Raw genomic sequence first — 57,671 nt, 5'->3', positions numbered from 1 at the left:
GGCAGCGGTTTTTGCAGCTGGCTTAGCCGCTGCGGTTTTAGCCGCAGGCTTGGCAGCAGGTTTAGCGGCGGCGGTTTTGGCTGGAGCCACTTTAGCGCCGGTGAGTTTTTCGATTTGCTTGGCCAGGGTATCGACCTTGCTGTGCAGCGTCTTCAGTTCCGCTTTGCTGGGCACGCCCAGTCGCGAAATGGCACTGTTGAGACGCTTGTCGAAGGTTTCTTCCAACTTGCCCCAAGTGTCAGAAATGCTCGACTTGGCAGAGCCGGCAGTGGCCTTGGCCGCTTCAACTTTTTTACCAACCGTGGTCTTGGTCAACTTCTCGGCCTTTTCGCCGTCCTTGACCAATGTCTCGAAGTATTTGCCGCCGTCACTGCTAACCTTCGAGTACACGCCTAAACCAGCAAGCCAGATCTTACGGGAATATTTTTCAACCTCCCCGATCCACGAGCTGCCTTCTTTCTGAGTAGTCTTTTTAACAGCCATCCCGATGTCTCCTTAGTGTTTACGCGCGACACGTTCTAGCAATGTCGTCAGCTCTTCGAGCTTAGCAGAGAGTGTCTCCACGTCATGTTTAGACGCAATGCCGATTCGATTCAAGGCACTTGCAACACGCGTGTCAAAAGCTTTTTCAACTTTATCCAGTTGAACTTCAACCAAGCCTTTGACGCTGGAGACATTACTCTTTACTTGGTCAATCTGACTGTTGGCGGCGTCAAGTTGTTCAACCACAACTTTTTTGCCTTTACTTTCAACATGTTGACCGGTCTTAACCAGCTCTTTGAAGTACTCGCTACCTTCACTGCCGACCTTGGCATAGGCGCCAAGTCCTGCCAGCCAGATCTTGCGGGCGTAGCTTTTAACGTCACTCAGGGCAGTGGATTGGAGGTCGATTTTTTTCTTCAAAATAACTGTGGCCATGGTGCACCTCACGCAGATCAGGGTGGAGGAACCGCCCACAGGAGTTGAGGGCTTGGGCACAAAGTAGGCTGGAAAATTAGAATCGGCACCCTAAGAACACATCGATCAAGCCAGCGCCTTATCCAGGGCTTTCTCGATTTCAGACTTGATGGTGCCGCTCATGGCCGACATCAACAGGCCCAATTCAACATCAATGCGCAGCGATTCATCGGCGACTAACACCGTGCCTTTAACCCCCGAACGCTTGAGGTTCAGGCTATCGCCCGACCACGATGACTCCAGGCCATATTGCTCCTTGAGTTTGTGCGCCAACTTCTCGGCCTTCGCGCGCGCGCCTTCTTTACCCAGGGAATGTGCACGCTCAACGGTAATACGGGCCATTGCAATGACTCCTCTTTATATCGACTCAGAACACCTGCCATGCGGCAAAAGGTCTCGATGAACACCTATCTTACCTTCAGCCTTGCCAAGACAAAGCAGGCGGTGGGGATTATCATGTCCCGCATTCTCTTTTGGTGACAGCGATATGACTGATCAGCGCAAAGGCAGCGATGCCGAACCCACCACTCACTTCGGCTTCAAGAACGTTCCGGAAAGCCAGAAAGCGGAAAAAGTCGCTGAGGTGTTCCACTCCGTTGCGGCCAAGTACGACCTGATGAACGACGTGCTCTCGGGCGGCATGCACCGCCTGTGGAAGCGCTTCACCATCGAGTTGTCGGGTGTACGCACCGGCAACCGCGTGCTCGACATCGCCGGCGGCACGGGCGATCTGGCGGCCAAGTTCTCCAAGCTGGTTGGCCCGACCGGCCAGGTCGTGCTGGCGGACATCAACGGTTCGATGCTCAAGGTCGGCCGTGATCGCCTGCTGGATAAAGGCGTGGCCGGCAATATCGAGTTCGTACAGGCCGACGCCGAAAAGCTGCCGTTCCCGGACAACCATTTCGACTGCGTGACCATCGCTTTCGGCCTGCGTAACGTGACCCATAAAGAGGACGCGATCCGCTCGATGCTGCGCGTACTCAAGCCGGGCGGCCGCCTGTTGGTGCTGGAGTTCTCCAAGCCGACCAACGCGCTGATGTCCAAGGTCTACGACACCTACTCGTTCGCCTTCATGCCGCTGATGGGCAAGCTGATCACCAATGACGCCGAGAGCTACCGCTACCTGGCCGAATCGATCCGCATGCACCCCGACCAGGAAACCCTGAAGTCGATGATGGTAGAAGCCGGTTTCGACCGCGTGACCTACCACAACATGACCTCAGGCATCGTCGCCCTGCACCGCGGCATCAAGCCCTGATGCTGTTCGCAGGCCTCCTCGCCAGCGTCGAACACGGCATCAACCGTGTCCTGCGCCTGGACAGCACCGCCCTGGCGCGGCTTGCGCACTTGAACGGCAAGGTGATTGCCGTCGATTGCACCAGCCCCGCCTTGCAGCTGTTTATTCTGCCCAGCGATGAAGGCCTGCTGCTCGCCGGCGATTGGGCCGCCGAGGCCGACTGCACCCTGCGCGCACCCGCCTCGAGCCTGTTGCACCTGGCGCTGAGCCGCAACAAGACCGCGATCCTGCACAGCCCCGAAGTGGAGCTGGAAGGCGACAGCGCGGTGCTGATGGACCTGGCCGCCGTGCTGCAAGACCTGGAACTGGATTGGGAATACGAGCTGTCACGCTGGATTGGCCCGGTGGCCACCCAGTTGATCAGCGGGCACCTGCGCAGTCGCTCGCGCTGGTACCAGCAAGGGTTCGCCAGCCTCAACCAGAACCTTGCCGAATACCTGAGCGAAGAATCGCGCACCCTGGTCGGAGAACGGGAAGCGCAAGCGCGCTTTCGCGAACTCGACAAGGCCAAAATCGACCTGGAACGCCTTGAGGCACGCTTCGAGCGCCTGAGCCGTTCCCTTGATCCAAGCGATAACGCATGAAGCTGCTCGCCGTCCGCCGTTTGTTTCGTATCCAGCGCGTCGTAATCCGCTACCGCCTCGATGACCTGCTGTTCGCCCTGCCGTTGCCGTGGTTCCTGCTGGCGGTGCGTTATGTGCTGCCCTGGCGCTGGTTCCCGCGCAAACCGCTGGAGCTGAACCGTGGCGCGCGCCTGCGCCTGGCGTTGCAGGACCTGGGGCCGATCTTTATCAAATTCGGGCAGATCCTCTCCACGCGCCGTGACCTGCTGCCCGAAGACATTGCCGACGAGTTGATGCTGTTGCAGGACCGCGTGCCGCCCTTCGACTCGCAACAGTCGATGAAGCTGATCGAAGAACAGCTGGGCAAGAAGATCAGCGAGGTGTTCAGCCGTTTCGACGTCGAGCCACTGGCCTCGGCCTCGGTGGCGCAGGTTCATGCTGCACAATTGAAGACCGGCGAAGAAGTGGTGGTGAAGGTCATCCGCCCCGGCCTCAAGCCGATCATCGGCCAGGACCTTGCGTGGCTGTTTATCCTCGCCCGCGCCGCCGAACGCTTCTCCGCCGATGCGCGCCTGCTGCACCCGGTGGACGTGGTCGCCGACTACGAAAAAACCATCTACGACGAACTCGACCTGCTGCGTGAAGCGGCCAACGCCAGCCAGCTCAAGCGCAACTTCGAGGGTTCATCGCTGCTGTATGTGCCCCAAGTGTATTGGGACTGGTGCCGCCCTAAAGTGCTGGTGATGGAGCGCATCTACGGCGTGCAGGTCACCGACCTCGCCACTCTTGCCGACCAGCGCACCGACATGAAGATGCTTGCCGAGCGCGGTGTGGAGATCTTCTTCACCCAGGTGTTCCGCGACAGTTTCTTCCACGCCGATATGCACCCAGGCAACATTTTCGTCAGCACCGTCAACCCGTGGAGCCCGCAATACATTGCGATCGACTGCGGCATCGTCGGCAGCCTGACCCCGGAAGACCAGGATTACCTGGCGCGTAACCTGTTCGCCTTCTTCAAACGTGACTACCGCCGCGTGGCGCAATTGCACATCGATTCGGGTTGGGTACCGGCCGAAACCAAGCTCAACGAATTCGAAGCGGCGATCCGCACCGTGTGCGAGCCGATCTTTGAAAAACCGTTAAAAGATATTTCCTTCGGCCAGGTGCTGATGCGCCTGTTCCAGACCGCGCGGCGCTTCAATATGGAAGTGCAACCACAGCTGGTGCTGCTGCAAAAAACCTTGCTCAACATCGAAGGCCTGGGCCGCCAGCTGTACCCGGACCTGGACTTGTGGAACACCGCGCAGCCGTTCCTGGAACGCTGGATGCGCGAGCGCGTCAGCCCGAAAACCCTGTTGGGCAACCTGCACAGCCAGATGGAACAACTGCCGCACCTGGCCAACATGACCCGCGACCTGCTGGAGCGCATGTCCCAGCCCCACGCCAAAGACCCTGCGCCGCCGTGGCACAGGCGCAAGGACGACTGGTTCCTGCGCCTGCTGGGCGCCGCCCACCTGGTCGGCGGCGCGATGCTGGCGATTGGCGGGCCGCTGAACCAATTGGGCCATTGGCCGGCGGGCATCATGGTCGCCGTGGGTGTTTATCTGATCGTGCGCCGATAGCCGATCCGGTTATACACTGTCGCAAATTGCCGGAGCCGAACATGAAAGACTGGCTGGACGAGATCAAGTGGGACAGTGACGGCCTGGTGCCAGCCATTGCCCAGGACTACAAGACCGGGCGCGTACTGATGATGGCCTGGATGAACCGCGAGGCCTTGAGCCTCACCGCCACTGAGCAGCGCGCCATTTACTGGTCACGTTCGCGTGGCAAACTGTGGCGCAAGGGCGAAGAGTCCGGGCATGTGCAGACCCTGCACGAGATGCGCATCGACTGTGACGCCGACGTGGTGATCCTGAAGGTCGAGCAGATCGGCGATATCGCCTGCCATACCGGCCGCCACAGCTGCTTCTATCGCGTGTTCGAAAACGGCGAGTGGAAGGTTGTGGAACCGGTGCTCAAAGACCCGCACGCCATTTACTCCGCAGGACACTGAACATGAGCGATACCCTGAACCGTGTGGCCCAGGTGCTGGAAGACCGCAAAGGCGCGGATGCCGACAGCTCCTATGTCGCCAGCCTGTACCACAAGGGCTTGAACAAGATTCTGGAAAAACTTGGCGAAGAGTCCATCGAGACGATTATTGCCGCCAAAGATGCGCAAATCAGCGGTGATTACAGCGATGTAATCTACGAGACCGCAGACTTGTGGTTCCATAGCCTGGTCATGCTCGCCCAACTGGGGCAGCACCCACAGGCCGTGTTGGATGAACTGGACCGTCGCTTCGGCTTGTCCGGGCATGTCGAGAAGGCCTCGCGCCCGTCCGCCTGAATAACTTTTACAGAGGAATTGCAGCATGGGCATTTTTGACTGGAAACACTGGATCGTCATTCTGGTGGTCGTGGTACTGGTGTTCGGCACCAAGAAACTCAAGAACCTGGGCACGGATGTGGGCGAGTCGATCAAGGGCTTTCGTAAAGCCATGAACGACGATGAAAAGCCGGCCGACCCGATGGCCAACCCAGTGCCTCCGGCGCCGCCCGTTCACCCGCAGGCCACACAGCCGATCACCGAGCGTCGCACCTTCGACGTGCAGGCTGAAAAAGTCCAAGAGCCGACCCGCAAAGACTCGTGAGCACTGACTAATGTTTGGTATCAGCTTCTCTGAACTGCTGCTCGTCGGCCTCGTGGCCTTGCTGGTACTCGGGCCGGAACGCCTGCCCGGTGCCGCGCGCACGGCCGGCCTGTGGATCGGGCGCCTGAAACGCAGTTTCAACGCCATCAAACAGGAAGTTGAACGGGAAATCGGCGCCGACGAGATCCGCCGCCAGTTGCACAACGAACACATCCTGTCGTTGGAGCAGGAGGCGCGCAAGATTCTGTCGCCGGTGCAGGAACCCGCCAAACCGGCGGAGCCTGTGCCCGAAAACAGCATTGCTCCGGCCGCCGAAGCCCCGCCAACCGCGCCCGCCCCGACTGAGCCAGCGCCGACGCCCGTGGCGTCGCCCGCTCCCCATGACCCTACATTGCCGCCGCGAGCCCCATGAGCGCTGATAAACCGGAAAACGACCAGCATATGCCGCTGGTCTCGCACCTCACCGAGTTGCGGACCCGCCTGCTGCGTTGCGTAGCGGCCATTTTCATCATATTTGCCGGGCTGTTCGCCTTCACCCAGCAGATCTACACCTTCGTCTCCACGCCCTTGCGCCAGTACCTGCCGGCCGGCGCGACGATGATCGCCACCGACGTGTCGTCGCCGTTTTTGACGCCGTTGAAGCTGACCATGATGGTCTCGCTGTTCTTGGCGATCCCGGTGATCCTGCACCAGATCTGGGGCTTTATTGCCCCCGGCCTGTACAAGCATGAGAAGCGCATCGCCGTGCCGTTGCTGGTGTCGAGCATCCTGCTTTTCTACACCGGCATGGCCTTCGCGTACTTCCTGGTGTTCCCGCTGATCTTCAAGTTCTTCGCCGCCGCCACCCCGGCCGGCGTGGAAATGATGACCGACATCACCAGCTACCTCGACTTCGTGATGACGCTGTTCTTCGCCTTTGGCGTGGCCTTCGAAATCCCGGTTGCCGTGGTGCTGCTGGTGTGGATCGGCGTGGTCGACGTCAAATACCTGAAAAAAGTGCGCCCGTACGTGATCATCGGCTGCTTCGTGGTGGGCATGATCCTTACGCCACCGGACATTTTCTCGCAGACCTTGCTGGCCGTGCCGATGTGGATGCTGTTCGAGATCGGCATCCTGTTTGGCAGCCTGATCAGCAAGCGTGGCGATCACCCGGATGACCAACCCGCCGACGACGACCAGCCGCCAGCGACGCAACCGTGAACCTGCTGTTGCTTGAGGAGGCCGACTTTATCGCGGCCGACCGGGTGATCCTGCGTGATCGGCGCCTGGTGCATATGCAGGAAGTCCACCGCGCGGTGGTGGGCGACAACCTGCGGGTCGGGCGGATCGGCGGGTCGATGGGCAATGCGCAATTGCTGCGCCTGGAAGCCGGTGAAGCCGAGCTGCAAGTGAGCTTCGACCAGCCGCCACCGACCAAACTGCCGCTGACCCTGCTGCTGGCACTGCCGCGCCCGAAGATGCTGCGCCGGGTGCTGCAAACCGTGGCGGCAATGGGCGTGCCGAAGGTGGTGCTGGTCAACAGTTACCGGGTCGAAAAGAGCTTCTGGCAAACCCCGTTCCTGGAACCGGAGGCGGTTCGCGAGCAGTTGATCCTCGGCCTGGAACAGGCGCGGGACACCGTGCTGCCCGAGATCATCATCGAAAAGCGCTTCAAGCCGTTCGTCGAAGACCGCCTGCCGGCCATGACCGCAGGGACTCTGGGCCTGATCGGCCACCCTGGCGATTACCCGGCGTGCCCACGTGGACTGGATGAGCCGGTGACTCTGGCCATCGGCCCCGAAGGCGGCTGGATCCCCTACGAAGTGGAGCTGTTGGCCAAGGCCGGCTTGCAACCGGTGCAACTGGGTGCACGCATCCTGCGCGTAGAAACCGCCGTGACCGCCCTGCTCGCTCGGTTGTTCTGAACCCCGACCCGCCCCGAAAAAATGTGGGAGCTGGCTTGCCTGCGATTGCATCACCTGGGTATGCCTGATGTACCGAGGTGCCTGCATCGCAGGCAAGCCAGCTCCCACATTGGACTCGCATCGCTACAGAATTTTCCTACACAGCCGATAGCCTCTGAATAAGTCCAAGCCTTGTTCCAAAGGAGATCGCAGCATGTATCGTTGGTTAGCCGAAAAACTGGGGAATGTGAGCGTCAATCGCAAGCTGAGCATAGGCTTTGGCTTGGTGTTGATCCTGACGCTGTTGATCACCTTCACCGGCTGGACCGGCTTGGGCGATGTGACCAGTCGCGGCGACAAGCTGGGCTTTATCTCCAGCCTCAACGGCCTGACCAAAGACCTGCGCCTGGCGCGCCTGGACTTTGAAATGCGCCGGGGCGAACAAGGCACCGACGCCGTCAACAGCCTGCTGAAGCAACTGGACGATGGCCTCAAAACCGCCGAAACGCTGATCGAGCAACCCGACGACAAAGCCCTGGTCGAGCAACAGCTGGAAGCCTTGGGCCAATACAAAAAAGCCTTTGGCACTATGGTCCTGGCCGGCCTCAAGCGTGAGGGCGCACGCAGCAAGCTCGGTGACACCGCCGACAACGCCGTGGCCAAGATCAACGAAATCGAAGCGACCCTGCTGCAAGGCGACAGCGTCACGCAGTTCAACAGCGTGGTCGACCTGAGCAAGTTGATCCAACAGTCGCGCTTCCAGGTGCGCGGTTATACCTACAGCGGCAAGACCGAGGCCGAGCAACCAGCCCTGGATGCCATCGACAATGCCCTGAAGAAAATCACCGACCTGCAAGGCAAGCTGCCTGAGCAATACCAGGCCAACCTGCAAGAGGCCGGCGTGTCACTGCAAGCCTACCGCGCCGCCGTCAGCCAGTACCGCGACTCCCAGGTCGCCAGCGCCGCCGCGCTGAAAATCATGACCGCCCAGGGCGATATCCTGCTGGGGCACAGCGAAAAACTCACCACCTCCCAGACCGCCGTGCGCGATGCCGATGCCGCCCACGCTAAACAGCTGTTGCTGCTGGCCACCGTGCTGGCGCTGATCTTCGGCATTCTCGCCGCCTGGGCCATCACCCGCCAGATCGTGATCCCGCTCAACCAGACGCTCCAAGTCGCCGAGCGCGTGGCCTCGGGCGATCTGAGCCATAACCTCAACTCCGCCCGCCAGGACGAGTTGGGCCAGTTGCAACGCGCCATGCAGAGCATGACCGTCGGCCTGCGCGAGTTGATCGGCGGTATCAGCGACGGCGTCACCCAGATCGCCAGCGCCGCCGAACAACTGTCGGCCGTGACCGAACAGACCAGCGCCGGGGTTAACAGCCAAAAGGTCGAGACCGACCAAGTGGCCACCGCCATGAACGAAATGGCCGCCACCGTGCAGGAGGTGGCGCGCAACGCCGAAGAAGCCTCCGAAGCTGCCGTGGCGGCGGACCAACAGGCCCGTGAAGGCGACAAGGTGGTGGGTGAAGCCATCGCGCAGATTGAGCGCCTGGCGATCGAGGTCGGTCATTCCACGGTGGCCATGGGCGACCTCAAGCGCGAGAGCGACAAGATCGGCAGCGTGCTCGATGTGATCAAGTCTGTCGCCCAACAAACCAACCTGCTGGCGCTGAACGCGGCGATTGAAGCAGCGCGGGCCGGTGAGGCCGGGCGCGGCTTTGCGGTGGTGGCCGATGAGGTGCGCAGCCTGGCCCAGCGCACGCAAAAGTCCACCGAGGAGATCGAAGAACTGATCGTCGGCCTGCAAAACGGCACCCAGCAGGTGGCGACCATCATGGACAACAGCCGTGGCCTCACCGACAGCAGCGTCGAACTGACCCGCCGCGCCGGCAACGCGCTGAGCAATATCACGCGCACGGTCTCGACTATCCAGGCGATGAACTCGCAGATTGCCACCGCTGCCGAGCAACAGAGCGCTGTGGCCGAGGAGATCAACCGCAGCGTGTTGAATGTGCGCGACGTGTCTGAACAGACCTCCTCGGCCAGCGAGGAAACTGCCGCCTCGAGTGCCGAACTGGCACGCTTGGGGATCTATTTGCAGTCTCTGGTCGGGCGCTTCCGCATCTGACCCGCACCTACGCGGCGGCCGGATCAAGGCCGCCGCAACTTATGAAATTTCCTACGTAGTTATCAGCCCGCCACGACCTCGAATCGATTTAGCGTTTCAGCTGTTGCGAAATGCTTCCCCAGATTTGGAGGTTCACCATGTTTCCTCGGCTGACCCGTTTGCTGGTCAACGCCAGCATCCGTCTCAAACTCGCACTGGGTTTCGGCCAAGTGTTGATCTTAAGCATCCTGATCGCCGCGACCGGCTGGCAGGCCTTGAAAGACGTGCTTTATCGCTCAAACAGCCTGACGACCCTTGGGCAACTGGCCCTTGACGCCGAGGCCATGCGCGCTGACAGAGTTGTGTACCGCACCCTTACGGACGCCGGCAGCCTGGCCAAAATGCACAGGCAGACCGAAAAGATCGACCAGCATCTGACCGACCTTTCAAGCCGCCTCAAAGACCCGGTCGATTTGCAACGGGTGCAGGAAGCGACACGCCTGGTGGCGAGTTTCAAAACAGCGCTGGCGGCCTTGCCGGCGTTGATCGAGCAACGCGAGAACATCCGCCCGGCCCTCAAAAAAACCGCGCTGCAAGCCAGTGATACTCTCGCCCAGTTCGCCAGCGACTTACCGAACCAGGAAGACGAAAAGGCCCTGGACGCCATTGAAAACCTGCGCCAGGCCATGGAGCAAGCCGAGGATCGCGCCCAGAGCCCCGCTTGGGCAGCCGAGTCGCTGCAAGCCTACACCGACGCACTCACCCAGGCGCTCGAAGCCCTGAATGTGGCACAAGCGGCGGTGACCGCGCTGCCCGTGGACGCGGCGCAGCTCAAAGCCGACCTGAGCAGCTATCGCGAACAACTGACCAGGCTCAAGGACGCCCAGCTCAACACCGAAACCCTGCAAAGCCGCTTTGAGCAACAGCTCAATGAGTTGCGTGAACAAAGCCACCGTTTGAGCGAGGGCCAGAACGCCAAGCGTGACAGCGAAGCCGAGCAGACCCACACACGACTGTTGAGCGTCACCGTAGCGGCCCTGCTACTCGGTGTACTGGCCGCCTGGTGGATCGCGAGGCAAATAGTCGTGCCCCTGCGCGCAATCCTCACGGCTGCCCACCGTATTGCTGACGGCGACCTGAGCCGGGACATTGAAGAGGACCGCCGCGATGAACTGGGCCAGTTGCAGCAGAGCATCGGGCAAATGACCCGCAACCTGCGCAACCTGATCAGCGGTATCGGCGACAGCGCCCGGCAGATCGCCAGTGCCGCAACGCAGTTATCCGCCGTCATCGAACAGACTCGCGCCGGGGTCAACAACCAGAAGGAGGAAACCGATCAGGTGGCCACGGCGATGAATGAAATGCTCGCTACAGCCCAGGAGGTCGCCCGGCATGCCGAGCAGGCATCCGTGGCGGCCAATGAAGCGGATCAGGAGGCTGATGCCGGCGAAAAAGTAGTGACCCAGGCCGTCGAGCAAATCGGCCACCTGGCCCATGAGATGGCGCGCTCGAGCCAGGCGATGATTGCGCTGCAACACGAAAGCCAGAAAATCGGCAGCGTGCTCGACGTGATCAAGTCAGTGTCCCAGCAAACCAACTTGCTGGCCCTGAACGCTGCCATTGAAGCGGCGCGCGCGGGCAGTGCCGGCCAGGGTTTTGCGGTAGTGGCCGACGAAGTGCGCAGCCTGGCCCAGCGCACCCAGGAATCTGCCGAAGAAATCGAGGGCTTGATCCTCGGCCTGAATACCGGCACCCAGCAGGTCGCAGACATCATGGACAACAGCCGCAGCCTGACCGACAACAGCGTCGGCCTGACCCGCGATGCGGGCGATGCCCTGGCCGCGATTGCGCGCACCGTGTCGATCATCCAGGAAATGAACCCGCAGATTGCCGCTGCCGCCGAGCAGCAAAGCGCAGTGGCGGAAGAGATCAATCGCAGTGTGTTGAAGGTGCGGGATGTCACCGAACAAACCGCTGCGGCCAGTGAGGAAACAGCCGCGGCCAGTGTTCAGTTGACCCGATTAAGCCTGGATTTGCAGGCGCTGGTGGGTAAATTCAGGCTTTGATACTCACGGCCCTTGTGGCGAGCGAGCTTGCTCGCGCTGGGCTGCGAAGCAGCCCTAAAACCTGCCAACGCGTTCTGCTGGATAAATCGCGGTGATCTTGTTGGGGCCGCTTCGCGCCCCAGTGCGAGCAAGCTCGCTCGCCACAGGACGCTCACCCTTCCATCACAGGACCTGGCGCAGGAAGGCTTGGGCGCGCGGGTCTTTCGGTACATCGAAGAACTCGGCCGGGGCCGCATCTTCGAGCAATTTGCCGTGGTCGAAGAACAGCACGCGGTCTGCCACTTCACGGGCAAAGCCCATCTCGTGAGTGACGCAGACCATGGTCATGCCTTCCAGGGCCAGGGTCTTCATCACGTCCAGCACTTCGCCGACCATTTCCGGGTCCAGCGCCGAGGTGGGTTCATCAAACAGCATCACCTTGGGCTCCATGGCCAACGCGCGGGCAATGGCTACGCGCTGTTGCTGGCCACCGGACAGGCGCGATGGGAACTCGTTGGCCTTCTGCGCGATACCGACCTTTTCCAATAGCGCCAAGGCCTTGGCTTCGCGCTCTTGCTTGCCGCGCTTGCGCACGACTTTTTGCGCCAGGCACAGGTTTTCCAGCACAGTCATGTGCGGGAACAAATTGAAGTGCTGGAACACCATGCCGACTTCACGGCGGTAGGCATTCACGTCGGTTTTCGGGTCGGCCAGTTGCAGGCCGTCGATGCTCACCGAGCCCGAGTCGAACTCTTCCAGGCCGTTAAGGCAGCGCAGGAACGTGGACTTGCCCGAACCTGACGGGCCAATCACCACCAGCACTTCGCCCTTGGCGACTTGGGTGGTCACGTGGTCTACCGCGCGCACTACCTGGCCACGGGTGTCGAAGACTTTTACCAGATCGCGGACTTCAATCACTTTGCGCGAGCCTCCGCTCAAGCCGGCTGGCCATTTTCGACAGCGGCAGGTTGATCAGCAGGTACAGGCCTGCCACACAGAACAGGATTTCAAAGGGCGAGAACGAGGTGGTGATCACTTCGCGGCCGCTTTTAAGCAGTTCGGTAATCGCGATCACCGAGACCAGCGAGGTGTCTTTCACCAGGCTGATAAATTGCCCGGCCAATGGCGGCAGCACGCGCTTGAATGCTTGCGGCAACACCACGTGCCGCATCGACTGGCTGGCGCTCAAACCCAGGGAGCGTGCGGCTTCGTTCTGGCCACGGGTGATGGACTGCACACCGGCGCGCACGATTTCCGCCACGTAAGCGCCGGTGAACAGCGACAACGCGGCAATCCCGGCGAATTCGCGGGACAGGTTGAGCACCGTGCCGATGAAGAAGTAGAAAATGAAGATTTGCACCAACAGCGGCGTACCGCGCACCAGTTCGACGTAGATCGTCGACAGATCGCGCAAGGTCGGGTTGCTCGACAGACGGCATAAGCCGGTTGCCAGACCAATCGCCAAACCAAGGATTGCGGAGACCACCGACAACCACAAGGTGGTCCACAAACCCCACATCAACGGGCCTAGCGCCCAATGCCGGGTTACGCCGATAACATCGCCTTCGGCCACGTCGTCGCCACGTGACACTTGCAGGCTGTTGTCGGCCACGGTCAGCTTTTGCTCGGCGCCTGCGTCGTTGCGCAAGGTGACTTCGGCCACGTCGCCTTTGCGCACCAGCTCAATGACGGTGGAGATGTCGGCGGCGCGCTGGGACGTTTCGGCCTGATAGGCGAAGTACTGCGGCACGCGGTTCCAGCGCCATTCGTAGGACATCAACGAGGTGGCGTAATACAACGCGCCAGCCAGGCCAACCAGCACGACCACGGTCAGCAGGTGCCAGGGCCATTGGGCTTTTTTCTGTTTCATTACTCAAATCCAAAAGGTGGGGCAAGCCCCTCTGTGGCGAGGGAGCTTGCTCCCGCTGGGCTGCGAAGCAGCCCCACTACTGGCGACCAGACACTGACAGATAAACCGCAGCGCCTGGGTTGGGAGCGCTTCGCGCTCCAGCGGGAGCAAGCTCCCTCGCCACAACAGCGCTTATTCCATGTCCTTGAGCCACTCGGAGCTCTTGAACCACTTGTCATGGATGCGATCGTAGGTGCCATCGTTGCGGATCTGGTGCAGGAAGTTGTTGATGTAGTTGAGGCTGTCGTAATCGCCTTTTTTCAGGCCGAACGCCAGGGGCTCGAAGGTGAAGGGTTCTTCCAGGAACACCAGCTTGCCATTACCGACTTTCTTCTCGGCAACCACGTTGTACGGCGCGTCATACACAAAGGCATCGGCCTTGCCGTTGACCACGTCCAGCACGCCTTCCTGTTCATTGTCATAGCCGTGGTACTTGGCTTTGGAAATCAGCTTCCTGGCAACCATCTCGCCGGTGGTGCCGAGCTTGGAGGTCAGGCGGTATTTCTCGTCGTTGAGGTCTTTATAGGACTTGATCGTGCCTTCCAGGTCCTTGCGAATCAGCAGGGTCTGGCCGACCACGATGAAGGGTTCGCTGAAGTTCAGGCGCAGGTTGCGCTCCTGGGTCAGGGTCATGCCGCTGCCGATCATGTCGAACTTGCCGGTCAGGAAGGCCGGGATAATGCCGTCGTAGCCGGTGGATACCAGTTCCAGCTTGACGCCCATGGACTTGGCCATGGCCTTGAGGATGTCGACTTCAAAGCCGATGATTTCACCGCGCTTGTCGGTCATTTCGAACGGCATGTAGGTCGGGTCCATGCCGACTTTCAGCGTGCCGCGCTTGACCGCATCGTCGATGGCGCCAGCATGCGCCGCAGTGGCCGCGACCAGCGCGGTGACGCCAAGCATCAGCATCGAAAGATACTTTTTCATCATCAAGTCCCCTGAAAGATTCTTATAACGCCGGCGCGCAAAAGGGCTGCACCAATTCGGGGTGCGATCCTAACCCACTCGTTGCCCGTCACAAAGGTTTCACGGGTAAATGTTATCGGCGTATGTCGGAAAAGCCCCACAACGGTGCAGCACAGCGCAGGCGCTAGACACATCAGCGCAACAGCGCGGCAATTGATTGATGTGTAAGCAGTTATGACGTTCAGTCGATCTCCGCCATCCAGTCGGTGTCCTTGAACCACTTGTCGTGCAGCCGATCGTAGGTGCCATCCTGGGCAATTTGATTGAGGAAGTGGTTGATCCAATTGAGGCTGTCGTAGTCGCCTTTTTTCAGCCCAAACGCCAAGGGCTCAAAGGTAAATGGCTGCTCAAGGGCGAAGAGCCGATGGTTTTCCGGCCTGGCCATCGCGATCAGGTTGTAGGGCGCGTCATGGACAAAGGCGTCGGCCTTGCCCTCCACCACCTGGCGCACGCCCTCTTCGGGCGTTGCGAAGCTGCTCAGGTGCGCGGCGCCCAGAAACCGCTGCGCAGCCGCTTCGCCGGTGGTGCCTTCAGTCGCAGCGATGCGGTAACCGGCCTCGTCGAGGTCTTCGATGCTGGCAATCTTGCCGGCAAGACTGGGGTTCAGCAGCACGGTCTGGCCAACCACGATAAAGGAGTCGCTGAAATTCAGCTTGAGGTTGCGCTCCTGCGTCACCGTCATGCCGCTGCCGATCAGGTCGAACTTCTTCGCCATCAGCCCCGGCAGCAACTCGGTATAAGGCACGGCGACCAGTTCAAGCTCGACGCCCAAGGCGCGGCTCATCGCCTGCAGCAAGTCGACCTCAAAACCGACGATACGGCCCTGCTTGTCCTTCATTTCAAAGGGCACATAGGTGGGCGTGGTGCCGACTTTCAGCACACCGCGTCGAACCGCTTCATCGAGGGCACCAGCACTCAACCAGCCTGCGTAAATCAATGCGATGACGCCGCTCAGCACCGCCGAACAATACCTTTTGATCATGAATCCCCCTGCGACCTAGTCAATTTGGGGGCGATGCTACCCCAGCGACAGCCACGGCAATACGCTTCGGACGAAGGTCTTTTGTTTCGAAATAACAAGGGGTTAGCGGTATAAGGAAGATATTCTGAACGCTGTAGGAACAGCGCATCCAACGCCCCCGAGGTGAGCCCTCGGGGGCGTCGGAATCAGGCCGGTTGGGCCTGGGACGCCAGCGGTTGCAGCGGCAGCAATGGCGCGTGCGGATCAGCCTTCACCGATGCACGCCAGGCACCGAGCCACTCGGCATGGCCTTCACTCCACACCTGCTGATGCAGACGAGCCAAGGCTACCGGGTCGCTGAGCAATGCCAGGCGCTCGCCGTTGTTGAGGCCGGCCGGGCCGACTTTCAGCGCGTGGCGCACACGTTCCTGACGCAAGTGCTCGATCGGCTCCGCCTCACGGTGACGCGAGGTCGCCAGGGCGCAGGCCAGGGCGTTTTGCTGCGGGTCGACCACCGAACGCACAAACCCGTCATTGAGGGCGTGCCAACGGTTTTCGTGGGTGTATTGCTCGGTCGACAGCAAGGCTTGCGGCGGGTTGTATTCCTCTGGGATCAGGAACAGGCTCTCGTCGCGAGACTTGAGGCCCAGCTTGACCCGGCTGGAGATCACCGACACCGGAATCGACAGCATCAGCGAGCCGACGATCGGAATCAGCCACCACAGGAAGCTTGGGTTCAACCACACCACCAACAACGCCCACAGGAAGCCCAGCAGGGTTTGCGGGCCGTGACGCTTGACCGCCTCGCTCCATGGCGTGGAGTCGTCGTCACGCTGCGGCGAGTTCCAGGTCGCAGCCCAGCCCAGGAACGCAGCGAGCACGAAGCGGGTGTGGAAGATCATGCGCACCGGCGCCAGCAGCATGGAGAACAGCATCTCCAGCAGCATCGACAAGGTCACCTTGAACTTGCCACCGAACTCTTTCGCGCCCTTGGCCCAGATCAGGATGATGCTGAGCAATTTAGGCAGGAACAGCAGCACGATGGTGGTAGAGAACAGCGCCACCGCCTTGTCCGGGTGCCATTGAGGCCACAGCGGGTACAACTGGCGTGGCGCCATGAAGTACTGCGGCTCCATCAAGGTGTTCACTGCCAGCAACGCCGTCGACAGCACCAGGAAGAAGAACCACAACGGCGCCGACAGGTAGGACATCACGCCGGTCAGGAACACCGCACGGTGCACCGGGTGCATGCCTTTGACCAGGAACAGGCGGAAGTTCATCAGGTTACCGTGGCACCAGCGACGGTCACGCTTGAGCTCATCCAGCAGGTTCGGCGGCAATTCCTCGTAGCTGCCCGGCAGGTCGTAGGCAATCCACACGCCCCAGCCGGCACGGCGCATCAGCGCCGCTTCAACGAAGTCGTGGGAGAGGATCGCACCGGCAAACGCACCTTTACCCGGCAACGGCGCCAGGGCGCAGTGCTCGATAAACGGCTTCATACGAATAATGGCGTTGTGACCCCAGTAATGGGACTCACCCAGCTGCCAGAAGTGCAGGCCAGCGGTAAACAGCGGGCCGTAGACGCGGGTGGCGAACTGCTGCATGCGCGCATACAGGGTGTCCATGCCCGACGCACGCGGCGCGGTCTGGATAATCCCGGCATCCGGCGTGGCTTCCATCAAGCGCACCAGGCTGGTCAGGCATTCGCCGCTCATCACGCTGTCGGCGTCGAGCACCACCATGTACTTGTATTCACCACCCCAACGACGGCAGAAGTCGTCGAGGTTGCCGCTCTTGCGCTTTACGCGACGGCGACGGCGGCGATAGAAGATCTTGCCGAAACCACCGGCTTCGCGGCACACATCAAGCCAGGCTTGCTGTTCGGCGATGCAGATATCGGCTTCGTTACTGTCGCTGAGCACGAAGAAATCGAACCGGTCCAGGTCGCCCGTGGCGGCCACCGATTCGAAAGTAGCGCGCAGGCCGGCAAATACCCGGGGCACGTCTTCGTTGCAGATAGGCATCACCAGCGCGGTGCGGGCATCCTTTGGAATCGGCTCGTCACCGGCACTTTTACCGGAGATCCGGTATTTATCGTGGCCGGTCAGCAGCTCCAGGAACCCCATCAGCGCAGTCCAGAAACCGGCCGAGACCCAGCAGAACAGAATCCCGAACATGATCAGAATGCTGGTTTGCAAGGCGTAAGGCAGTACCTGGGTGGCCGTTTGCAGCAGGGTCTGGTTGCGGATTTCGTCGAAGTCGACCAGCGACCAGCCCTGGTACGGCATGATGCCTTTCATGTACCAGCCGGCCACAATCGTCTGGCCGAGCATCAGCACCAGCAGGATATAGCGACGGATCGAACCCACGGTACGCCAGCGTGCTGCCGGCAATACGCGCTCATCCTTCGGCGGCGCCGGAGGGTTGGTGCGACCGGTCATCCGGCGCCAACCACGCACCAGAATATTGGTACGCCATGGCTCCGGCACCACTTTGGTCCGACGGATCGGCGGCGTGGCCTTCAGGCAAACCCGGCCGTTGGCGTCAAGCGCCAGCATCTCGGCGTCTTGCAGCTCTTCGGCGGTATTGAGCGTCAACCGGCGGCCGACCGAGGCTTGGGCAGCCTCGGTGGGTGCGTCGAACGTCTTTGACGACAGGCGTTCGTGCAGCTCGCTGAAGGAGGTGCAGCCCGCCAGTTCGGCGCGCTGCTCTGCGGTCATCGGGAGGTGCGCCAGGTACTCGGACAGGGTCTCTGGCGTGGCTTGAGAATTACTCATCGGCAGGCAACTGATAGCTCCAGGTTTCGGTCAGGACGTGTTCGGTCTTTTCCGGCTCCGGATTGGCGGGGGCAGCCTCTGGCTGCTTGGCGTCCTTGTCTTTCGCTTCCTTGGCGTCTTTCTTGGCCTGTTTTTCGTGTTGCTTGGCCAGCAGTTTGTCGGCCTTGAGCACCTGGGTCGAGACCTTCTCAGGCTCAGCTTTCACGATGTCTTCGACCAGCGCGGCACGAATTTCGGTGGGCTTGCCTGCATCCTTGATCTTCATGCGCAGGGTCAGGCGCCAGCCTTTGGTGTGCTCGTTGTAACGCACGCTGTTTTCAACGATTTCGGCGTTGTCGCCCACGCTCACCTGGCTGCGCACTGGCGCATCCGGTGGCAGGTTCTTCAGGGACGGGCCCTCGAAGTCCACCAGGTAGGCCACACTGCCGTCAGGCTGGCGAATCAGGTTGGATTGCTTCACGTCACCGGTGGAACGCAAGGTCTGCTTGACCCAGGCACTGTCGGCCGGGTGCAGGTCTTTCTCGTCCATGGTCCAGTGCAGGCGGTAGCTGACATCCAGCGGCTCGCCGACTTTCGGCAGCTCGGCCGGGCTCCAGAACGCAACGATGTTGTCGTTGGTTTCGTCGGCGGTCGGAATCTCTACCAGGTCGACAGAGCCCTTGCCCCAATCGCCTTCAGGCTCGATCCAGGCGCTTGGGCGCTTGTCGTAGTTGTCGTCCAGGTCTTCGTAGTGGCTGAAGTCGCGGCCACGTTGCAGCAGGCCGAAACCACGCGGGTTCTCGACGGCGAAGTTGCTGACCGACAGGTGTTTAGGGTTGTTCAGTGGGCGCCAGATCCACTCGCCATTGCCGGCATGGATCGACAGGCCGCTGGAATCGTGCAGCTCACGGCGGTAGTTGAGCACCTTGGAAGGCTGGTTCGCGCCGAACAGGTACATGCTGGTAAGCGGGGCAATGCCCAGCTTGCTGACCTTGTCACGCAGGAACATCTGGGACTTGACGTCGACAATGGTGTCGGTGCCAGGGCGCAGGGTCAGGCGATAGGCGCCGGTGGCACGTGGAGAGTCCAGCAGGGCGAAGATCACCAGCTGTTTCTCGCCCGGTTTAGGGCGCTCGATCCAGAACTCGGTGAAACGCGGGAATTCTTCACCGGACGGCAATGCCGTGTCGATCGCCATGCCACGGGCCGACAGGCCATAGGCCTGGCCTTTGCCGACGACGCGGAAGTAGCTGGCGCCGAGCATGGTCATGATTTCGTCTTGCTTGTCGGCTTTGTTGATCGGGTACAGCACACGGAAACCGGCATAACCCAGCTGTTCGGTGGCTTTAGGATCAAATTTCACGTCGCCGAAATCGAAGCGATTTGGGTCGTACTTGATTTCCTGGACGCTGTCGGCGGTCACTTCGTTGATTTTCACCGGCGTGTCGAAGTGCATGCCCTGGTGATAGAAGGACAGCTTGAACGGCGTGTTCTGATCGGCCCACTCAGCTTTTTCGTTGCGGAAACGAATCTTCTGGTAGTCGGCGAATTTCATTTCGCGAAATTCGTTAGGCAGATTGCTGCGCGGAGCTTCGTATTTCTGCCCAGCCAGCTCTTTTGCCTTGGCCGACACATCATCCAGACTGAATGCCCACAGTTGACCCGCGCCGAACAGGCAAAACAGGGCAGAGCCCGTTACCAGTGCGTTTCGTAACCGTTTGGCAGACAATTTTGGTGCATTACAGGGACTAACAATCACGAGCAACCCTCGCCGAAAACAGATCAAAAAACCAACGGCCAGCTATCTATATGCCAGGTTGGCGAGCATTGTTCCGACTCCATTGGGTCAAAATGATTCCCCAAAGGTCGTCGGACAAGTCTCTACCTAAGTCAAAAATGGACCAATTTACGCTGATCCCCATAGCGCGCGATTATCTAGTAGCCCGCGATACAACGCATCAGGGACAACGAAGTATTTGTAGCGAAACCCTGCGTTTTTAGGCATTAAAGTCGTTTTTAATACATTCATGTCTGTAAGAGGAAGGTCACGGGGCCATCATTGACCAAGTGCACCTGCATATCGGCGCCAAAACGCCCCGACGCCACCTTGCCATGCAATTGTTGCGCTTGTAACAACAAGTGCTCAAAAAGCGCTGCTCCCAGGGCCGGCGGGGCCGCTGTGGAGAAGCTGGGCCGCAACCCGCTTTTGGTATCCGCCGCCAGGGTGAACTGCGAGACCAGCAGCAAACCGCCGCCAATGTCTTTCAAGGACAGGTTCATCTTGCCTTCATCGTCGCTGAACACCCGATAGTTAAGCAGCTTGTGCAACAGTTTGTCGGCACTCTCGGGCGTATCTGAAGGTTCGACGGCGACCAGCACCAGCAAACCCTGGTCTATCGAGCCTACGACTTCACCCGCGACCTCGACCCGGGCGCCACGCACCCGCTGCAACAGGCCCTTCATGCTTCTTCTGGCGGCAGATCAAGCAGGCGCCGTGCCATCTCGCCGGTCGCGCGCACCAACGCATCGGTGATGCCCGGCTCGGAAGCGGCATGGCCAGCCTCGCGAATCACCTGCAGTTCGCTGTTGGGCCAGGCCTGATGCAGCTCCCAAGCGTTGTCCAGCGGGCAGATCATATCGTAGCGGCCATGGATGATGACGCCAGGCAGATGGGCGATCTTGTGCATATCGCGAATCAGCTGGTTGGGCTCCAGGAAGGAGTTGTTAGTAAAGTAGTGGCACTCGATACGCGCAATCGACAGGGCACGCTGCGGCTCGGAAAAACGCTCGACATGCTGCGGGCTCGGGCACAGGCCGAGCATGCGCCCTTCCCAGCCGGACCAGGCTTTGGCGGCGTGCATCTGGGCGATCTGGTCGTTGCCGGTGAGGCGCTTGTGGTAGGCGGCAACCATGTCGTGGCGCTCGTCCGCCGGGATCGGGGCAAGGTAGTCCTGCCAGTAATCCGGGAACATGCGGCTCGCGCCCTCCTGGTAGAACCAGTGAATATCCTGCGGGCGGGCCAGGAAAATGCCGCGCAGGATCAGGCCATGCACGCGCTCGGGGTGGGTTTGTGCGTAGGACAGCGACAGGGTCGAGCCCCAGGAGCCGCCAAACAGCACCCATTTGTCGATGCCCAGGTGCTCGCGGATGCGCTCAAGGTCGGCGACCAGATCCCAGGTGGTGTTGTTCTCCAAACTCGCGCGGGGTGTGGAACGCCCGCAGCCACGCTGGTCGAAGGTAACGATGCGGTACAGGTTCGGGTCAAAATAGCAGCGGCTCTGGGCATCGCAACCGGAGCCGGGGCCACCGTGGATGAAGACGACAGGCAAGCCTTCGGGGGAGCCACTCTCATCGACGTACAGCGTGTGGGTGTCATCGACGGCCAGATCGTGCCGGGCGTAGGGTTTGATCTGCGGGTACCAAGTCTGCATTGCGCGCTCCATAGGGTGTCGGGTTCATCCCTGAGGGGACGTCTATTATTCTTGCCGTCTGGCATCATAAACCCGAATTGTGCAATGAGCATGTCCTTGAATACTTAGACCTGTGTCAGCCCTTCGCTCCTGAGGTAATGCAGCAGATAGTTATAAAGCTGATCCACCTCCGGGGCTTGGCCGCGTGCGCGCAGGCAACCGTGGACCAGCCCTTTGCCCGGATACAGCACGGCGGGCACACCGGCCTGTTGCAGCCGTTCGGCATAGAGCATGCCGTCATCGCGCAACGGGTCGAACTGGGCCACGGCGATCAATGCCTTGGGTAAGCCGCCGAAATACTCGGCCAACAAAGGTATGGCATAGGCCGAGTGCGTGCCCGCAGCGTCCAGATACATTGCCAGGTAGCAGTCGGTGTCGGCAGTACTGAGCAGGGGCGCGTCCCTGCAGTCACGGCGCGAGGGCAAATCGGCCGGGCCGCCCAAGCCGGGGTAAATCAGCACCTGGGCCACGGGCAGCGGCTGGCCATCGTCGCGCAGCCCCAGGCACAGCGCCGCCGCCAGATTGCCGCCCGCGCTGTCACCCATCACCACCAGGCGTTGCAAGTTGATGGCGTGCGGCGCCTGCCTGGCCTGGATTGCCTGCCATACGGCGCGACAGTCGTTGTAAGCCGCCGGAAACGGGTGCTCAGGTGCCAGGCGATAGTCGATGGCGATCACCAGCACTTGCAGCGTGTTGGCCAGTTCGAAGCAGATGAAGTCGTGGGAGTTCAGCCCGCCCACCACCCAGCCGCCGCCGTGCATATAAAGGAGACAGGGCCAGCCCTCCGTCGGCGCTGGAGCCCTGGATAGGTAACTGCGCACGCCTACGCCGCCCAGGGAAAAGTCCGACAGCTGCAGCCCTTCAGGCTGCGGTGGAGTGAAGGCCTGGCACATGCGGTCGTAGTTATGGCGCAAGCCTGCCAGCGACGAGTCGTCACTGGTGAAGGATTCGGTTTTGGCGATGAAGGCGCGCATCGGCGAAGAAATAGGATACATGCTCAATATCCCTGACAATGGAGATCTAAAGGTGGGAGCTGGCTTGCCTGCGATGGCGGTGTGTCAGTCACCTGTTCATTTACTGACACACCGCCATCGCAGGCAAGCCAGCTCCCACAGTTGCTCTGTGTTGTTTGATCTACCGTGCCCGGCTTAAGGTTTGAGACTGGCCTGCACCGCCGCCACGCCGTCGCTGCCATCAAACGCCGTAACCCCGGCCAACCAGCGCTGCAGATCCTCAGGGTGGTCACGCAGCCACTGCCTGGCCACATCCTGCGGCGACTGGCGCTCCATGATCGGCACCATCAACTGGCTTTCCTGGGCGGCGGTGAAGGTCAGGTTCTGCAACAAACGGTTGGCGTTGGGGCAGCGCTCGCCGAAGTCCGGTGCGGTGACGGTGGAAACCGTGGCGCGGCCTTCGTCCGGGCCGAACACATCTTCACTGCCCGTGAGGTAGGCCATTTTCATATTGATGTTCATCGGGTGCGGGGTCCAACCGACGAACACCACGAACTCCTTGCGGTTCACCGCTCGCTGCACCGCCGCGAGCATGCCGGCTTCCCCGGAAGCTACCAGCTTGAAGCCACCGAGGCCGAAGTGGTTAGTGTCGATCATCTTCTGGATATCGGTATTGGCACCGCTGCCCGGCTCAATGCCGTAGATCTTGCCGCCGAGCGTGTCCTTGAAGCGGGCGATGTCGGCAAACGTCTTCAGCCCGGCATCGGCCACGTATTGCGGCACGGCCAGGGTGGCTTGGGCGTCGGCCAGGCTCGGCGTGTCGAAAACCTTGACCTGCTTGGCGGCCAGGAACGGCGCGATGTTGTTGTCCATCGCCGGTTTCCAGTAGCCGAGGAAGATATCCAGGCGTTTGTCACGGATGCCGGCAAAGATGATCTGCTGCACGGCGCTGGTCTGCTTGCTGTCGTAGCCCAGGCCGGTCAGCAGCACATCGGCCATGCCGGACGTTGCGATCACGTCGGTCCAGCTGACCACGCCCATGCGGATGGCTTTGCATGAGGCGGGTTCGGCGGCCATGGCGTTGGCGCTGATCAAGGCGGCGCCGGTGAGGATCAACAACAGTCTGTTCATGGATGAGGTCTCACTGGGCAGCTTTTATTGTGGGGAGTGGCGTCTGGTGCGCCGTACCCACAACCTTACCCAGCGGGACCTGTGCTGACACGAACTGTGGCGACCGGCAGTTGCACTGGGGCGACTGTGAGGGCCCCATCGCAGGCAAGCCAGCTCCCACATTTTGATCTGTGAATACATTCAAATGTGGGAGCTGGCTTGCCTGCTATAGCGATATCAGCTGTAGCGCTTCTGCCCCCAGGCTAACAACCCTTCCAGCAACTGCTTCAATACCACCCGCGTCGGCTCAGCCAGATCCGCGCGATAACGGAACGGCTCAACCTCTTCCATATACGTGCTCTGGCACAGCTCCAACTGCACCGCATGAATATCCTGCGTCGGGTCGCCGTAGTGGCGAGTGATATGCCCGCCCTTGAAGCGCCCGTTCAGCACATGGGTGAACTGCGGATGCTGAGCGCAGATGCCTTCCAACTGGCTGGCCAGCTCGGGGTCACACGCCGCGCCGTTGAAGGTGCCGAGGTTGAAGTCCGGCAGCTTGCCGTCGAACAGGTGCGGGATTACCGAGCGGATCGAGTGCGCATCAAACAGCAAGGCGTAGCCGAACTCGGCCTTGAGCCGCGCCAGCTCTTCTTGCAGCGTGCGGTGGTACGGGCCCCAGATCTTTTGCAGGTAGGTTACGCGTTCTTCTTCGGACGGCACCTGCCCTTCACGGAACAACGGCACACCCTCGAACAGGGTCGCCGGGTACAGTCCGGTGGTGGCGCCGGCGTAGAGCGGTGTGTCGTCGGACGGCCGGTTCAGGTCGATCACAAACCGCGAGTACTCGGCCGACAAGGTGCTGGCGCCCAGTGCTTCGGCAAAGTCATACAACGTCGGGATATGCCAGTCGGTGTCCGGCAAGCTTTGTGCCTCGGGGATCAGCCCGGCTTCGACCGCAGGCGTCAGGCGCAAACCCGCGTGGGGCATGCTGATCAGCAGCGGCACGCGGCCTTGTTTGAAATTCAGAACCTTATCCACAACAGTACTCCTCAGACGTTTACGTCGACGCCGTGGCGCACGACGCGTTTATCCAGTTCGCCGCCCAGCCAGTAAGCCAGGTCGGCAGGGCGATCAATCTGCCAGGCGACAAAGTCCGCAACCTTGCCGACTTCGAGCGAACCATGGGTGTCGCCCATGCCCAGCGCGGTGGCCGCATGTTGCGTGGCGCCCGCCAGGGCTTCTTCCGGGGTCATGCGGAACAGCGTGCAAGCCATGTTCAGCATCAGGCGCACCGACAGCGCCGGCGAGGTGCCAGGGTTGAGGTCGCTGGCGATGGCGATCTTCACGCCGTGCTTGCGCAGCGCATCCATCGGCGGCAACTGGGTTTCACGCAGGAAGTAGAACGCGCCCGGCAGCAACACCGCGACGGTGCCGGAAGCGGCCATGGCGATGGCGTCTTCTTCGGTCATGAATTCCAGGTGGTCGGCCGACAGCGCGTGATAACGCGCCGCGAGGCTGGAGCCGTGCAAAGAGGACAGCTGCTCGGCGTGCAGCTTCACCGGCAAGCCCAACTGCTGGGCCACCTTGAACACACGCTCCACCTGCTCGGTGGAAAACGCCAGGTATTCACAGAAGGCATCAACCGCATCCACCAGCCCTTCGGCCGCGAGCGCCGGCAGCATCTCGGCGCAGATGTGGTCGATGTAATCGTCAGCGCGGTCCTTGTACTCCGGCGGCAGCGCGTGGGCTGCCAGGCACGTGGCGCGCACGCTCACCGGCAGCACTTGGCCAAGGCGCCGTGCAACCCGCAGCATCTTGCGCTCGTTGACCAGGTCCAGGCCGTAGCCGGATTTGATCTCCACCGTGGTCACGCCGTCACGCAGCAAACTGCGCAAGCGCTTTTCAGCGCTGGCAAACAGCTCATCTTCGGTGGCGGCGCGGGTGGCGCGCACGGTGCTGGCAATACCGCCACCTTTGGCGGCGATTTCGGCGTAGCTCACGCCTTCAAGGCGCTGCTCGAATTCACCGCTGCGATTGCCGCCGAACACCGTGTGGGTGTGGCAGTCGATCAGCCCGGGGGTGACCCACGCGCCTTGCAGGTCATGCACCTGGGCGTAATCCGCCGTCGGTACTTCGCTGCGCGGGCCGATCCACTCAATCAGTGAATTGGCAGTGACCATCGCGGCATCCTCGATGATCGAGTATTTGCCGTGGGCCATGGTTGCGACGTGGCAGTGTTGCCAAAGCGTTTTCATCAACGCCTCCCTAAGTTATCGATGAGACAAAGCCGGGTCGTAATGGACCTTGGCCGCTTGCCCGGCAGCGGGTTTGACCCACAGCAGGTAAGCCAGCACCAGCAGCACGATCCACACGGCGCCGACCAGCAAAGCCGCCTGGGTATCCGGGAAGTAACCCAGCACGCCAAACACGAACAGCATGAACACAATGGCCGCCGCTGGCGCATAGGGCCAGAACGGCACCGGGAATTTCAGCTCGGCCACCTGTTCCTTGGTCATGGAGCGGCGCATGGCGACCTGGGTAAACAGGATCATCAGCCACACCCACACGGTGGCGAAGGTGGCAATCGAGGCGATCAGCAGGAACACGTTTTCCGGGATCAGGTAATTGAGCACCACGCCGCCGAGCAACGCCGCGCCCATCACCAGGACGGTCATCCACGGCACGCCGTGTTTGGACAGCTGCGCAAACCCCTTGGGCGCCTGCCCTTGCTGGGCCAGGCCATACATCATGCGGCCGGCGCCGAAGATGTCGCTGTTGATGGCCGAGACGGCGGCCGAGATCACCACGATATTGAGGATGGTTGCGGCCGAGCCAATGCCCAGGTTGCTGAAGATCTGCACGAACGGGCTGCCCTGGCTGCCGATCTGCGGCCACGGGTAGATGGCCATCAACACAAACAGGGTCAGCACGTAAAACAACAGGATGCGCAGCGGCACCGCATTGATCGCCTTGGGAATCACGCGCTGCGGATCTTTGGCTTCACCGGCGGTGATGCCGATGATTTCGATGCCGCCAAACGCAAACATCACCACCGCGAACGAAGCGATCAGGCCGCCGATGCCGTTAGGCATGAAGCCCCCATGCGCCCACAGGTTGCTGAGGCCGCTGGCCTGGGTTTCACCCGCCGAATGAATGCCGAACAGCATGATGCCAAAGCCGCCGAGGATCATCGCCACGATGGCGCCGACCTTGAGCAGTGACAACCAGAACTCCATCTCACCAAACACTTTGACGTTGCACAGGTTCAGGCCGCCGATCAAAAACACGATGCCCAGCACCCAGACCCAGCGTGCGACCTCGGGAAACCAGAAGCCCATGTAGATGCCAAAGGCGGTGACGTCGGCGAGGCAGACGATGATCATTTCAAACGCGTAGGTCCAGCCGAGCACAAACCCGGCCATCGGCCCCAAATAGGTGCTGGCGTACTGGCCGAAGGAACCGGACACCGGGTTGTGCACGGCCATTTCACCGAGGGCGCGCATCACCATGAACACGGCAGCGCCGCCGATCAGGTAGGCCAGCAGCACGGCAGGGCCAGCCATTTGGATGGCGGAGGCGGAACCATAGAACAGCCCGGTGCCGATCGCGGAACCGAGTGCCATGAAGCGAATATGTCGGGCGCTTAGCCCGCGTTTCAAACCCTTTTCTTGCTGGTGCATTTCTCTTCCCTAGTTATTTTTATCCCGAGAAAATTCAAAGCCTGAGCATGACGGGCTTTTGTGGCGAGCGAGCTTGCTCGCGCTGGGCTGCGCAGCAGCCCCAAAAACTTGCGAGCGCTTCGCACTCGAGCGGGAGCAAGCTCCCTCGCCACAGAGAGCATGCCGTCCTTTAGATCGCTTAGAGGCTCGGCAGAAGCTTGGCCGGCACCAGCTCATTCAGGCAGCGGCTGGCGAGCAGTTCGCTGGCGGCATTGATGTCCGGAGCAAAGAAGCGGTCCTTTTCATAGAACGCCACTTTGTCGCGCAGGATTCCACGGGCTTTTTCCAGCTTGGTCGAGGTTCTCAAACCGTCGCGCAGGTCCAGGCCCTGGCACGCCGCCAGCCACTCGACTGCGAGTACGCCACGGGTGTTCTCAGCCATTTCCCACAAGCGCTTGCCCGCAGCCGGGGCCATCGACACGTGGTCTTCCTGGTTGGCCGACGTCGGGATGCTATCCACGCTATGGGGATGCGCCAGCGCCTTGTTCTCACTGGCCAGCGCCGCAGCGGTAACCTGGGCGATCATGAAACCGGAGTTCACCCCGCCATTGCCGACCAAGAACGGCGGCAGTTGCGACATGTGCTTGTCCATCATCAACGAGATGCGACGCTCGCTCAGCGAACCGATTTCGGCGATAGCCAGTGCCATGTTGTCGGCAGCCATGGCCACCGGCTCGGCGTGGAAGTTGCCGCCGGAGATCACGTCGCCTTCGGCAGCAAACACCAGCGGGTTATCCGACACCGCATTGGCCTCTACCACCAGCACTTCGGCGGCCTGGCGGAACTGGGTCAGGCAGGCGCCCATGACTTGCGGCTGGCAGCGCAGGGAATACGGATCTTGCACCTTGTCGCAGTTCTGGTGCGACTGGGACACCTGGCTGCTCTCGCCGAGCAGGTCGCGATAGGCCGCAGCCGCATCGATCTGACCGCGCTGGCCACGGGCGGCATGGATACGTGCGTCGAACGGCGAGCGCGAGCCCAATACCGCTTCGACGGTGAGGGCTCCGCACGCCAGCGCACCGGCGAACAGGTCTTCGCCTTCGAACAGGCCGCGCAAGGCATACGCGGTGGACACCTGGGTGCCGTTCAGCAGCGCCAGGCCTTCTTTGGCCGCCAGCGTCAGCGGCGTCAGGCCGGCAACTTTCAGTGCTTCGGTAGCTTCCAGCCATTCGCCCTTGTAACGCGCCTTGCCTTCGCCCAGCAGCACCAGGGACATATGCGCCAATGGTGCCAAGTCGCCGGAAGCACCGACCGAACCTTTAAGCGGAATGTGCGGGTACACCTCGGCGTTGATCAGTGCGATCAGCGCGTCAATCACCTGGCGACGAATGCCGGAGAACCCACGGCTCAGGCTGTTGACCTTGAGCACCATGACCAGCCGCACCAGCGCGTCGCTGATCGGCTCACCGACGCCGGCGGCGTGGGACAACACCAGGGAACGCTGGAGGTTTTCCAGGTCTTCGCTTGCGATGCGGGTCGAGGCCAGCAGGCCGAAACCGGTGTTGATGCCGTAGGCGGTGCGGTTCTCGGCGAGAATCTGCTCCACGCAGGCCACACTGGCTTCGATCTGCGCCGTGGCGCTGTCATCCAGACTGAGGGTTACCGGCTGCTGGTAGATGGCTCGCAGTTGGGCAAGGCTCAGTTGGCCTGGAATCAAATTTAGCGCAGTCACATTCATGCTCCTTTGAATTGTTCTTTTGGATAAGTGTTAATGCAAATCAGGTAATACGTGGTGCAGCAAAGCGGTGTCCTTGAGCAACGCGGCGGCGCTCGCGATGTCCGGCGCCAGCCAGCGGTCCTGCTCGTAAGGTGAGACTTTTTCACGGAGCAGACGCCAGGCGCTGTCAGTGCCCGCGCCAAAACGCTGGTCCTTCAAAAACTCAAATGCCTGGGCCGCCAACAGGTACTCGATGGCGAGAATCTGGGTGACGTTGGCCAACAGCTGATGCAGCTTGAGCGCGGCGTTGGTGCCCATGCTCAAGTGGTCTTCCTGCAGCCCCGAGGTGACGAAATTGTCGAGCACCGCCGGTTGCGCCAGCTGGCGGTTCTGCCCGCACAGCGAGGCGGCGACGTACTGCACGATCATCATCCCGGAGTTGACCCCAGGGTTGCTGACCAGGAACGCCGGCAAGCCACTGACATGCGGGTTGATCAGGCGGTCCAGACGACGCTCGGCCACCGAGCCGATTTCGGCCATGGCGATGGCGAGCATATCGGCCGCCAGTGCCACAGACTGCCCATGCGGGTTGGCCTGGGACACCACGCGGTAGTTGTCCGGCGTGCCGAGCACCAGCGGGTTGTCGGTGGCGCTGTTGAGTTCGGTCTCGATCTGGCGCGTGGCGTGTTCAACCTGATCACGTGCCGCGCCGTGAATCTGCGGGATCGAGCGGATGCTCAGCGCGTCCTGGGTGCGGATGCCTTTGCTGCTGGCGATCACTTCACTGCCGTCGAGCAAGGCCCGCAGGTTGATGCCGACTTGCTGCATGCCTGGGTGTGGCTTGAGGGCGATGATGGCTTCGTCGAAGGCTTCGATCTGACCACGCTGGGCTTCGAAACTCATGGCGCCGATCACGTCGGCCCATTGCAGCAGGTGATGCGCGTCAGCCAGGGCCAGGCAGCTCAGGCCGGTCATGCACGGCGTGCCATTGACCAGGCACAGGCCGTCTTTGGCGCCGAGCACCACAGGCTGTAAACCTTCGGTTTTTAATGCCGCTTGCGCCGTCACGATCTGGCCGCGATAGCTCACATCACCAACGCCGAGCAAGGCCACGCCAATGTGGGCCATGTGGGTCAGGTAGCCCACCGAGCCCTGGGACGGTACTTGCGGGGTGATGCCATGGTTGAGCAACGCCAGCAGCGAATGCACCACCTGCGGGTGCAGGCCGGATTTGCCGTGGCTGTAGTTGATGACGGCTGCGCAGATGATCGCGCGGGTCTGTTCGTCGCTCAGCACCGGGCCGACGCCACAGGCGTGGCTCAGCAGCGTGTTGCGCGACAGCTGGCTGAGTTGTTCACCTTTGAGCGACACATTGCACAGCGCGCCCAGGCCGGTGTTCACGCCATAGGCGCGTTCGCCGCTGGTGACGATGCGCTGCACGATGGCCTGGGCATTGTCGATGCGCGCCCAGGCGTGGCCCGAAAGTTCGAGCACGGCGCCGTGGCGGGCGACGGCGACCACGTCCTGCCAACGCAGAGGGGCGTCGGCGATGATGATTGTTGTTGCCTGGGACATCTTCATACCTTCTTCAATACTTGTGCAGCCTTACCGGCCCTATCGCAGGCAAGCCAGCTCCCACCTTTGGAATACATTCCCCTGTGGGAGCTGGCTTGCCTGCGATAGGCTCACCACAAGGCTCAGATCAGACCACCGCCGCCCGGCGCTGAACAAACCGGTCCACATACTCATCCGCCGGCGAATGCAGAATCTCGCGCGGCGTGCCGACCTGGATCAGCTTGCCGTCCTTGAGAATCGCAATGCGGTTGCCAATGCGCACCGCCTCGTCGAGGTCGTGAGTGATGAACACGATGGTCTTGTGCAGGGTCTTTTGCAGCTCCAGCAACTGGTCCTGCATCTCGGCGCGGATCAACGGGTCGAGGGCGCTGAAGGCTTCGTCCATCAGGATGATGTCGGTGTCCGCTGCCAAAGCGCGGGCCAGGCCGACACGTTGGCGCATGCCGCCGGAAAGCTGGTGCGGGTATTTGTTTTCGTAGCCCTTCAGGCCCACGGTTTCGATCCAGTGCAGCGCACGTTCGGCGCACACCTGCTTGGTTTCGCCGCGCACCTTGAGGCCGTAGGCGACGTTGTCGAGCACGCTCTTGTGGGGCAGCAGGCCGAAGCTCTGAAATACCATGCTGATCTTGTGGCGGCGGAATTGGCGCAGGGCTTCCATGTCCAGTTGCAGGATGTCTTCGCCGTCCACCAGGATCGCGCCGCTGGTCGGGTCGATCAAGCGGTTGAAGTGGCGTACCAACGTGGACTTGCCCGAACCCGACAGGCCCATGATCACAAAGATCTCGCCGGTGCCGATGCTCAGTGACAGGTCGTTCACGCCGACCACGCAACCGGTCTCGGCCAACACCTGGTCCTTGGTCTTGCCCTGGCCAACCATCGCCAGGGCTTCCTTGGAGCGGTTGCCGAAAATCTTGAAGACGTTTTTAACTTCAATTTTGCTGACAGTAGTCATTTGCTCGCCTCATGCCGTGGACGACCATAGGCCTGGGTAATGCGGTCGATGACCACTGCAAGAATCACAATCGCCAGCCCGGCTTCGAGGCCACGGCCGACGTTGAGGGTCTGGATGCCGACGAGCACGTCTTCGCCCAAACCACGGGCGCCGATCATCGAGGCGATCACTACCATCGACAACGCCATCATGGTGGTCTGGTTGATACCGGCCATGATGCTCGGCAGCGCCAGCGGCAGTTGCACGCCAAACAGTTGCTGCCAGCGGTTGGCACCGAAGGCGTTGATGGCTTCCATGACTTCGCCGTCGACCTGGCGAATGCCCAAGTCGGTAAGGCGTATCAGCGGCGGCGCGGCGTAGATCACCGTGGCGAAAATCGCCGGCACCTTGCCCAGGCCAAACAGCATCAGCACCGGAATCAGATACACGAAGCTGGGCATGGTTTGCATGATGTCGAGCAGCGGCATCAATACCGAACGCAGGCGATTGCTGCGTGCCGACAGGATGCCCAGCGGAATGCCGATCAGCACCGAAATCACCGTGGCAACCATCATCAGCGCCAGGGTTTGCATCAGCTTGTCCCACAGGCCAACCGCGCCCACCAGGAACAGCAGACCGACGATCACCGCCGTGGTCACCACCTTGCGGGTGGCGTGCCAGGCGATGCCGCCGACAATGGCGAGCATCAACCACCAGGGCGCTGCGCGCAGCAAGCCTTCCAGGTTGACGATGGCCCACAACAGCGTGTCGGAGATGTGCCGGAACACATCACCGTAGTTGGTGACCAGTGAGTCCACCCAACCGTTGACCCAGTCGGCGATGGAAAACGTAAAACTCTCAGGAAACATAGCGTGCTCTCGATCCAGTGGGTTGTGGCCGTGTGCCCGGCTAGCCCCTCAGGGTAGCCGGACACCCTTGACCTACAAGGCCGCGTCGATTTTCTTGGCTGCGTCGTCGCTCACCCATGCGTGCCAGACTTCAGGATGTTCCTTGAGGAAAATTTTCGCCAGTTTTGGCGACTCAATCCGCTCTTTGGCCATGCGGCCGAGGTTCTGGTTAAGCAGATCGATCGGCAGGTTGACCTTTTCCAGCACCGCTACCAGTTCAGGCGCTTGCTCGTGGAAGGTCTTGGACAGGCCGACCTTGATGCTCACGCTTTTATCCACACCGGGCTTTTCTTCGAGCTTGACCAGATCAACCTGGCCCATCAGCGGGGTGGGCGACCAGTAGTAGAACAGGATCGGCTCGCCACGCTTGTAGCTCGACAGCACAGCGGCATCCAGCGCCGGGCCGGTGCCAGGGCGGAAGTTGGTGTAGGTGCTTTCCAGGCCGTAGCTTTTGAGCATCTCGCTGTTGTCCAGCTCACAGGTCCAGCCGGCCGGGCAGTTGTAGAAGCGGCCCTTGGACGGCTCTTCCTGGTCCTTGAACACCGAGGCGTATTTGGCCAGGTCGGCGATGTTTTTCAGGTCCGGCGCCTTGGGTTCCAGCTTGCGCTTGGCGTCGCCTTCGATCACGTAACGCGGCACGTACCAGCCTTCGACGGCACCGACAACGGGCGCGCCAACACCAACGACTTTGCCGGCCTTCTCGGCCTTGTTCCAGACCTCGCTGCGGCCTACCCACTCTTCGGCGAACACCTGGATGTCGTTGCTGCTCAGGGCGTTTTCCATGGTGATGGAGTTGCCCGGCAAGCTGTCGGTTTTGCAGTCGTAGCCTTTCTCCAGCACGGTTTGCAGGATGTCGGTGAGCAACATGCCGCTTTCCCAGTTCAGCCCGGCGAATTTCACCGGTTTGCCGGACTCGCACCAACCCGCCGCCTGGGCACCGGCAGTGGCCAGCAAGCCTGCAGATAACACGGTGGCCAGCAGGGTTTTATTCATCTTCATTGTTGTGACGCTCCCAATCTTGAAATGGATTACGGCAGTCAGTAGGCATCCTGCCCTGTCCACGTCCCATCAGGCTTGTGCAGCCAGCCCGTTTGTCGTTGGTGCAGCGCCCTGCTCTCTTGGCAGGATCAGTTGATCGGGCACTGTGCCGTGCCATTTTTTCGCACAGACGTAATACAGGGCCGCAGGCAGTACCAGGCCGATGATCCAGGAGATATCCACATCACCCAGCGCGGCAACCAAGGGGCCGGTGTAGAACTTGGTAGAGATGAACGGCAACTGCACCAGCACGCCGAACACATAAACGCTGATACCGAGCAGGTTCCAGCGACCGTAGCGGCCCTTCGGGTCGGCCAGGGCGGGTACGTCATAGCGCTCGCGGGTGATGCAGTAGTAATCCACCAGGTTGATCGCACTCCACGGCGTAAAGAACGCCAGCAGAAACAGGATGAAAGACTTGAACGCACCGAGGAACGAGTGCTGGCCGAGCAACGCGATCAGGGTTGCAGCGCCGACTATCACCAGCACGAACACCAGACGTTGCAGGCGCGTGACCTCCAGGCGACCACGGAAGCCGCTGATGATGGTCGCAATGCACATGAAGCTGCCGTAGGAGTTCAGGGTAGAGATGGTGACCTTGCCGAACGCGATGCTGAAGTACAGCAGCGCGGCGGTGGCGCCCGTACCACTCAACCCAACGATGTAGGCGACTTCGTGACCGGCAAATTGCCCGTTGGACATGGCCGCGGCAAACACGCCAAGGACCATCGCCACCTGAGCACCAATGACTGAACCCGCGCCGGCGGCGAAAAAGGTTTTCAGCGAAGATGTTTTGCTTGGCAGGTAACGTGAATAGTCCGCCACGTAAGGGCCGAAGGCGATCTGCCAGGAGGCCGCGAGCGATACCGCCAGCAGGAAACTGCTCCAGCTGAAGTGGCGAATCTGCAAAAGCGCGCCGACGTCGGTCTGGCTCATCAAACGACTGAACAGATAGACAAAGGCAATCACGCCAATGACGCTGGCGACACGCCCGATAAAGTGGATCACCCGGTAACCCAATACGGTGACCAGTACGATCACGCTGGCAAAAATCAGGATACCGACGCTGTCGCTGACCCCGAACAACTGGCCTAGCGCCTGCCCCGACAGCACGGTCCCGGTCGCGGTGAAACCGAGGTACATCAAACAAACCAGCACAATCGGAATGGCTGCACCATAAACGCCGAACTGCACCCGGCTGGAGATCATCTGTGGCAGGCCAAGCTTTGGCCCTTGCGCCGCATGCAACGCCATGACGCCGCCGCCGATGAGTTGGCCGATCAAAAGACCGATCAACGACCAGAACACATCACCGCCCAGAACCACGGCCAACGCCCCGGTGACAATCGCGGTGATTTGCAGGTTGGCACCCATCCACAGGGTGAACTGGCTCAATAGACGACCGTGTCTTTCCGCTTCCGGGATGTAGTCGATCGAACGCCTTTCGATCAACGGGGTGGTGTCATTTGCAGCCATGTTGTTCAACCTCTGATGGATTGTTTTTCGGTGGTGCGGGTGAAACATGTCTTGTGTACACAGCAGGGCAAATGTGGGAGCTGGCTTGCCTGCGATGGCATCCCCTCGGTTCTGCCGAGAGACTGAGTCGCCTGCATCGCAGGCAAGCCAGCTCCCACACAAGCCAGCTCCCATACAGCCAGCTCCCACAGGAACCTAGCCGTTCGTTACTTGATCATCGGCAGGTTGAGGCCCTGTTCCTTGGCGCAGTCGATGGCGATCTGGTAACCGGCATCGGCGTGACGCATCACCCCCGTGGCCGGGTCGTTGTGCAGTACGCGGGCAATGCGCTCAGCCGCTTCGTCGGTACCGTCGCAGACGATCACCATGCCAGAGTGCTGGGAGAAGCCCATGCCCACGCCACCGCCGTGGTGCAGCGACACCCAGGTCGCGCCGCTTGCGGTGTTGAGCAGGGCGTTGAGCAGTGGCCAGTCGGACACGGCGTCGGAGCCGTCCTGCATGGCTTCGGTTTCGCGGTTGGGGCTTGCGACCGAGCCGGAGTCGAGGTGGTCACGGCCGATCACCACCGGCGCCGACAGCTCGCCGCTACGTACCATTTCGTTGAATGCCAGGCCAAGCTTGGCGCGCTGGCCCAGTCCAACCCAGCAGATACGTGCCGGCAAGCCCTGAAAGCTGATGCGCTCGCGGGCCATGTCCAGCCAGTTATGCAGGTGCGCGTCGTCCGGGATCAGCTCTTTGACTTTGGCGTCGGTCTTGTAGATGTCTTGCGGGTCGCCCGACAGTGCAGCCCAGCGGAACGGGCCGATACCACGGCAGAACAGTGGGCGGATGTAGGCCGGCACGAAGCCTGGGAAGTCGAACGCGTTTTCCACGCCTTCTTCCTGGGCCATTTGGCGGATGTTGTTGCCGTAGTCGAAGGTCGGAATGCCTTGCTTCTGGAATTCCAGCATGGCTTTGACGTGCACGGCCATCGACTGTTTGGCGGCCTTGATCACAGCAGCCGGTTCGGTCTTGGCGCGGGCGCGGTATTCGTCCCAGGTCCAGCCGGCCGGCAGGTAGCCGTTGAGTGGGTCGTGGGCGCTGGTCTGGTCGGTGACCATGTCCGGGCGCACGCCGCGCTTGATCAGTTCCGGCAGGATTTCGGCCGCGTTGCCCAGCAAGGCGATGGAGATGGCCTTGCCTTCCTTGGTGTATTTGGCGATACGCGCCAGGGCGTCGTCGAGGTCGGTGGCTTGCTCGTCGACATAACGGCTGGCCAGACGAAAATCGATGCTGACCTGCTGGCACTCGATGTTCAGCGAGCAGGCGCCAGCCAGGGTCGCAGCCAACGGCTGAGCGCCGCCCATGCCGCCGAGGCCGGCGGTGAGGACCCAGCGGCCGGTGAGGTCGCTGTTGTAATGCTGGCGGCCGGCTTCCACGAAGGTTTCGTAGGTGCCCTGCACGATGCCCTGGCTGCCGATGTAGATCCAGCTGCCGGCGGTCATCTGGCCGTACATGGCCAGGCCCTTGGCATCCAGTTCGTTGAAGTGCTCCCAACTGGCCCAGTGCGGCACCAGGTTGGAGTTGGCGATCAGCACGCGCGGGGCGTTGCTGTGGGTCTTGAACACGCCGACCGGCTTGCCGGATTGCACCAGCAGGGTCTCGTCGTCATTCAGGTTAGTGAGGCTCTCGACGATCTGGTCGTAGCACTCCCAGTTGCGCGCCGCACGGCCGATACCGCCGTACACCACCAATTCTTTCGGGTTCTCGGCCACTTGCGGATCAAGGTTGTTCATCAGCATGCGCAACGGTGCTTCAGTCAGCCAGCTTTTGGCGGTGAGCTTGTTACCGCGAGCGGCACGGATTTCGACGTCACGGTATTTAGTAGGCTTGGCTTTCGAAAAATCGGTCACAGCTGGACTCCTCGGCATGGTGCGCGAACATTGATGGTGCGAAGGAGAGTCTTACGCACACATCTTTACTTGTATGTACAAGCATATGCAATCAAGCGGCCAACTTGGTCAGAGAGCGGTTGAGATTTTTTTGGGAGGCGTGTGAAAGCCTTGGAAATTAAGGCTTTGAGGCTTGGTGAATTTTCTTACAGAGGGAGTTTGCGGCCGGGGACATTGTTCAGGACCGCCTGGCATTGCGCCAAGCTGGGGCATTCGGTAACAAATTGGTGCGCGGCTGGAAACAGCTCTTATGAGCAATGAAGAGCAAATGTGGGAGCTGGCTTGCCTGCGATAGCGGTGTGTCAGCATCAGATGTGCTGACTGACACACCGCTATCGCAGGCAAGCCAGCTCCCACACTTTTTAACCGCGTGCGGTCAGTTCGATCAGGCAGCAGCGGCCGGTTATCGGGAGGTCGAGCAGGTCGTCGTTACCGTCGATTTGCAGGCAATCGTGATGGCCGAGCTTTTCACCCAGCACCTTCACCTCATCCGCCACACTGAACACCAACACCGTGTGCGCCGTGCTGAAAAACCGCTGCACGCCGTCAATCCACTGCAACCGTGCGTGGTAACACTCAGGCGAATAAATCAGGTTGAAATCGCGGATCGGCCCGGTAATAAGGCGGCACGACACTTGGCTGTCACCCTTGAAGGCGAACGGCTGCAGCGGTAACAGCCCGCGCTGTTCCTCGCCATCCACGGTGAGGACCATGCCCGCGCCTTTGATCACGGTGATCACGCGCTGGTAGCCGGCAAAGGTAGAAAACCCGCCCGACTCGGCAATATCGGCAATCGACAGGCGCCAGCCAAAGCCATCCAGGCCAGTGCCTGCGTCACGGGTGATTTCTTCGGTGCTGCCGCCGCCGTTTTTCCACGGCATGCGGATGTAGTCGGCGGCGCGCCAGACTTTCACTTCACTCATTTACTGAAACGTCCTTCCAGGCTATGACGGGAACCGGGGTGGATCAAACGCGCGGCGGTGACCGGCTGGCGGCCGGACCAGGTGCGGCGGCGAATCAACAGGCAAGGCTCGCTTGGCTCGATCTGCAACAGCTTGCACTCGGCGGGGTCGGCGAGGATGGCTTCAACCACATGCTCGCCCTCGGTCAGTGGCGCGACCTGGTTGAGGTAGGCGTAGGGTGTTTGCTGGGTGAAATCCTGCTGCAGGTATTCCGGCGCCACCAGGGCGTTGACGAAGCGGTCTTCGATTTGCACGGGAATATCGTTTTCAAAATGCACGATCAGCGAGTGGAACACCCGCCCGCCTTCACGCATTTCCAGGGCCACGGCGCGCTCGGAACCGGCGGCCTCTTCGCCCAGGTGAATAACCTGGCAGGTATGCCGATGACCGCGAGAGGCGATCTCATCGGCAATGTTGTGCACTTCAAACAGCGCCGACTGGCTCTTGGGCTCGGCGACGAAGGTGCCGACGCCTTGCATGCGCACCAGCAGACCTTCGGCGGTGAGTTCGCGCAGGGCGCGGTTGATGGTCATGCGGCTGAAGCCCAACTGGCTGACCAGTTCGCTTTCCGACGGCACGCGGTAATGGGGCGGCCAGTTGCCGTTGAGGATTTGCTGGCTGATCATCTGTTTGACGCGGGCATACAAGGGCGCCGGACTTTCGTCCATGTGGGCAGCCAGCGAAGACTTGGCAGGCGGAGTCGGCACAGGGAATCCTTGCAGGGGGAAAAGATGCATAGATTGCCGGAGTTTACCGAGCAGGCAAACGTCTGTATATGTATATACAAATAAACACACGACCGGGGTGCCTTGATCATGTCCGCTTTCTTTGCCGAACGCGCGCTGCTGCCTAATGGATGGGCCAACGATGTACGCTTTGAAGTCAGCGCCGATGGCGTGCTGACCCACGTTGAGCCCAATGCCAGCGCAGACAACGCCGAACGGCTCAGAGGCCCGGTTTTGGCGGGCATGCCCAACCTGCACTCCCATGCGTTCCAGCGCGCCATGGCCGGTTTGGCCGAAGTCGCGGGCAACCCGAATGACAGCTTCTGGACCTGGCGCGACTTGATGTACCGCATGGTCGGCAAGATCAACCCCGAGCAATTGCAGGTCATCGCCCGCCAGCTGTACATCGAAATGCTCAAGGCCGGCTACACCTCGGTGGCCGAGTTTCATTATGTGCACCACGACGTCAGCGGCCAGGCGTATGCCGATCGCACGGAGCTGTCGCGGCAGATCAGCCAGGCGGCGGCCAGCAGTGGCATCGGCCTGACGTTGCTGCCAGTGCTCTACACCCACTCCGGTTTTGGTGGCCAGGCGCCGAATGAAGGCCAGCGGCGCTTTATCAACAGCACCGAAGATTACCTGGACCTGCAAGCACGTCTGAAACCCATTCTGGCGGCGCAATCAGCGCAGCAGCTGGGCCTGTGTTTCCACTCGTTGCGTGCCGTCACACCCAAACAGATTCATGAGGTGCTGGCCGCCAGCGACAAGACTTGCCCGGTACACATCCACATCGCCGAGCAGCAAAAGGAAGTCGATGACTGCCTGGCCTGGAGCGGCAAACGCCCGCTGCAATGGCTGTATGACAATGTTGAAGTGGATGAGCGTTGGTGCCTGGTACACGCCACCCATGCCGACGCCGATGAAGTCACGCGCATGGCCAAGAGCCGGGCCATTGCCGGCTTGTGCCTGACCACCGAAGCCAACTTGGGCGACGGGATTTTCCCGGCGGTGGATTTCCTCGCTCAAGGCGGGCGCATGGGTATCGGTTCCGACAGCCATGTGTCACTGAGCGTGGTGGAGGAGTTGCGCTGGCTCGAATATGGCCAGCGCCTGCGGGACCAGCGGCGCAACCGTCTGTATCGCAGTGATCAGCCGATGGTTGGCCGCACGTTGTTCGATGCTGCGCTCGACGGCGGCGCCCAAGCGTTGGGGCAGCCGATTGGTCGGTTGGAAGTGGGCAAGCGGGCAGATTGGATTGTGCTGGATGGCAATGACCCGTACCTGGCGACGGCGACCGAGGATGGCATTCTGAATCGCTGGCTGTTCGCCGGAGGTGATCGCCAAGTGCGCGATGTGCTGGCCAACGGCAAGTGGGTGGTGCGCGATGGGCATCATGCCGGCGAAGAAGAAAGCAGCCGGGCGTTCACCCAAGTGCTGAAAGACTTGCTGGGCTAATAACCGACACAAAACAAATGTGGGAGCTGGCTTGCCTGCGATACAAACACCTCGGTGTATCAGTTACACCCAGGTGATGCTATCGCAGGCAAGCCAGCTCCCACATTTGATTGAAGGTGGCTTTGGGTTACTGCGAAGTCTTCGCCATCTGCTTGTCCGACGTGCGGAAGATCAATCGCGTCGTGTCATACCCTTGCTGGCGCGCCCTGCTCAGCAGGTCTTCGCGAGTGTCGGCACTCACCGTCGGCGTGCGCGACAAGATCCACATGTAGCGTCGGCTCGGGCTGCCGACGATGGCGGTCTTGTAGTCATCACTCACGTACAGCACCCAGTAATCGCCCTTGGCGACGCCCGGCAGCAGCGCCGTGAACCAGTTATTGAATTCCACCCAGAGCTTGTCGGTCTTGCCCGGCACTTGCGGCGTGGCCGTGCCCTTGGCTTCTTCCCACTTCCACTCTGTGGTCAGGCAGCGGTTGAACACCGACATGTCGCCATCCGGCAACAGGGTGTAGCGAGCTTCGGACTGCGCGCAGTTGCGCTGGAAGTACATCGGCAATCGGGCCAACTCATACCAGGTACCCTGGTAACGCTTGAGGTTGACGTTGCTCGCGGTCTTGGGTTGCAGATCATCGCCAGAATGGCTGGCGCAGCCCGCCAAAAACAGACTGGCGCAAAGAAACAAAACAAAACGCATCATTCTTCTTCTCCCGCAGGCTCGCGCCCCGGTTTACTTCAGGCCTTGCCCGGAAAACATCAGAACTTTGTCACCGGCGTACTGCACGCTGATAAAGCTGTTTTTATCGCCCCACGTACAGCTGGACATGCCCAGCGCACCGGAACAATCGGTCGGCTTACCCAGCAACGACTCCACCTCGGCCTTGGCCATGCCAGCCGACAGCTTTGCGTAATTTTCTTGATTAACCTTGCTGCACGCGGCTAACAGCACGCAAAAAGCCAGCAAAGCGAGACGGCGTAAAGACATGGAAAAGCTCCTGGAGAGACAAAGCAGCTGGGGTATCTGCCAGAAGCTTAGAAGGGAAAAGGGGTGTCTGGTTCCCGACGGGCAAAAACAAAAAAGCCCCGAAAACGCTGAAACGTTTCGGGGCTTCTTCTCATTCAAAACTTCAAGTCTCGAGTGCTTCTGTGGCGAGGAAGCTTGCTCCCGTTCGGGTGCGCAGCGCCCGTAAGCTTTTTGGGGCCGCTTCGCAGCCCAACGCGAGCAAGCTCCCTCGCCACAGAGGTTTACTTCTTGTGATAAGCGGTTACACGTTCAACTTCTTCTTTCGAGCCCAGGAACACCGCCACGCGCTGGTGCAGGCCTTCCGGTTGGATGTCGAGGATGCGCTGGTGGCCGTCGGTGGACGCGCCGCCTGCTTGCTCAACCAGGAACGACATCGGGTTGGCTTCGTACATCAAGCGCAGTTTGCCCGGCTTGGAAGGCTCGCGGCTGTCACGTGGGTACATGAACAGGCCACCGCGGGTCAGGATGCGGTGCACGTCGGCTACCATCGCAGCGACCCAGCGCATGTTGAAGTTTTTCTTCAGCGGGCCTTCTTCGCCGGCCATCAACTCGCCCACGTAGCGGGTCACAGGCTCTTCCCAGTGACGCTGGTTGGACATGTTGATCGCAAATTCCTGGGTGGAAGCCGGAATGGTGATGTCTTCGTGGGTCAGTACGAAACTGCCCATTTCGCGGTCCAGGGTAAAGCCTTTAACGCCGTCGCCCAGGGTCAGTACCAGCATGGTCTGCGGGCCGTAGATGGCGTAGCCGGCAGCCACCTGCTCGGTGCCTGGCTGCAGGAAGGCCTTTTCGTTCAAGGCTTCGTTCTGGCTCAGGTATTCATTCGGGCAGCGCAGTACCGAGAAGATAGTGCCAACCGGTGCGTTGATGTCGATGTTGGACGAGCCGTCCAGTGGGTCGAACACCAGCAGGTACGCGCCCTTCGGGTATTTGCCCGGGATCTGGTAGGCGTTGTCCATTTCTTCGGACGCCATGCCGGCCAGGTGGCCACCCCATTCGTTGGCTTCGAGCAGGATTTCGTTGGAAATCACGTCGAGCTTCTTCTGCACTTCACCTTGGACGTTTTCAGTGCCCATGCTGCCCAGAACACCACCGAGTGCGCCTTTGGACACGGCGTGGCTGATTTCCTTGCAAGCACGCGCCACCACTTCGATAAGGAAGCGCAGATCGGCAGGCGTGTTGTTGCTGCGGGTCTGCTCGATCAAATAGCGACTCAGGGTAACGCGGGACATGGAAGGCTCCGGAAAATGGGGGGCTTAAAAACCCGCGCAGTTTAACGCGAGTCGAGGGTTATTTCCTCTAATCAGAGGATTTAACCCCAATAGAGTTCACGGCTTGGCCGCCGGTGCACGCAACAAACTGTAGGCCATCGCCCCTAGCGCCGCCACACCCAGCAGGAGCACGGCCCACAGGCCGAGTTTCTTCCAGTCGGTGCCGGCTTCGGGCGAAACGGCAATCGCAGGCGATTTGACCGTCACGTCGCCTGTGACCGTGGCCTGCCCCAAGGTCTTGATACGCTCGGCGCTGTAGTCGGGAATCAGCGTCGACAGCGGCAAGTTAGCGGCCTTTACCGACGGGTTGCCCAACGCCAGGGTAAACGGCGGCTCGCCCCGCGCCAGGAACACCAACTGCGTGGCGCGCACAGCAAAATGCAATGCCGGCGCTTCCACGCCCAGGCCGCCGCCGCGCTCGTCCACCTGCAACTTGAGTTCGCCCACGGCAACGCCAGGCAATTGCAACTCATCCTGCACCACGTCCTGGCCGTTCTGGGCCAGGCGATACAACAAGCCATTGCTCAACGGCTGCCAGGCTTGATTGGCTTCCCGCCGCCCCGCCAACGTCACGGGCGCCAGCGTGTTGGGCTGCCTGAGCTCGACGCGCAAGCGCTCCACATGCAGCCCTGTCGGCAGCTGCCAGCTGTATTCACCGGCCTTGAGCCGCGTGCCCGACAGCGGCTGCGACCACACCAACGGCAGCGGCAAGCTGCTGCTGGTCGCGCTAACCAGTTTGGCCGACGTCAACTGCGGTGCCGCCTGCCCTTGCCACACCAGGCGCAGATAACGCGCCGTTTGCCCCGGCAAGCTCACGTCATGCTGCTCGACACGCTCGTCGGCAAACGACAAGCGCGCCACCTGCCCCTCGCCCCATGCCTGCCAGTGCTGCAAGTCATCGCTGGCTTCAATGCTGAAACGCTGGAAACCATCCTGCTCGCGGCTCCAGTCCAGGCTCATCTGCTGCAACGGCGCCTTGATCGAACTGGCGTCCAGCACCCAGCCACGCAACACTTGCGCGCCGGTCTTGGGCGGGAGCACTTGCAGCAAGGTGCCTTCGGCAGTGGACTTCATCACCACATCCGGCACGCTTTCACGGGTGTCGGCGGCGTACAGCGGGAACCACTTCACATCCGTCACGTCGCGGCTTTCGGTGCGTTGCGCGGACTGGCGCGACAGCGCGTAAGCCTGGGGCTCGCCGACGGCGTTGAACACGCGCACATCACTAAGATCCGCCTGGCGCGCGCTCAATTGCACCGACAGCGGCAACGCCAGGCGATACCAAGGCCCGTTGCCACTTACCGCCAACGGCACCTGTGTGGTGAAGTCGGCGGGCGTTTCTTGCGCCCACACCGACAACGTCGAACACATGCCCAACGCGATCACGCTCAACTTACCGATCAAGAGGATGCTCCTTCAGTTTCCAACACCGGCTCGACGCGTTTGGGCGGCAGCGGTGCGAAGTAACCCACCACCAGCAACAGCCCGCCCACACCAATAAACGACACGATCCGCGCCAGCCCGCCACGGTTACTCAGCTCGACAAAGAACAGCTTGGCGACCACCACCGCAATCAACGCCGCGCCGATCAGCCACACTTCGCGACGATGGCGCAGGTGGCCGCCGATCATCAGGCCCAGGGCGATCAGGGTCCAGACCAGCGACAGGCCGGCCTGCACCCACATGGACGCCAGCAAGGCATCCAGCTGGAACGGCACGCCCACCCAATGGTGGGCGGTGCGCATCACCAAGGCCGTGAAGAAGGCAAACAGCGAAGCCCCCGCGACACCTTGGGCAATCAGCTCTGCACGCGGCCCGCGCTGCGGCGCCACGCTGCGCGACCACAGGTAAATACCCAGCAATGCGAACAGCAGGCCCACGTCCAACGGGTTGAGCAATGGCACGTACGGCAGCGGTTTCGCCGTGCCGTCGCTAAAGATGTTCGCCAACCAGAACCAGCCGAGCATCAATACCGCCAGCGGCAACGCGGCCAGCACACGGTATTCACGCGGGTAGGCCGACACCGGCCACGGCCAGCTGCGCGGTGCCGCCGCCAGCACCAGGTACAGGCTTGGCAGAATCGCCCAACCCAGCCAGCGCCAGGCGTTGTACTCACTCGCCAGCAGCAACAGGCCGTAACGCAGTTCCAGCGCCAACACACCGATCAGCATCCAGCAGCCGAGCACATGAGCGACGCTCACTACCGTGCCCGGCACCACCGCCGCCAAACGGCGCAGCGCGATGAAATGCACCACGAACACCGCCAACCACGCCAGCCAGCCGTACTGCGCCGCCGGGTGGTAGTAATCATGGGCAGACACCAGCAACACCACGCCCGCCGCCGGCATCAGCAAGGCACATAGCATGCCCAGAGATGCCCAACGCAAACGTGCGGCCAACAGCGCCCAGATCGCCACGCTCACCGCCGCGATGCCGAGCAGAAATGCGCCTTGCAGCTCCTGCGGGATAAACCGCAGCACTTCGCCGATCAACGCCAATGCCCACCAGGCCGCGCCCCACACCAGCAGCAGGTCGGACAGGCGTTGCAATTTCAACACGGCAAACACCGGCGCCTGCGGCTCACGTTGCAAGCGCCAGGCGCCCACCATTGCCGCCAGGCCCAGCACCATCGGCGTCCAGAAACCGCTGTGCGCCAAGGGGCGCAAGCCCTCGCTGCTCAACGGCCCGAGCAACTGCGGCACCGCCAACAGGAACGAGGCGCCACCCACTACTTGCAGCAGCAAACCAAACACGAAACTCACGCGTTGTTGCAGGTACAGGCTCAACCAGATGATCAGCAAGCCACTGGCCGCCCACACGCCGCTGGCGCTTTCCCATGGCAATACAAACAGCACCGCGAGGTTGATCAACACCAAGCCGGCCAGCAGCACCACCGACAACCCGCGCAACAACCGCACATCGCTGCGCACCATTTCATCGCGCGCGGCCAACAGCATGCCGCCGACCAACGCCAGGCCGATCAGCGAGGCGGTCAACAAGCCGGTCCAGCCGGCACTGAATACCGCGGCCCCATCACCGCCCTGAAGGCGCAGGAGGAACAACACCCCGCCGAGCAATTGCACACCGAAGGCAGTGAACAGGAAGGTGCGCGAGCCGATGCGCAGCCCGACAAACAGCGTCAGCAGCCCGGCGATTGCCCAACTGATGGCGGTGCCTTGGGTCAGCAACAACAACGGCGCAAGCAGATACAAAAAGGTCAGGCCCAGGCTCGCCAGCACCGGCAGGCCGTTGCGCTCCCAGCCCGCGGCTTGTTCGGTCGAGGCCTTGCGCAACTGATCGAAGCTGAACAACAGCGCTGCGCCCAGCAACAGCGCGCCCAGTGGAGCACCGTCGAGCAAGGTCAACTCGCCAACGCGCAGTTCGCTGAGGAACGCCAGCGCTGACCCCAACTGTAACAACAGGCCAAACGCGCGAGCCAACGGCCGCTGCTGGCGCAAGCCGAGCCAGAAGATCCCGGCGCCCTCCACCGCCCAGGCCGCCGCCGTCCAGCGCGCGTCGAGGCCCAGCGGAATCGCCAGGCTGGCAAAGATCACGCCCAGCGCCAGGCAAGTTTCGGCCAGCAGCAAGGCGCGCCCGCCACTCAACAGCCGCGCCAAGCCCATGTAAATAAGGCCTAAACCGAGTGCACTGAACGCGGCGGCAAACTCCAGGTGCTGCACCACGGCGAACTGCAAGCCAAAGCCTACCAACGGCGGGCCGAACAGCATGCTGCCATCGACATAATCACCCTTGGCCGCCGACCAGCGCAGCAGCGCCTCACGGCCTGCGGGCGCATCGCCCACCTCTTGCAGCTTGCGGCGGGCGAACAACAGGCCGATGGCCAGGTACATCAGGAAAAACAGGATCAGGAACGGCTCGGTGCTCCACAGCAGTTCCGGTGTGTAGGAACGCATGCCCCAGGCGAACCCTATGCCGAAGGTACCGACAAATCCGATCAGGTTGAGCAGGCGCCAGGCCTTGAACCACGCGATGGCCAGAATGCCGGCGTTGAGCAACGCAAAGTAACTGAACAGCGCCACATGGTTGCCGGCGCCGGTTGAGGTCAGAATCGGCGCGGCAAACCCACCCAGCGCCGCGGCGCACGCCAGGCCGAGGGCATCCTGGGTGATCGCCAGGATGGCCGAGAACACCGTAACCGCCACCAGCAGGCCCAATGCGGCGCTCGGGTCGATCAACGGGTGCAAGCGCATCGCGGCAAACACCGTCAGGTACAACACGGCAATCCCGGTACCTTGCAGCATCAGGCCGTAATTGCTGTTGCGCAGCCGTAACCACCAACCCAGGCCCAGCAGGCCGATGGCGGCAGCGGCAACCCCGGCGTAACGCAGTTCAATCGGCACCACCACGCCTTCGGTGGCATAACGCAGCAAAAAGGCCAGGCCAAGGAACAGCAGCACCACGCCAACGCGCAGCACGGTGTTGCCGCCGAACAGCCAATTGCGTGCGCCGCCGATGGCGCGCTCGATCAGGTTGGGGCCACGGGGGATGGCGGGTTCTTTCGGTTTTGGTGCTGGGGTCCAGACGTCCTCCGGCAGTGGCTGGCTCGCCTCGGCCATCACGGCGACGGGCGCCAGTTCGGTGGGCAGCTCCCAAACAAGTTCGGGCTTGGCAACGGCAGGTGCAGGTTCAGGGATGGGGGCTTCGACAATCACGCTGTTTGTAGGCGCGGGCACTTCCAGTTGCCGCAGGCGCTCACCCAGGGCTATCAATGCCTTCTGCGTGGTCTCTAACTGAAGCGCTTGCTGGTCTGCCTGGGCGGACAGCCTCGACAGGCGAATCGCCTGACCAATGCCCAAGCCCAATAGCGCACCGAAGCCGGCATCGGTGAACGACTCATCGAGTGTCCAGCCGAGCACCAGGCCAATCAGCATGAAAATCCATTGCATGGTCGATATCCCTAAGCAGCCCGAGGCGGGCGAACCGAGGCCTAGTATATCGACGCAAAGCTAATGTGGGAGCGGCTTTTGTGGCAAGAGAGCTTGCTCCCGTTCGGGTGCGAAGCGCCCGCAATAGCCGGCGGCTGCTATGCAACCGAACGGGTGCAAGCTCCCTCGCCACAGAAGCCTGCTACCACTTGGGGGCCTGCGGTGTTTAGTCGAGGGCTTTCCATATCTCGGTGGCGTATTCGCGGATGGTGCGGTCCGAGCTGAACCAGCCCATGCGCGCCGTGTTAAGCACCGCTGAGCGCCACCAGGCCTTGGAATCATGCCAATGCGCCTCGACCCGCGCCTGGGCGTCCCAGTAAGCGTCGAAATCGGCGCATACCAGGAAGCGGTCGTAGTCGATCAGCCCGTCGATCAAGCCCACATAGCGGCCCGGATCATCCGGCGAGAACACCCCGCCGCGGATCGCTTGCAACACATCGTTGAGACGATGGGAGGCTGCCACATCCGGCCCGGCGTGGAATTCACCGGCGTGCTTGCGGGCTTCCACTTGTTCGGCGCTGAGGCCGAAGATAAACATATGCTCGGCGCCCACGCGCTCGTGCATCTCCACGTTGGCGCCGTCCATGGTGCCGATGGTCAGCGCGCCGTTAAGGCCGAACTTCATGTTGCTGGTGCCTGAAGCTTCAAAACCGGCCGTGGAAATCTGCTCCGACAAATCCGCCGCCGGGATGATGCTTTCCGCCAGGCTGACGTTGTAGTTGGGCAGGAACACCACCTTGAGCAAGCCGCGCACGGTCGGGTCGTTGTTCACGGTGCGGGCGATGTCGTTGGTCAGCTTGATGATCAACTTGGCCTGGTGATAGCTGGCCGCCGCCTTGCCCGCGAAGATTTTCACGCGCGGCACCCAATCGGTGCCTGGCTCGGCGCGGATTGCCTGGTACAAGGCCACGGTGTGCAGCAGGTTCAGCAGTTGGCGCTTGTACTCGTGGATCCGCTTGACCTGCACGTCGAACATCGCCGCCGGGTTCACCGAAATGCCCAGGCGCTCGTGGATGATCTCGGCCAGTGCCCTCTTGCTGTGCAGGCGCTGTTCGGCGAAGGCTTTGCGGAAAACCTGCTTCTCGGCGAAGGTCTCCAGCTCCGTCAGGCGGGTTTCCATGGTGTCGAGGATGTCCGGCCCCAGAGCCTCCACCAGCATCTCGGTGAGCTTGGGGTTGGCCTGGTACAGCCAGCGGCGGAAGGTGATGCCGTTGGTTTTGTTGTTGATGCGCTCCGGGTACAGCTTGTGCAGTTCGGAGAACACCGTGCTGCGCATCAGCTGGGTGTGCAAACCGGACACCCCGTTAACGCTATGGGAGCCAAGGAACGCCAGGTTACCCATGCGCACGCGGCGGCCATTGTCTTCTTCGATCAACGACACGGCGCGCAATACGTCGAAATCGTGGATGCCCTTGGCGCGCAGCGAATCGATGTGCTGGGCGTTGATCAGGTAGATGATCTGCATATGCCGGGGCAGCATGCGTTCCATCAAACCGACAGGCCAGGTTTCCAACGCTTCGGGCAACAAGGTGTGATTGGTGTAGGAAAGGGTTTCAACCGTCACGTCCCACGCGGCTTCCCACGGGATGTCATGCAGGTCGACCAGTTGGCGCATCAACTCAGCCACGGCGATGGACGGGTGCGTGTCGTTGAGCTGAATCGCGGCGTGTTCGCCCAGGCTGAGTACCGAGCCGTGCATGTTCTTGTGGCGGCGCAGCAAGTCCTGCAAGGAGGCCGAGACGAAGAAGTATTCCTGGCGCAGGCGCAATTCCTGCCCCGCTTCGGTGCTGTCGGCCGGGTAAAGCACTCGGGAGATGCTTTCGGCGCGGGCCACTTCCGCTACGGCGCCCAAATGGTCACCGGCGTTGAAGCGCTCCAGGTGCAGGTCTTCCACGGCGCGGGCGCGCCACAGGCGCAGGGTGTTCACACTGGCACCGCGCCAGCCGACCACCGGCGTGTCGTACGCCACTGCGCGCACGGTTTCGTTGGGCGTCCATACCTGGATCATCTTGCCGGAGGCGTCCGCCAGGGTTTCGACGCTGCCGCCAAAGCCGATCGGGTAGATCACTTCAGCGCGCTCGAACTCCCACGGGTTGCCGAAATCCAGCCAGCGTTCGGTCTGCTCTTGCTGCCAGCCGTCGACGATCGCCTGGCGGAACAGGCCGTGTTCATAGCGGATACCATAGCCGTGGCCGGCAATGCCCAGGGTCGACATGCTTTCCATAAAGCACGCGGCCAGGCGGCCCAGGCCACCGTTGCCGAGCGCCGCATCGGGCTCCAGCAGGCGGATGCGTTCCAGGTCCACGCCCAGTTCGGACAGGGCTTCGCGGGCAATCTCCAACACACCCAGGTTGCTCAGGCTGTCGTAGAGCAAACGGCCGATCAGGAATTCCAGCGAGAGGTAATACACCCGCTTCTGACCTTTGCGGTAGATGCGCCGCGTGTGGTTCATCCAGTGGTCGACCATCTGGTCGCGGGCGGCCAGCGCAATGGCTTCGAACCAGTCGTGGTCGAAGGCGTGATCCGGGTCCTTGCCCACCGCGTAAGTGAGTTTGGTCAAGACAGCATCGCGGAATGCGGCTACCTCTGCTTCTCGTGCAAGCGGTTCCTGAGACATCGGTGCGACCTCGGGCGAGATTGAAGGAGTTGCTAGAGCCTAGTCGGTCTGACAGACGGTAGACGTGCTGGTTCGGCAGTTTTTTAACTCATTCACCATTGCTGGAAATTGATGCAGGGGCCGTGCCTGCTTTTGGCCCCTGCACCGTTGGAGATGAAATCTGCAAAATATTGTTCAAAAAACCACCAATCCCGGTATGATCGCGCGCCCGGATACAGCCCCACCTTGGAACCTTGATGAAGCCTCAACTGATCGCCGCCGCGGAACTCGACCGTCTAGAGACCTGGCAGAAATATTCCGCCCACATGTGCGGTGGCTGCGTGTCCAGCTGCTGCACGCTGCCGGTCGAGGTGAAGATCAAGGACCTGATCCGCATTGGCATCGTCGATGAGTTCGAGCGTGGCGACCCGCCGAAGAACATCGCCAAGCGTTTGCAGAAGGAAGGCATCGTCGAGCGCTACAACAACAAATCCGAGATCTTTACCCTCCAGCGCATGAGCAACAACGACTGCCTGTACCTGGATCGTAAGACGCGCTTCTGCACTATTTATGACAAGCGCCCGGATACTTGCCGCAACCACCCGAAAATCGGGCCGCGGCCGGGGTATTGCGCGTATAAGCCCAAAGAAGTGGTGCGCGAGACTAATTTGCGGACCCTCGACAAGTTCTGATCCAGATTCTGCAGTGCCCTTGAGGGCCTTTTCGCAGGCAAGCCAGCTCCCACCTTTTTGATGTGTGAACACATTCAAGTGTGGGAGCTGGCTTGCCTGCGATGGGGCCAGTCAAGACAACACAAAAACTGCAGGCATAAAAAAACGCCCCCGGCCTTTCGACCGGGGGCGTTTTTCATTCAGCCTGAGTTAACTCAGTTCTTGGCTTTCTTGGCAGCGCGGGTACGCTCGCCTTCGTCCAGGATCTTCTTACGCAGGCGGATCGACTTAGGCGTAACTTCGCACAGCTCGTCGTCCTGGATGAATTCCAGGGCCTGTTCCAGGGTGAAGCGAACAGGTGGGACCAGAGCGATGGTTTCGTCTTTGCCCGAAGCACGCATGTTGTCGAGCTTCTTGCCTTTGGTTGGGTTAACGCCCATGTCGTTGTCACGGCTGTTCAGACCAACGATCTGGCCGTTGTAGATCTCTTGACCGTGTTCAACGAACAGCTTGCCACGCGCCTGCAGAGTTTCCAGGGAGTAGGTCAGCGCCTTGCCGGTTTCTACCGATACCAGAACACCGTTCTGACGGCCGGACATGTCGCCGGACTTCATGGTGTCGTAGCGATCGAAGATCGAGGTCAGGATGCCAGCACCGTTGGTCAGGGTCAGGAACTGGTTACGGAAACCGATCAGACCACGCGCAGGGATGTTGTATTCCAGACGCACACGGCCTTTGCCATCCGGCACCATGTTGGTCAGGTCGCCCTTACGCAGGCCCATCTCTTCCATGACCTTGCCCTGGGATTCTTCAGGGGTGTCGATGGTGACGTTTTCGAACGGTTCCTGCTTCACGCCGTCAACAGTACGGATGATCACTTCAGGACGACCAACGCCCATTTCGAAGCCTTCGCGACGCATGGTTTCGATCAGTACCGAGAGGTGCAGCTCACCACGGCCGGAAACCTTGAACTTGTCAGCCGAGTCGCCTTCTTCAACGCGCAGTGCAACGTTGTACAGCAGCTCTTTGTCCAGACGTTCCTTGATGTTACGGGAAGTCACGAACTTGCCTTCTTTACCGCAGAAAGGCGAGTCGTTTACCTGGAAGGTCATGGAAACGGTTGGCTCGTCAACGGTCAGAGGCTTCATCGCCTCAACGTTGTCTGGCTGGCACAGGGTGTCGGAGATGAACAGCGAGTCCATACCGCTCACGCACACGATGTCGCCGGCGAACGCTTCTTCAACGTCGATGCGGTGCAGGCCGTGGTGACCCATCAGCTTCAGGATACGACCGTTACGCTTCTTGCCGTCGGCGCCGATGGCCACGACTGGAGTGTTCGGCTTGACGCTACCACGTGCGATACGGCCAACACCGATAACACCCAGGAAGCTGTTGTAGTCCAGTGCCGAGATTTGCATCTGGAACGGGCCATCACGGTCAACTTTTGGAGCCGGTACGTTGTCGACGATCGACTGGTACAGCGGGGTCATGTCTTCAGCCATGTCGGTGTGTTCCAGACCGGCAATGCCGTTCAGGGCCGAGGCGTAGACGACTTTGAAGTCCAGCTGTTCTTCGGTAGCACCCAGGTTGTCGAACAGGTCGAAGATCTGGTCCAGAACCCAGTCCGGACGCGCGCCTGGACGGTCAACCTTGTTGATGCACACGATCGGACGCAGGCCGGCTTCGAACGCCTTCTTGGTCACGAAACGGGTTTGCGGCATAGGGCCGTCTTGAGCGTCAACCAGCAGCAGAACGGAGTCAACCATCGACATTACGCGTTCTACTTCGCCGCCGAAGTCGGCGTGGCCCGGGGTATCCACGATGTTGATGTGGTAGCCGTTCCAGTTGATAGCGGTGTTTTTAGCCAGGATGGTAATACCGCGCTCTTTTTCCTGGTCGTTGGAGTCCATCACGCGCTCGTCGTTGAGCTCGTTGCGCTCCAGGGTGCCGGATTGACGCAGGAGTTTGTCTACCAGGGTGGTTTTACCATGGTCAACGTGAGCAATGATGGCGATGTTACGTAGATTTTCGATCACTTGTGTATCTCGATCAGAGGATTCGGTGTGCTGACAGGTCGTGGCAGCGATTAACAGTAGAGTCAGGCCTTGCCGTTACAGCTTGACGGCAGAGTCGGGGGGCCGGTGACGCAGGCCACAGGCAAACAGCCCCGGGCTCTTAGCTCGGTCGATAAACGCGCACATTGGCATACCCCTCACTGAGCAAATGGTGGGCATGCAGGCGACTCATCACGCCTTTGTCGCAATACAGCAGGTACTGACGGCTGTTATCCAGTTCCTTGAAGCGCGCGTTCAATGCGTAAAACGGCAGCGCTTGCACGTCGATGCCAGCGATTTCCAGCGGCTCATCCTCGGCGGCATCCGGGTGACGGATGTCGACGACGATCTGGCCGGCCAGGGCTTCGCTGACTTCTTCGATTTGCACATCCTGGCCCAATTCATCGATGACACGATCGATCGGGACCAGTTTGGCGTTCTCGAGCGCACGCTCAAGAATCGCCATATCAAACTGTTGTTCTTCATACTCCACGCGGTTGCGCTTGGCGTGGGTCTTGGGGTTCACCGAAATGACCCCGCAATATTCAGGCATGTGCTTGGCAAAGTCGGCCGTGCCGATTTCTTCTGCCAGGTCGATGATGTCCTGCTTATGGCTGGCGATCAGCGGGCGCAAGACCAGCTTCTCGGTGACGCAATCAATGAGCGACAGGTTCGGCAGCGTCTGGCTGGAGACCTGGGAGATCGCTTCACCGGTCACCAACGCGTCGATCTGCAACTGATCGGCGATTCGGGACGCAGCGCGCAACATCATACGCTTCAATACCACGCCCATATGACTGTTATCGACTTTGCCGAGAATTTCGCCCAGCACTTCCTCGAACGGCACGCTTACAAATAGCACGCGTTGGGAGCTGCCGTACTTCTTCCAGATAAAGTGCGCGACTTCCATCACGCCCAATTCGTGTGCACGCCCGCCCAGGTTAAAGAAGCAGAAGTGGCTCATCAGGCCGCGGCGCATGATCTGGTAGGCCGCCACCGTGGAATCGAAACCGCCGGACATGAGTACCAGGGTCTGTTCCAGGGCGCCCAGCGGGTAGCCGCCGATGCTGTTGTGCTGGCTGTGGATCACAAACAACCGTTGGTCGCGAATTTCCATGCGCACTTCAATTTGCGGCGCTTTCAGGGAAATTCCGGCGGCGCCGCACTCACGACGCAGCTTGCTGCCGACGTATTTCTCGACATCCATGGAGCTGAAGGTGTGCTTGCCGGCGCGCTTGCAGCGCACCGAAAAGATCTTGCCTTCAAGCGCACTGCCGTAGTGCTTTTTGCACTTTTCGGTGATGTCGTCGAAGTCGCCCAACGGGTACTCATCCACCTGCAGGAAATGCGCGATGCCCGGCATGCAGCTCAGGCGCTCGGTCATGTCCTTCAAGGCTTTGGCGTCGGTAATACGGGTTTCCAGCTCGAGGTTGTCCCACACGCCATTCACCACCACAGCCGGGTCCAGGTCACGGAGCACGGCACGGATGTTCTTGGCCAACTGACGGATGAAACGCGTCCGTACCGGTCGGCTTTTGATGGTGATCTCGGGGAAGACTTTTACGATTAATTTCATGGAAACAGCGCGCGCCGGGCCTGCTGAAAAAGGGGGGCGCGGATTATAGCGGAAATCGCTCAAGGTTTAACCAGTTAATATGCATCTCAGATGCAACGCACCAAAACGGGTCATTTGCGCAAATTAACGCTACATTGCAGTGCGTTATTTATTCCGCTTCAGCGGATTGCACCGTTATAGGGGCCATTTTGAGGCAAAAAGGCCATGTTGGCGCACTGGCATGCAATTTGCTCTCTTGTGAGGCAGGTTGCCTTGGTCGAGTATTCGCGCCGGCATCACCCACATTCTAAGGGCTAACTCCACTACCCCAGCCCGAAGCCACCCGGAGGACACCATGTCGAAGTCGGTTCAACTCATCAAAGATCATGACGTTAAATGGATTGATCTGCGCTTCACGGACACTAAAGGTACTCAGCACCACGTGACCATGCCGGCTCGTGACGCGCTGGATGATGCGTTCTTCGAAGAAGGCAAAATGTTCGACGGTTCCTCCATTGCCGGCTGGAAAGGCATCGAAGCTTCCGACATGATCCTGATGCCGGACGACAGCACTGCCGTACTCGACCCGTTCACCGAAGACCCAACGCTGATCATCGTCTGCGACGTGATCGAGCCTTCGACCATGCAAGGCTACGACCGCGACCCACGTGCGATCGCCAAGCGTGCCGAGGAATACCTGAAGTCGACCGGTATCGGCGACACCGTATTCGTAGGCCCGGAGCCAGAATTCTTCATCTTTGATTCGGTCAAGTTCAAGTCCGACATCTCCGGCTCCATGTTCAAGATCTTCTCCGAACAAGGTTCGTGGATGTCTGACCAGGACATCGAAGGCGGCAACAAAGGCCACCGTCCAGGCGTCAAAGGTGGCTACTTCCCAGTTCCGCCGTTCGACCACGACCACGAAATCCGTACCTCCATGTGCAACGCCATGGAAGAAATGGGCCTGGTCATCGAAGTTCACCACCACGAAGTGGCGACTGCCGGCCAGAACGAAATCGGCGTGAAGTTCAACACCCTGGTGGCCAAGGCTGACGAAGTTCAGACCCTGAAGTACTGCGTACACAACGTGGCGGATGCCTACGGCCGTACCGCTACCTTCATGCCTAAGCCGCTGTACGGCGATAACGGTTCGGGTATGCACGTTCACCTGTCCATCGCCAAAGATGGCAAGAACACCTTCGCTGGCGAAGGTTATGCCGGCCTGTCCGACACTGCCCTGTACTTCATCGGCGGTATCATCAAGCACGGTAAGGCCCTGAACGGCTTCACCAACCCGTCGACCAACTCCTACAAGCGTCTGGTCCCAGGTTTCGAAGCACCGGTAATGCTGGCCTACTCGGCGCGTAACCGTTCCGCTTCGATCCGTATTCCTTACGTGTCCAGCCCGCGCGCTCGCCGTATCGAAGCTCGCTTCCCGGACCCGGCAGCCAACCCATACCTAGCCTTCGCTGCGCTGGTAATGGCTGGCCTGGACGGTATCCAGAACAAGATCCACCCAGGCGACGCCGCCGACAAAAACTTGTACGACCTGCCGCCTGAAGAGGCCAAAGAGATCCCACAAGTGTGCGGCAGCCTGAAAGAAGCCCTGGAAGAACTGGACAAGGGCCGTGCGTTCCTGACCAAAGGCGGCGTATTCAGCGATGACTTCATCAACGCTTACATCGAGCTGAAAAGCGAAGAAGAAATCAAAGTACGCACCTTCGTACACCCACTGGAATACGAGCTGTACTACAGCTGCTGATCCGGTAGCGCTGCATAACGTGGCGTAACGAAAAAGACCTCCTTCGGGAGGTCTTTTTTTTGCCTGGCGTTCAGCGAGCCGGGGCGTGGCGGTCGAGCATGTTGCCAACCATCAAGGTGCCGAGGGCACTGAGCTGGTGAATCGCCAGGACGGTATCGCGGTGCTTGCCTTCCAGGGCCTCGGACAAATCAAGCAACAAGGTGCTGACCGAGGTAAAGGCTTCGAAGCTGTTGATCAGCAGGGATTCGTCGTCGCTGTCGGGGTCGATGGTGAAGACGGATGGGGGCGGATTTGGCGTTGGTTTGAACATTTTCTACATTCCTCTAATGAGGCCGCCTTCGCTTCGCTACTAAACGAAAGGGTGGCGGCTGTGCGCAGGTTAGTAGACCGGTGAATGTAGAAGCCCGGCGCATCCGAGGATGCCCTGCGCACAGCCACCATCAAGCACAGATTTGGGAAATCTGATTGATGGAGAATGCACGGCCTACAATTCGAATCCAGGCTACTAAACCTGATCGCTGATGAGCAGCGACCGAGCAACCTTAGAGACGACAAGCCAGCCGTACAAGCCGGCGGATTCTGGCGCACCTGTAGGCAAGCACGCAAGTTAAGGTAGCCTCTGGCTGACGCCGCTGCAGGCCTGCAACCCGATTAAAAATGTGGGAGCTGGCTTGCCTGCGATGGCATCCGCTGGGTATACCTGATGCACCGAGTTGCCCGCATCGCAGGCAAGCCAGCTCCCACAGGAGATCCGCTTTGAAACATCGACTTGTGTTCGCTCTGTTATTTGTCAGCGTCAGTGCGAGTGCCGCGCCGCCCACTCTGGAGCCTTTGCTCAACAGCATCGCCGAACGCCTGGAGATCGCCGACCAGGTAGCCCTGAGCAAATGGGACAGCCACAAGCCCGTGGAGGACAAAAAGCGCGAACAAGAGGTGATCGCCAGCGTCGCCGCCCAGGCGCCCACTTACAAACTCGACCCCGCCGCCGCCGAGCAGTTTTTCTCGGCGCAGATCGAGGCCAACAAGCTGGTGCAATACACCCACCTGTCCGATTGGCAGTTCCAGGGCAAAGCGCCCGACGACCCGCGCCCGGACTTGGTAAAACAGATCCGACCACAGCTGGACCAACTGCAAAAAACCCTGCTGCAGCAACTGGCCGACTTCACCCCCCAGCGCAGCGACCCGCAATGCCCGCAATGGCTGGCCACCGCCGTGCATGAGCCGCTGAATGATCCGCTGCGCCAACTGGCAATGATCCGCGCCACCGCCGAGCTGTGCATCTACAAAGGTTAAAGCCTGCAAACCCAATCAAAATTGTGGGAGCGGGCTTGCTCGCGAAGGCGGTGTGTCAGTCACCTGATGCCTTAACTGAAACACCGCCTTCGCGAGCAAGCCCGCTCCCACATTTGGACTCAGTGCATTCAGTTGCGCCTTCCAAGCCTTCCTGAACAACCTTCACAAAACCGCACTATATTGGTGCGACAGCCTGCACACTTCCCACCCATACAGCCCATTTTGGTTCGATTCTTCTCGATCACGCTGGCAGAACGCCACAGTTTCGCGCCTGAAACCCTTATTTCAGGGGATTAACGCTTCTTTTCGGAGCCTTGGTTTGGTTTTTGCATTTTCCTTGTATCAGCGTGTGCCTCAAGCCCGCGCCTTGCTCCAAAAGAGGTCCCGATGACCATCAGCGATGCACTGCACCGTTTGTTACTCGACAACCTGACCACCGCGACCATC

General features: G+C 60.7%; 49 protein-coding genes and 2 pseudogenes (2 of these 51 running past the window's edge). 17 read left to right on the top strand and 34 right to left on the bottom strand.

The annotated features are described in order from the left end of the window. The 3 genes from PSH96_RS02015 to PSH96_RS02005 all read right to left on the bottom strand — a co-directional run. Nucleotides 1-483, bottom strand: partial view of a phasin family protein gene (locus tag PSH96_RS02015; RefSeq protein WP_305457122.1) — the beginning only. Its footprint begins 519 nt before the window's first position; only the first 483 of its 1,002 coding nucleotides appear in the window; its start codon is at nucleotides 481-483; its stop codon lies beyond the left edge, outside the window. Nucleotides 484-495: 12 nt separating this feature from the next. After that, nucleotides 496-918: a phasin family protein gene (locus PSH96_RS02010; RefSeq protein WP_305457121.1), complete on the bottom strand. Its 423-nt coding sequence runs from the start codon at nucleotides 916-918 to the stop codon at nucleotides 496-498. A 105-nt stretch (nucleotides 919-1,023) separates the two neighbouring features. Further along, complete coding sequence (locus PSH96_RS02005) at nucleotides 1,024-1,299, bottom strand: polyhydroxyalkanoic acid system family protein (protein ID WP_017138585.1); 276 nt, start codon at nucleotides 1,297-1,299, stop codon at nucleotides 1,024-1,026. A 145-nt stretch (nucleotides 1,300-1,444) separates the two neighbouring features. On the opposite strand from PSH96_RS02005, the gene ubiE reads away from it, so the two are divergent. From ubiE to PSH96_RS01950, 12 genes and pseudogenes are all read left to right on the top strand, one after another. Continuing rightward, nucleotides 1,445-2,215, top strand: coding sequence for a bifunctional demethylmenaquinone methyltransferase/2-methoxy-6-polyprenyl-1,4-benzoquinol methylase UbiE (gene ubiE / locus PSH96_RS02000; RefSeq protein WP_003171186.1), 771 nt, complete (start codon nucleotides 1,445-1,447; stop codon nucleotides 2,213-2,215). After that, on the top strand, nucleotides 2,215-2,838 hold the full coding sequence (locus PSH96_RS01995) for an SCP2 domain-containing protein (protein ID WP_058422364.1): 624 nt from the start codon (nucleotides 2,215-2,217) through the stop codon (nucleotides 2,836-2,838). The genes ubiE and PSH96_RS01995 overlap by 1 nt, the downstream gene beginning before the upstream one ends. Next, nucleotides 2,835-4,439, top strand: a complete 1,605-nt coding sequence (gene ubiB / locus PSH96_RS01990) for a ubiquinone biosynthesis regulatory protein kinase UbiB (RefSeq protein ID WP_305457120.1) — start codon at nucleotides 2,835-2,837, stop codon at nucleotides 4,437-4,439. Before PSH96_RS01995 ends, ubiB begins: the two co-directional genes overlap by 4 nt. Nucleotides 4,440-4,480: 41 nt before the next feature. Further along, nucleotides 4,481-4,873, top strand: a complete 393-nt coding sequence (gene hisI, locus PSH96_RS01985) for a phosphoribosyl-AMP cyclohydrolase (RefSeq protein ID WP_012721796.1) — start codon at nucleotides 4,481-4,483, stop codon at nucleotides 4,871-4,873. Between the two features lie 2 nt (nucleotides 4,874-4,875). Beyond that, entirely contained in the window at nucleotides 4,876-5,208 is a 333-nt protein-coding gene (locus PSH96_RS01980) for a phosphoribosyl-ATP diphosphatase (RefSeq protein WP_090367314.1), read from the top strand. A gap of 25 nt (nucleotides 5,209-5,233) precedes the next feature. Continuing rightward, nucleotides 5,234-5,512, top strand: a complete 279-nt coding sequence (locus PSH96_RS01975) for a twin-arginine translocase TatA/TatE family subunit (RefSeq protein WP_305457119.1) — start codon at nucleotides 5,234-5,236, stop codon at nucleotides 5,510-5,512. Between the two features lie 10 nt (nucleotides 5,513-5,522). Continuing rightward, on the top strand, nucleotides 5,523-5,924 hold the full coding sequence (gene tatB, locus PSH96_RS01970; RefSeq protein ID WP_305457118.1) for a Sec-independent protein translocase protein TatB: 402 nt from the start codon (nucleotides 5,523-5,525) through the stop codon (nucleotides 5,922-5,924). Further along, nucleotides 5,921-6,712 carry a twin-arginine translocase subunit TatC gene (gene tatC, locus PSH96_RS01965; protein WP_056860635.1) on the top strand — a complete coding sequence of 264 codons (792 nt, stop codon included), beginning with the start codon at nucleotides 5,921-5,923 and terminating at the stop codon, nucleotides 6,710-6,712. Before tatB ends, tatC begins: the two co-directional genes overlap by 4 nt. Next, on the top strand, nucleotides 6,709-7,416 hold the full coding sequence (locus tag PSH96_RS01960) for a 16S rRNA (uracil(1498)-N(3))-methyltransferase (protein ID WP_305457117.1): 708 nt from the start codon (nucleotides 6,709-6,711) through the stop codon (nucleotides 7,414-7,416). Before tatC ends, PSH96_RS01960 begins: the two co-directional genes overlap by 4 nt. A 193-nt stretch (nucleotides 7,417-7,609) precedes the next feature. Further along, nucleotides 7,610-8,620 (top strand): annotated as a pseudogene (locus PSH96_RS29470) (methyl-accepting chemotaxis protein); the annotation flags it as partial. A 33-nt stretch (nucleotides 8,621-8,653) separates the two neighbouring features. Continuing rightward, nucleotides 8,654-9,526, top strand: coding sequence for a methyl-accepting chemotaxis protein (locus tag PSH96_RS29465; protein ID WP_370694343.1), 873 nt, complete (start codon nucleotides 8,654-8,656; stop codon nucleotides 9,524-9,526). Nucleotides 9,527-9,663: 137 nt separating this feature from the next. Beyond that, nucleotides 9,664-11,571 carry a methyl-accepting chemotaxis protein gene (locus PSH96_RS01950; protein WP_305457115.1) on the top strand — a complete coding sequence of 636 codons (1,908 nt, stop codon included), beginning with the start codon at nucleotides 9,664-9,666 and terminating at the stop codon, nucleotides 11,569-11,571. Between the two features lie 162 nt (nucleotides 11,572-11,733). Here the strand turns inward: PSH96_RS01950 and PSH96_RS01945 are convergent, their stop codons facing one another. The 22 genes and pseudogenes from PSH96_RS01945 to hutC form a co-directional block, all read right to left on the bottom strand. Continuing rightward, nucleotides 11,734-12,468 carry an amino acid ABC transporter ATP-binding protein gene (locus PSH96_RS01945; protein ID WP_305457114.1) on the bottom strand — a complete coding sequence of 245 codons (735 nt, stop codon included), beginning with the start codon at nucleotides 12,466-12,468 and terminating at the stop codon, nucleotides 11,734-11,736. After that, complete coding sequence (locus PSH96_RS01940; protein WP_305457113.1) at nucleotides 12,461-13,420, bottom strand: amino acid ABC transporter permease; 960 nt, start codon at nucleotides 13,418-13,420, stop codon at nucleotides 12,461-12,463. The genes PSH96_RS01945 and PSH96_RS01940 overlap by 8 nt, the downstream gene beginning before the upstream one ends. Nucleotides 13,421-13,591: 171 nt before the next feature. Further along, nucleotides 13,592-14,389, bottom strand: a complete 798-nt coding sequence (locus PSH96_RS01935; RefSeq protein WP_056860639.1) for a transporter substrate-binding domain-containing protein — start codon at nucleotides 14,387-14,389, stop codon at nucleotides 13,592-13,594. A gap of 220 nt (nucleotides 14,390-14,609) precedes the next feature. Next, a complete protein-coding gene (locus PSH96_RS01930; RefSeq protein ID WP_305457112.1) occupies nucleotides 14,610-15,410 on the bottom strand; it encodes a transporter substrate-binding domain-containing protein in 801 nt (266 codons plus the stop codon). Between the two features lie 180 nt (nucleotides 15,411-15,590). After that, nucleotides 15,591-18,166, bottom strand: a pseudogene (mdoH, locus tag PSH96_RS01925) (glucans biosynthesis glucosyltransferase MdoH); the annotation flags it as partial. Then, a complete protein-coding gene (locus tag PSH96_RS01920; RefSeq protein ID WP_305457111.1) occupies nucleotides 18,159-19,904 on the bottom strand; it encodes a glucan biosynthesis protein G in 1,746 nt (581 codons plus the stop codon). The gene PSH96_RS01920 and the pseudogene mdoH, both read right to left, overlap by 8 nt. A 266-nt stretch (nucleotides 19,905-20,170) precedes the next feature. After that, nucleotides 20,171-20,608, bottom strand: coding sequence for a D-aminoacyl-tRNA deacylase (gene dtd / locus PSH96_RS01915; RefSeq protein WP_017138603.1), 438 nt, complete (start codon nucleotides 20,606-20,608; stop codon nucleotides 20,171-20,173). Continuing rightward, the gene (gene pip / locus PSH96_RS01910; protein WP_056860643.1) at nucleotides 20,605-21,576 is read right to left on the bottom strand and encodes a prolyl aminopeptidase; all 972 of its coding nucleotides are present in this window, start codon (nucleotides 21,574-21,576) and stop codon (nucleotides 20,605-20,607) included. Before pip ends, dtd begins: the two co-directional genes overlap by 4 nt. A 104-nt stretch (nucleotides 21,577-21,680) precedes the next feature. After that, entirely contained in the window at nucleotides 21,681-22,610 is a 930-nt protein-coding gene (locus tag PSH96_RS01905; protein ID WP_305457110.1) for an alpha/beta hydrolase, read from the bottom strand. Between the two features lie 153 nt (nucleotides 22,611-22,763). Further along, nucleotides 22,764-23,699 carry a choline ABC transporter substrate-binding protein gene (locus tag PSH96_RS01900; RefSeq protein WP_305457109.1) on the bottom strand — a complete coding sequence of 312 codons (936 nt, stop codon included), beginning with the start codon at nucleotides 23,697-23,699 and terminating at the stop codon, nucleotides 22,764-22,766. 216 nt (nucleotides 23,700-23,915) lie between these two features. Beyond that, entirely contained in the window at nucleotides 23,916-24,716 is an 801-nt protein-coding gene (gene hutG, locus PSH96_RS01895) for an N-formylglutamate deformylase (RefSeq protein ID WP_305457108.1), read from the bottom strand. An 11-nt stretch (nucleotides 24,717-24,727) separates the two neighbouring features. Continuing rightward, nucleotides 24,728-25,933, bottom strand: coding sequence for an imidazolonepropionase (gene hutI, locus PSH96_RS01890; protein ID WP_305457107.1), 1,206 nt, complete (start codon nucleotides 25,931-25,933; stop codon nucleotides 24,728-24,730). A gap of 15 nt (nucleotides 25,934-25,948) precedes the next feature. Further along, the gene (locus PSH96_RS01885; protein WP_138817233.1) at nucleotides 25,949-27,358 is read right to left on the bottom strand and encodes an amino acid permease; all 1,410 of its coding nucleotides are present in this window, start codon (nucleotides 27,356-27,358) and stop codon (nucleotides 25,949-25,951) included. A 178-nt stretch (nucleotides 27,359-27,536) separates the two neighbouring features. Continuing rightward, nucleotides 27,537-29,075 carry a histidine ammonia-lyase gene (gene hutH / locus PSH96_RS01880; protein WP_305457106.1) on the bottom strand — a complete coding sequence of 513 codons (1,539 nt, stop codon included), beginning with the start codon at nucleotides 29,073-29,075 and terminating at the stop codon, nucleotides 27,537-27,539. A gap of 30 nt (nucleotides 29,076-29,105) precedes the next feature. Continuing rightward, the gene (gene hutH / locus PSH96_RS01875; protein ID WP_305457105.1) at nucleotides 29,106-30,629 is read right to left on the bottom strand and encodes a histidine ammonia-lyase; all 1,524 of its coding nucleotides are present in this window, start codon (nucleotides 30,627-30,629) and stop codon (nucleotides 29,106-29,108) included. A gap of 127 nt (nucleotides 30,630-30,756) precedes the next feature. Continuing rightward, entirely contained in the window at nucleotides 30,757-31,581 is an 825-nt protein-coding gene (locus PSH96_RS01870; RefSeq protein WP_017138612.1) for a glycine betaine/L-proline ABC transporter ATP-binding protein, read from the bottom strand. Then, on the bottom strand, nucleotides 31,578-32,429 hold the full coding sequence (locus PSH96_RS01865; RefSeq protein ID WP_017138613.1) for a proline/glycine betaine ABC transporter permease: 852 nt from the start codon (nucleotides 32,427-32,429) through the stop codon (nucleotides 31,578-31,580). Before PSH96_RS01865 ends, PSH96_RS01870 begins: the two co-directional genes overlap by 4 nt. Before the next feature lie 72 nt (nucleotides 32,430-32,501). Continuing rightward, complete coding sequence (locus PSH96_RS01860) at nucleotides 32,502-33,467, bottom strand: ABC transporter substrate-binding protein (protein WP_305457104.1); 966 nt, start codon at nucleotides 33,465-33,467, stop codon at nucleotides 32,502-32,504. A gap of 69 nt (nucleotides 33,468-33,536) precedes the next feature. Continuing rightward, nucleotides 33,537-34,982 (bottom strand): cytosine permease, encoded by a 1,446-nt coding sequence (locus tag PSH96_RS01855; protein ID WP_305457103.1) that lies wholly within the window; start codon nucleotides 34,980-34,982, stop codon nucleotides 33,537-33,539. Between the two features lie 206 nt (nucleotides 34,983-35,188). Continuing rightward, the gene (hutU, locus tag PSH96_RS01850; RefSeq protein WP_050547752.1) at nucleotides 35,189-36,892 is read right to left on the bottom strand and encodes a urocanate hydratase; all 1,704 of its coding nucleotides are present in this window, start codon (nucleotides 36,890-36,892) and stop codon (nucleotides 35,189-35,191) included. A gap of 383 nt (nucleotides 36,893-37,275) precedes the next feature. Then, nucleotides 37,276-37,836: a HutD family protein gene (locus PSH96_RS01845; protein WP_305457102.1), complete on the bottom strand. Its 561-nt coding sequence runs from the start codon at nucleotides 37,834-37,836 to the stop codon at nucleotides 37,276-37,278. After that, the gene (hutC, locus tag PSH96_RS01840; protein ID WP_370694342.1) at nucleotides 37,833-38,543 is read right to left on the bottom strand and encodes a histidine utilization repressor; all 711 of its coding nucleotides are present in this window, start codon (nucleotides 38,541-38,543) and stop codon (nucleotides 37,833-37,835) included. Before hutC ends, PSH96_RS01845 begins: the two co-directional genes overlap by 4 nt. A 147-nt stretch (nucleotides 38,544-38,690) precedes the next feature. Between hutC and PSH96_RS01835 the strand changes: the two genes are divergently transcribed. Then, nucleotides 38,691-40,055 (top strand): formimidoylglutamate deiminase, encoded by a 1,365-nt coding sequence (locus PSH96_RS01835; protein ID WP_305457100.1) that lies wholly within the window; start codon nucleotides 38,691-38,693, stop codon nucleotides 40,053-40,055. 127 nt (nucleotides 40,056-40,182) lie between these two features. Here the strand turns inward: PSH96_RS01835 and PSH96_RS01830 are convergent, their stop codons facing one another. The 6 genes from PSH96_RS01830 to PSH96_RS01805 form a co-directional block, all read right to left on the bottom strand. Beyond that, a complete protein-coding gene (locus PSH96_RS01830) occupies nucleotides 40,183-40,752 on the bottom strand; it encodes a lipocalin family protein (protein ID WP_017138620.1) in 570 nt (189 codons plus the stop codon). A gap of 30 nt (nucleotides 40,753-40,782) precedes the next feature. After that, entirely contained in the window at nucleotides 40,783-41,037 is a 255-nt protein-coding gene (locus tag PSH96_RS01825; protein WP_017849914.1) for a hypothetical protein, read from the bottom strand. 260 nt (nucleotides 41,038-41,297) lie between these two features. Next, the gene (locus PSH96_RS01820; RefSeq protein ID WP_003237460.1) at nucleotides 41,298-42,308 is read right to left on the bottom strand and encodes a class 1 fructose-bisphosphatase; all 1,011 of its coding nucleotides are present in this window, start codon (nucleotides 42,306-42,308) and stop codon (nucleotides 41,298-41,300) included. Nucleotides 42,309-42,404: 96 nt separating this feature from the next. Further along, entirely contained in the window at nucleotides 42,405-43,748 is a 1,344-nt protein-coding gene (locus PSH96_RS01815) for a DUF3999 domain-containing protein (protein ID WP_305459967.1), read from the bottom strand. Further along, nucleotides 43,748-47,254, bottom strand: a complete 3,507-nt coding sequence (locus PSH96_RS01810; RefSeq protein ID WP_305457099.1) for a DUF2339 domain-containing protein — start codon at nucleotides 47,252-47,254, stop codon at nucleotides 43,748-43,750. Before PSH96_RS01810 ends, PSH96_RS01815 begins: the two co-directional genes overlap by 1 nt. A gap of 205 nt (nucleotides 47,255-47,459) precedes the next feature. Beyond that, entirely contained in the window at nucleotides 47,460-49,910 is a 2,451-nt protein-coding gene (locus tag PSH96_RS01805) for a glycogen/starch/alpha-glucan phosphorylase (RefSeq protein WP_017138624.1), read from the bottom strand. Between the two features lie 236 nt (nucleotides 49,911-50,146). Between PSH96_RS01805 and PSH96_RS01800 the strand changes: the two genes are divergently transcribed. Beyond that, nucleotides 50,147-50,581, top strand: a complete 435-nt coding sequence (locus PSH96_RS01800; protein WP_017138625.1) for a YkgJ family cysteine cluster protein — start codon at nucleotides 50,147-50,149, stop codon at nucleotides 50,579-50,581. Nucleotides 50,582-50,775: 194 nt separating this feature from the next. Here PSH96_RS01800 and typA read toward each other — a convergent pair whose 3' ends face one another. Together typA and thiI are read right to left on the bottom strand one after the other, a co-directional pair. Next, nucleotides 50,776-52,596 (bottom strand): translational GTPase TypA, encoded by a 1,821-nt coding sequence (gene typA / locus PSH96_RS01795; RefSeq protein WP_305457098.1) that lies wholly within the window; start codon nucleotides 52,594-52,596, stop codon nucleotides 50,776-50,778. A gap of 139 nt (nucleotides 52,597-52,735) precedes the next feature. Beyond that, entirely contained in the window at nucleotides 52,736-54,190 is a 1,455-nt protein-coding gene (thiI, locus tag PSH96_RS01790; protein WP_305457097.1) for a tRNA uracil 4-sulfurtransferase ThiI, read from the bottom strand. A 334-nt stretch (nucleotides 54,191-54,524) separates the two neighbouring features. On the opposite strand from thiI, the gene glnA reads away from it, so the two are divergent. After that, nucleotides 54,525-55,931, top strand: a complete 1,407-nt coding sequence (glnA, locus tag PSH96_RS01785) for a glutamate--ammonia ligase (RefSeq protein ID WP_065930795.1) — start codon at nucleotides 54,525-54,527, stop codon at nucleotides 55,929-55,931. A 70-nt stretch (nucleotides 55,932-56,001) separates the two neighbouring features. Here the strand turns inward: glnA and PSH96_RS01780 are convergent, their stop codons facing one another. Further along, the gene (locus PSH96_RS01780) at nucleotides 56,002-56,241 is read right to left on the bottom strand and encodes a DUF6124 family protein (protein ID WP_305457096.1); all 240 of its coding nucleotides are present in this window, start codon (nucleotides 56,239-56,241) and stop codon (nucleotides 56,002-56,004) included. A gap of 446 nt (nucleotides 56,242-56,687) precedes the next feature. On the opposite strand from PSH96_RS01780, the gene PSH96_RS01775 reads away from it, so the two are divergent. Then, nucleotides 56,688-57,224 carry a chorismate mutase gene (locus PSH96_RS01775; protein WP_305457095.1) on the top strand — a complete coding sequence of 179 codons (537 nt, stop codon included), beginning with the start codon at nucleotides 56,688-56,690 and terminating at the stop codon, nucleotides 57,222-57,224. A gap of 387 nt (nucleotides 57,225-57,611) precedes the next feature. Then, nucleotides 57,612-57,671: the beginning of a nitrogen regulation protein NR(II) gene (gene glnL, locus PSH96_RS01770; RefSeq protein WP_056860661.1), read on the top strand. 1,026 nt of this gene lie beyond the right edge of the window; 60 of the gene's 1,086 nt are visible here — the first part of the coding sequence; the start codon lies at nucleotides 57,612-57,614; its stop codon lies beyond the right edge, outside the window.

This window comes from Pseudomonas sp. FP2338 (assembly GCF_030687515.1).
Classification (GTDB): Bacteria; Pseudomonadota; Gammaproteobacteria; order Pseudomonadales; family Pseudomonadaceae; genus Aquipseudomonas; species Aquipseudomonas salomonii.
The sequence above is the reverse complement of the archived record's forward strand: the minus strand, read 5'-3'. Positions and strand labels throughout refer to the sequence as shown.

Excerpts from the sequence above, each read along its gene's own strand:
- PSH96_RS02010 (WP_305457121.1), bottom strand. The coding sequence starts at position 918 with ATGGCCACAGTTATTTTGAAGAAAAAAATCGACCTCCAATCCACTGCC.
- PSH96_RS02005 (WP_017138585.1), bottom strand. The coding sequence starts at position 1,299 with ATGGCCCGTATTACCGTTGAGCGTGCACATTCCCTGGGTAAAGAAGGC.
- ubiE (WP_003171186.1), top strand. The coding sequence starts at position 1,445 with ATGACTGATCAGCGCAAAGGCAGCGATGCCGAACCCACCACTCACTTC.
- PSH96_RS01995 (WP_058422364.1), top strand. The coding sequence starts at position 2,215 with ATGCTGTTCGCAGGCCTCCTCGCCAGCGTCGAACACGGCATCAACCGT.
- ubiB (WP_305457120.1), top strand. The coding sequence starts at position 2,835 with ATGAAGCTGCTCGCCGTCCGCCGTTTGTTTCGTATCCAGCGCGTCGTA.
- hisI (WP_012721796.1), top strand. The coding sequence starts at position 4,481 with ATGAAAGACTGGCTGGACGAGATCAAGTGGGACAGTGACGGCCTGGTG.
- PSH96_RS01980 (WP_090367314.1), top strand. The coding sequence starts at position 4,876 with ATGAGCGATACCCTGAACCGTGTGGCCCAGGTGCTGGAAGACCGCAAA.
- PSH96_RS01975 (WP_305457119.1), top strand. The coding sequence starts at position 5,234 with ATGGGCATTTTTGACTGGAAACACTGGATCGTCATTCTGGTGGTCGTG.
- tatB (WP_305457118.1), top strand. The coding sequence starts at position 5,523 with ATGTTTGGTATCAGCTTCTCTGAACTGCTGCTCGTCGGCCTCGTGGCC.
- tatC (WP_056860635.1), top strand. The coding sequence starts at position 5,921 with ATGAGCGCTGATAAACCGGAAAACGACCAGCATATGCCGCTGGTCTCG.
- PSH96_RS29465 (WP_370694343.1), top strand. The coding sequence starts at position 8,654 with ATGCAGAGCATGACCGTCGGCCTGCGCGAGTTGATCGGCGGTATCAGC.
- PSH96_RS01950 (WP_305457115.1), top strand. The coding sequence starts at position 9,664 with ATGTTTCCTCGGCTGACCCGTTTGCTGGTCAACGCCAGCATCCGTCTC.
- PSH96_RS01940 (WP_305457113.1), bottom strand. The coding sequence starts at position 13,420 with ATGAAACAGAAAAAAGCCCAATGGCCCTGGCACCTGCTGACCGTGGTC.
- PSH96_RS01935 (WP_056860639.1), bottom strand. The coding sequence starts at position 14,389 with ATGAAAAAGTATCTTTCGATGCTGATGCTTGGCGTCACCGCGCTGGTC.
- PSH96_RS01930 (WP_305457112.1), bottom strand. The coding sequence starts at position 15,410 with ATGATCAAAAGGTATTGTTCGGCGGTGCTGAGCGGCGTCATCGCATTG.
- dtd (WP_017138603.1), bottom strand. The coding sequence starts at position 20,608 with ATGAAGGGCCTGTTGCAGCGGGTGCGTGGCGCCCGGGTCGAGGTCGCG.
- pip (WP_056860643.1), bottom strand. The coding sequence starts at position 21,576 with ATGCAGACTTGGTACCCGCAGATCAAACCCTACGCCCGGCACGATCTG.
- PSH96_RS01905 (WP_305457110.1), bottom strand. The coding sequence starts at position 22,610 with ATGTATCCTATTTCTTCGCCGATGCGCGCCTTCATCGCCAAAACCGAA.
- PSH96_RS01900 (WP_305457109.1), bottom strand. The coding sequence starts at position 23,699 with ATGAACAGACTGTTGTTGATCCTCACCGGCGCCGCCTTGATCAGCGCC.
- hutI (WP_305457107.1), bottom strand. The coding sequence starts at position 25,933 with ATGAAAACGCTTTGGCAACACTGCCACGTCGCAACCATGGCCCACGGC.
- PSH96_RS01885 (WP_138817233.1), bottom strand. The coding sequence starts at position 27,358 with ATGCACCAGCAAGAAAAGGGTTTGAAACGCGGGCTAAGCGCCCGACAT.
- hutH (WP_305457106.1), bottom strand. The coding sequence starts at position 29,075 with ATGAATGTGACTGCGCTAAATTTGATTCCAGGCCAACTGAGCCTTGCC.
- hutH (WP_305457105.1), bottom strand. The coding sequence starts at position 30,629 with ATGTCCCAGGCAACAACAATCATCATCGCCGACGCCCCTCTGCGTTGG.
- PSH96_RS01870 (WP_017138612.1), bottom strand. The coding sequence starts at position 31,581 with ATGACTACTGTCAGCAAAATTGAAGTTAAAAACGTCTTCAAGATTTTC.
- PSH96_RS01865 (WP_017138613.1), bottom strand. The coding sequence starts at position 32,429 with ATGTTTCCTGAGAGTTTTACGTTTTCCATCGCCGACTGGGTCAACGGT.
- PSH96_RS01860 (WP_305457104.1), bottom strand. The coding sequence starts at position 33,467 with ATGAAGATGAATAAAACCCTGCTGGCCACCGTGTTATCTGCAGGCTTG.
- PSH96_RS01855 (WP_305457103.1), bottom strand. The coding sequence starts at position 34,982 with ATGGCTGCAAATGACACCACCCCGTTGATCGAAAGGCGTTCGATCGAC.
- hutU (WP_050547752.1), bottom strand. The coding sequence starts at position 36,892 with ATGCCGAGGAGTCCAGCTGTGACCGATTTTTCGAAAGCCAAGCCTACT.
- PSH96_RS01845 (WP_305457102.1), bottom strand. The coding sequence starts at position 37,836 with ATGAGTGAAGTGAAAGTCTGGCGCGCCGCCGACTACATCCGCATGCCG.
- hutC (WP_370694342.1), bottom strand. The coding sequence starts at position 38,543 with ATGGACGAAAGTCCGGCGCCCTTGTATGCCCGCGTCAAACAGATGATC.
- PSH96_RS01835 (WP_305457100.1), top strand. The coding sequence starts at position 38,691 with ATGTCCGCTTTCTTTGCCGAACGCGCGCTGCTGCCTAATGGATGGGCC.
- PSH96_RS01830 (WP_017138620.1), bottom strand. The coding sequence starts at position 40,752 with ATGATGCGTTTTGTTTTGTTTCTTTGCGCCAGTCTGTTTTTGGCGGGC.
- PSH96_RS01825 (WP_017849914.1), bottom strand. The coding sequence starts at position 41,037 with ATGTCTTTACGCCGTCTCGCTTTGCTGGCTTTTTGCGTGCTGTTAGCC.
- PSH96_RS01820 (WP_003237460.1), bottom strand. The coding sequence starts at position 42,308 with ATGTCCCGCGTTACCCTGAGTCGCTATTTGATCGAGCAGACCCGCAGC.
- PSH96_RS01810 (WP_305457099.1), bottom strand. The coding sequence starts at position 47,254 with ATGCAATGGATTTTCATGCTGATTGGCCTGGTGCTCGGCTGGACACTC.
- PSH96_RS01805 (WP_017138624.1), bottom strand. The coding sequence starts at position 49,910 with ATGTCTCAGGAACCGCTTGCACGAGAAGCAGAGGTAGCCGCATTCCGC.
- PSH96_RS01800 (WP_017138625.1), top strand. The coding sequence starts at position 50,147 with ATGAAGCCTCAACTGATCGCCGCCGCGGAACTCGACCGTCTAGAGACC.
- thiI (WP_305457097.1), bottom strand. The coding sequence starts at position 54,190 with ATGAAATTAATCGTAAAAGTCTTCCCCGAGATCACCATCAAAAGCCGA.
- glnA (WP_065930795.1), top strand. The coding sequence starts at position 54,525 with ATGTCGAAGTCGGTTCAACTCATCAAAGATCATGACGTTAAATGGATT.
- PSH96_RS01780 (WP_305457096.1), bottom strand. The coding sequence starts at position 56,241 with ATGTTCAAACCAACGCCAAATCCGCCCCCATCCGTCTTCACCATCGAC.